Annotated in this window: 57 protein-coding genes and 1 tRNA gene (1 of these 58 cut by a window edge); 31 read left to right on the forward strand and 27 right to left on the reverse strand. The window is 55.0% G+C overall.

Annotated features, from left to right (window positions below):
* Positions 1 to 4: 4 nt before the first annotated feature.
* The 7 genes from HMPREF0908_RS05180 to HMPREF0908_RS05210 all read right to left on the reverse strand — a co-directional run bounded on the left by HMPREF0908_RS05180 (position 5) and on the right by HMPREF0908_RS05210 (position 9248).
* Complete coding sequence (locus HMPREF0908_RS05180) at positions 5 to 1369, reverse strand: DUF389 domain-containing protein (protein WP_006690402.1); 1365 nt, start codon at positions 1367 to 1369, stop codon at positions 5 to 7.
* 173 nt (positions 1370 to 1542) lie between these two features.
* Entirely contained in the window at positions 1543 to 1836 is a 294-nt protein-coding gene (locus tag HMPREF0908_RS05185; RefSeq protein WP_006690403.1) for a hypothetical protein, read from the reverse strand.
* Between the two features lie 119 nt (positions 1837 to 1955).
* Complete coding sequence (gene narI / locus HMPREF0908_RS05190; RefSeq protein ID WP_006690404.1) at positions 1956 to 2621, reverse strand: respiratory nitrate reductase subunit gamma; 666 nt, start codon at positions 2619 to 2621, stop codon at positions 1956 to 1958.
* Positions 2618 to 3151 carry a nitrate reductase molybdenum cofactor assembly chaperone gene (gene narJ / locus HMPREF0908_RS05195; RefSeq protein ID WP_039981165.1) on the reverse strand — a complete coding sequence of 178 codons (534 nt, stop codon included), beginning with the start codon at positions 3149 to 3151 and terminating at the stop codon, positions 2618 to 2620. The genes narI and narJ overlap by 4 nt, the downstream gene beginning before the upstream one ends.
* A gap of 2 nt (positions 3152 to 3153) precedes the next feature.
* Entirely contained in the window at positions 3154 to 4572 is a 1419-nt protein-coding gene (gene narH, locus HMPREF0908_RS05200) for a nitrate reductase subunit beta (RefSeq protein ID WP_006690406.1), read from the reverse strand.
* The gene (locus HMPREF0908_RS05205) at positions 4562 to 8257 is read right to left on the reverse strand and encodes a nitrate reductase subunit alpha (protein WP_006690407.1); all 3696 of its coding nucleotides are present in this window, start codon (positions 8255 to 8257) and stop codon (positions 4562 to 4564) included. The genes narH and HMPREF0908_RS05205 overlap by 11 nt, the downstream gene beginning before the upstream one ends.
* 328 nt (positions 8258 to 8585) lie before the next feature.
* A complete protein-coding gene (locus tag HMPREF0908_RS05210; protein WP_006690408.1) occupies positions 8586 to 9248 on the reverse strand; it encodes a hypothetical protein in 663 nt (220 codons plus the stop codon).
* A gap of 199 nt (positions 9249 to 9447) precedes the next feature.
* Here HMPREF0908_RS05210 and HMPREF0908_RS05215 point away from each other — a divergent pair, with 199 nt between their 5' ends.
* Positions 9448 to 9870, forward strand: a complete 423-nt coding sequence (locus tag HMPREF0908_RS05215) for a hypothetical protein (RefSeq protein ID WP_006690409.1) — start codon at positions 9448 to 9450, stop codon at positions 9868 to 9870.
* Between the two features lie 37 nt (positions 9871 to 9907).
* Positions 9908 to 15079, forward strand: coding sequence for a DUF4132 domain-containing protein (locus HMPREF0908_RS05220; RefSeq protein ID WP_006690410.1), 5172 nt, complete (start codon positions 9908 to 9910; stop codon positions 15077 to 15079).
* A gap of 59 nt (positions 15080 to 15138) precedes the next feature.
* On the opposite strand, the gene HMPREF0908_RS05225 is transcribed toward HMPREF0908_RS05220, so the two are convergent.
* The 6 genes from HMPREF0908_RS05225 to HMPREF0908_RS05250 form a co-directional block, all read right to left on the reverse strand.
* Positions 15139 to 15501, reverse strand: coding sequence for a hypothetical protein (locus HMPREF0908_RS05225; protein ID WP_006690411.1), 363 nt, complete (start codon positions 15499 to 15501; stop codon positions 15139 to 15141).
* Between the two features lie 389 nt (positions 15502 to 15890).
* The gene (locus tag HMPREF0908_RS05230; RefSeq protein WP_006690412.1) at positions 15891 to 16304 is read right to left on the reverse strand and encodes a bacteriohemerythrin; all 414 of its coding nucleotides are present in this window, start codon (positions 16302 to 16304) and stop codon (positions 15891 to 15893) included.
* A gap of 64 nt (positions 16305 to 16368) precedes the next feature.
* Positions 16369 to 16782: a bacteriohemerythrin gene (locus HMPREF0908_RS05235; protein WP_040572437.1), complete on the reverse strand. Its 414-nt coding sequence runs from the start codon at positions 16780 to 16782 to the stop codon at positions 16369 to 16371.
* Between the two features lie 95 nt (positions 16783 to 16877).
* A complete protein-coding gene (locus HMPREF0908_RS05240) occupies positions 16878 to 17558 on the reverse strand; it encodes a hypothetical protein (protein WP_040572438.1) in 681 nt (226 codons plus the stop codon).
* A gap of 85 nt (positions 17559 to 17643) precedes the next feature.
* A complete protein-coding gene (locus HMPREF0908_RS05245) occupies positions 17644 to 18987 on the reverse strand; it encodes an SGNH/GDSL hydrolase family protein (RefSeq protein WP_006690415.1) in 1344 nt (447 codons plus the stop codon).
* The gene (locus HMPREF0908_RS05250) at positions 18988 to 19776 is read right to left on the reverse strand and encodes a molybdopterin-binding protein (protein ID WP_006690416.1); all 789 of its coding nucleotides are present in this window, start codon (positions 19774 to 19776) and stop codon (positions 18988 to 18990) included.
* 168 nt (positions 19777 to 19944) lie between these two features.
* On the opposite strand from HMPREF0908_RS05250, the gene HMPREF0908_RS05255 reads away from it, so the two are divergent.
* The 26 genes from HMPREF0908_RS05255 to HMPREF0908_RS05380 all read left to right on the forward strand — a co-directional run bounded on the left by HMPREF0908_RS05255 (position 19945) and on the right by HMPREF0908_RS05380 (position 43569).
* On the forward strand, positions 19945 to 20532 hold the full coding sequence (locus tag HMPREF0908_RS05255) for a BsuPI-related putative proteinase inhibitor (RefSeq protein WP_040572439.1): 588 nt from the start codon (positions 19945 to 19947) through the stop codon (positions 20530 to 20532).
* Between the two features lie 222 nt (positions 20533 to 20754).
* Positions 20755 to 21600 (forward strand): ChbG/HpnK family deacetylase, encoded by an 846-nt coding sequence (locus HMPREF0908_RS05260; protein WP_006690418.1) that lies wholly within the window; start codon positions 20755 to 20757, stop codon positions 21598 to 21600.
* Between the two features lie 9 nt (positions 21601 to 21609).
* Complete coding sequence (locus HMPREF0908_RS05265; RefSeq protein WP_006690419.1) at positions 21610 to 22578, forward strand: glycosyltransferase family 2 protein; 969 nt, start codon at positions 21610 to 21612, stop codon at positions 22576 to 22578.
* 32 nt (positions 22579 to 22610) lie between these two features.
* Positions 22611 to 24281 carry a DUF3329 domain-containing protein gene (locus tag HMPREF0908_RS05270; RefSeq protein WP_006690420.1) on the forward strand — a complete coding sequence of 557 codons (1671 nt, stop codon included), beginning with the start codon at positions 22611 to 22613 and terminating at the stop codon, positions 24279 to 24281.
* Between the two features lie 125 nt (positions 24282 to 24406).
* A complete protein-coding gene (locus tag HMPREF0908_RS05275) occupies positions 24407 to 25726 on the forward strand; it encodes a hemolysin family protein (protein ID WP_006690421.1) in 1320 nt (439 codons plus the stop codon).
* Positions 25727 to 25836: 110 nt separating this feature from the next.
* On the forward strand, positions 25837 to 26922 hold the full coding sequence (serC, locus tag HMPREF0908_RS05280) for a 3-phosphoserine/phosphohydroxythreonine transaminase (protein ID WP_040572440.1): 1086 nt from the start codon (positions 25837 to 25839) through the stop codon (positions 26920 to 26922).
* A 105-nt stretch (positions 26923 to 27027) separates the two neighbouring features.
* Positions 27028 to 27276: a hypothetical protein gene (locus HMPREF0908_RS05285; protein ID WP_006690423.1), complete on the forward strand. Its 249-nt coding sequence runs from the start codon at positions 27028 to 27030 to the stop codon at positions 27274 to 27276.
* A gap of 918 nt (positions 27277 to 28194) precedes the next feature.
* Entirely contained in the window at positions 28195 to 28515 is a 321-nt protein-coding gene (locus tag HMPREF0908_RS05290) for a helix-turn-helix domain-containing protein (protein WP_006690424.1), read from the forward strand.
* Complete coding sequence (locus HMPREF0908_RS05295; RefSeq protein ID WP_006690425.1) at positions 28512 to 29045, forward strand: lecithin retinol acyltransferase family protein; 534 nt, start codon at positions 28512 to 28514, stop codon at positions 29043 to 29045. The genes HMPREF0908_RS05290 and HMPREF0908_RS05295 overlap by 4 nt, the downstream gene beginning before the upstream one ends.
* A 70-nt stretch (positions 29046 to 29115) precedes the next feature.
* Positions 29116 to 31530 (forward strand): leucine-rich repeat domain-containing protein, encoded by a 2415-nt coding sequence (locus HMPREF0908_RS05300; RefSeq protein WP_040572441.1) that lies wholly within the window; start codon positions 29116 to 29118, stop codon positions 31528 to 31530.
* A 13-nt stretch (positions 31531 to 31543) separates the two neighbouring features.
* Entirely contained in the window at positions 31544 to 32068 is a 525-nt protein-coding gene (locus HMPREF0908_RS05305; protein WP_006690427.1) for a hypothetical protein, read from the forward strand.
* A gap of 47 nt (positions 32069 to 32115) precedes the next feature.
* Positions 32116 to 32448, forward strand: a complete 333-nt coding sequence (locus tag HMPREF0908_RS05310; RefSeq protein ID WP_006690428.1) for a hypothetical protein — start codon at positions 32116 to 32118, stop codon at positions 32446 to 32448.
* A gap of 32 nt (positions 32449 to 32480) precedes the next feature.
* On the forward strand, positions 32481 to 32843 hold the full coding sequence (locus HMPREF0908_RS05315; RefSeq protein WP_006690429.1) for a hypothetical protein: 363 nt from the start codon (positions 32481 to 32483) through the stop codon (positions 32841 to 32843).
* Positions 32844 to 32846: 3 nt separating this feature from the next.
* Positions 32847 to 33233 carry a hypothetical protein gene (locus HMPREF0908_RS05320; protein ID WP_006690430.1) on the forward strand — a complete coding sequence of 129 codons (387 nt, stop codon included), beginning with the start codon at positions 32847 to 32849 and terminating at the stop codon, positions 33231 to 33233.
* 112 nt (positions 33234 to 33345) lie between these two features.
* Positions 33346 to 33783, forward strand: coding sequence for a hypothetical protein (locus HMPREF0908_RS05325; protein ID WP_006690431.1), 438 nt, complete (start codon positions 33346 to 33348; stop codon positions 33781 to 33783).
* 68 nt (positions 33784 to 33851) lie between these two features.
* Positions 33852 to 34949, forward strand: a complete 1098-nt coding sequence (locus tag HMPREF0908_RS05330; RefSeq protein WP_006690432.1) for a DUF932 domain-containing protein — start codon at positions 33852 to 33854, stop codon at positions 34947 to 34949.
* 58 nt (positions 34950 to 35007) lie between these two features.
* Entirely contained in the window at positions 35008 to 35328 is a 321-nt protein-coding gene (locus HMPREF0908_RS05335; protein WP_040572442.1) for a hypothetical protein, read from the forward strand.
* A gap of 14 nt (positions 35329 to 35342) precedes the next feature.
* Positions 35343 to 35807, forward strand: a complete 465-nt coding sequence (locus HMPREF0908_RS05340) for a siphovirus Gp157 family protein (RefSeq protein ID WP_006690434.1) — start codon at positions 35343 to 35345, stop codon at positions 35805 to 35807.
* A gap of 14 nt (positions 35808 to 35821) precedes the next feature.
* The gene (locus HMPREF0908_RS05345; RefSeq protein ID WP_040572443.1) at positions 35822 to 36439 is read left to right on the forward strand and encodes an ERF family protein; all 618 of its coding nucleotides are present in this window, start codon (positions 35822 to 35824) and stop codon (positions 36437 to 36439) included.
* Positions 36440 to 36522: 83 nt separating this feature from the next.
* The gene (locus tag HMPREF0908_RS05350) at positions 36523 to 38205 is read left to right on the forward strand and encodes a hypothetical protein (RefSeq protein ID WP_006690436.1); all 1683 of its coding nucleotides are present in this window, start codon (positions 36523 to 36525) and stop codon (positions 38203 to 38205) included.
* 169 nt (positions 38206 to 38374) lie between these two features.
* Positions 38375 to 38695 (forward strand): hypothetical protein, encoded by a 321-nt coding sequence (locus HMPREF0908_RS05355; protein WP_040572444.1) that lies wholly within the window; start codon positions 38375 to 38377, stop codon positions 38693 to 38695.
* Complete coding sequence (locus HMPREF0908_RS05360) at positions 38688 to 40616, forward strand: hypothetical protein (protein WP_156778199.1); 1929 nt, start codon at positions 38688 to 38690, stop codon at positions 40614 to 40616. Before HMPREF0908_RS05355 ends, HMPREF0908_RS05360 begins: the two co-directional genes overlap by 8 nt.
* Positions 40613 to 41227, forward strand: coding sequence for a hypothetical protein (locus HMPREF0908_RS05365; RefSeq protein WP_006690439.1), 615 nt, complete (start codon positions 40613 to 40615; stop codon positions 41225 to 41227). Before HMPREF0908_RS05360 ends, HMPREF0908_RS05365 begins: the two co-directional genes overlap by 4 nt.
* Positions 41217 to 41402: a helix-turn-helix domain-containing protein gene (locus tag HMPREF0908_RS05370; RefSeq protein WP_006690440.1), complete on the forward strand. Its 186-nt coding sequence runs from the start codon at positions 41217 to 41219 to the stop codon at positions 41400 to 41402. The genes HMPREF0908_RS05365 and HMPREF0908_RS05370 overlap by 11 nt, the downstream gene beginning before the upstream one ends.
* Before the next feature lie 136 nt (positions 41403 to 41538).
* On the forward strand, positions 41539 to 42672 hold the full coding sequence (locus HMPREF0908_RS05375; RefSeq protein WP_006690441.1) for a tyrosine-type recombinase/integrase: 1134 nt from the start codon (positions 41539 to 41541) through the stop codon (positions 42670 to 42672).
* A gap of 57 nt (positions 42673 to 42729) precedes the next feature.
* A complete protein-coding gene (locus HMPREF0908_RS05380; RefSeq protein WP_006690442.1) occupies positions 42730 to 43569 on the forward strand; it encodes a PD-(D/E)XK nuclease family transposase in 840 nt (279 codons plus the stop codon).
* Positions 43570 to 43977: 408 nt separating this feature from the next.
* On the opposite strand, the gene HMPREF0908_RS05390 is transcribed toward HMPREF0908_RS05380, so the two are convergent.
* Positions 43978 to 44066, reverse strand: a tRNA-Ser gene (locus HMPREF0908_RS05390).
* Positions 44067 to 44146: 80 nt separating this feature from the next.
* Positions 44147 to 45436 carry an O-acetylhomoserine aminocarboxypropyltransferase/cysteine synthase family protein gene (locus HMPREF0908_RS05395; protein ID WP_040572446.1) on the reverse strand — a complete coding sequence of 430 codons (1290 nt, stop codon included), beginning with the start codon at positions 45434 to 45436 and terminating at the stop codon, positions 44147 to 44149.
* A gap of 226 nt (positions 45437 to 45662) precedes the next feature.
* Between HMPREF0908_RS05395 and HMPREF0908_RS05400 the strand changes: the two genes are divergently transcribed.
* Complete coding sequence (locus HMPREF0908_RS05400) at positions 45663 to 46103, forward strand: Dps family protein (RefSeq protein ID WP_006690445.1); 441 nt, start codon at positions 45663 to 45665, stop codon at positions 46101 to 46103.
* 110 nt (positions 46104 to 46213) lie between these two features.
* Here HMPREF0908_RS05400 and HMPREF0908_RS05405 read toward each other — a convergent pair whose 3' ends face one another.
* From HMPREF0908_RS05405 to HMPREF0908_RS05455, 11 genes are all read right to left on the reverse strand, one after another.
* The gene (locus HMPREF0908_RS05405; protein ID WP_006690446.1) at positions 46214 to 47434 is read right to left on the reverse strand and encodes an MFS transporter; all 1221 of its coding nucleotides are present in this window, start codon (positions 47432 to 47434) and stop codon (positions 46214 to 46216) included.
* A gap of 88 nt (positions 47435 to 47522) precedes the next feature.
* Positions 47523 to 48551, reverse strand: a complete 1029-nt coding sequence (locus HMPREF0908_RS05410) for an AI-2E family transporter (RefSeq protein WP_006690447.1) — start codon at positions 48549 to 48551, stop codon at positions 47523 to 47525.
* Positions 48552 to 48799: 248 nt separating this feature from the next.
* Positions 48800 to 49234: a F0F1 ATP synthase subunit epsilon gene (locus HMPREF0908_RS05415; RefSeq protein WP_006690448.1), complete on the reverse strand. Its 435-nt coding sequence runs from the start codon at positions 49232 to 49234 to the stop codon at positions 48800 to 48802.
* A 3-nt stretch (positions 49235 to 49237) separates the two neighbouring features.
* On the reverse strand, positions 49238 to 50650 hold the full coding sequence (gene atpD, locus HMPREF0908_RS05420; protein ID WP_006690449.1) for a F0F1 ATP synthase subunit beta: 1413 nt from the start codon (positions 50648 to 50650) through the stop codon (positions 49238 to 49240).
* A gap of 42 nt (positions 50651 to 50692) precedes the next feature.
* On the reverse strand, positions 50693 to 51541 hold the full coding sequence (gene atpG, locus HMPREF0908_RS05425; protein ID WP_006690450.1) for an ATP synthase F1 subunit gamma: 849 nt from the start codon (positions 51539 to 51541) through the stop codon (positions 50693 to 50695).
* An 18-nt stretch (positions 51542 to 51559) separates the two neighbouring features.
* A complete protein-coding gene (gene atpA, locus HMPREF0908_RS05430; protein ID WP_006690451.1) occupies positions 51560 to 53077 on the reverse strand; it encodes a F0F1 ATP synthase subunit alpha in 1518 nt (505 codons plus the stop codon).
* A gap of 17 nt (positions 53078 to 53094) precedes the next feature.
* Entirely contained in the window at positions 53095 to 53634 is a 540-nt protein-coding gene (locus tag HMPREF0908_RS05435; RefSeq protein ID WP_006690452.1) for a F0F1 ATP synthase subunit delta, read from the reverse strand.
* Positions 53628 to 54152, reverse strand: coding sequence for a F0F1 ATP synthase subunit B (gene atpF, locus HMPREF0908_RS05440; RefSeq protein ID WP_006690453.1), 525 nt, complete (start codon positions 54150 to 54152; stop codon positions 53628 to 53630). Before atpF ends, HMPREF0908_RS05435 begins: the two co-directional genes overlap by 7 nt.
* 39 nt (positions 54153 to 54191) lie before the next feature.
* Positions 54192 to 54443 carry a F0F1 ATP synthase subunit C gene (gene atpE / locus HMPREF0908_RS05445; protein WP_006690454.1) on the reverse strand — a complete coding sequence of 84 codons (252 nt, stop codon included), beginning with the start codon at positions 54441 to 54443 and terminating at the stop codon, positions 54192 to 54194.
* 93 nt (positions 54444 to 54536) lie between these two features.
* On the reverse strand, positions 54537 to 55217 hold the full coding sequence (gene atpB, locus HMPREF0908_RS05450) for a F0F1 ATP synthase subunit A (RefSeq protein WP_006690455.1): 681 nt from the start codon (positions 55215 to 55217) through the stop codon (positions 54537 to 54539).
* A gap of 32 nt (positions 55218 to 55249) precedes the next feature.
* A complete protein-coding gene (locus HMPREF0908_RS05455; RefSeq protein ID WP_006690456.1) occupies positions 55250 to 55651 on the reverse strand; it encodes a hypothetical protein in 402 nt (133 codons plus the stop codon).
* 402 nt (positions 55652 to 56053) lie between these two features.
* On the opposite strand from HMPREF0908_RS05455, the gene HMPREF0908_RS05460 reads away from it, so the two are divergent.
* Positions 56054 to 56314: a hypothetical protein gene (locus HMPREF0908_RS05460; RefSeq protein ID WP_006690458.1), complete on the forward strand. Its 261-nt coding sequence runs from the start codon at positions 56054 to 56056 to the stop codon at positions 56312 to 56314.
* 224 nt (positions 56315 to 56538) lie between these two features.
* Here the strand turns inward: HMPREF0908_RS05460 and HMPREF0908_RS05465 are convergent, their stop codons facing one another.
* Complete coding sequence (locus tag HMPREF0908_RS05465) at positions 56539 to 57261, reverse strand: DUF4198 domain-containing protein (RefSeq protein ID WP_006690459.1); 723 nt, start codon at positions 57259 to 57261, stop codon at positions 56539 to 56541.
* Between the two features lie 17 nt (positions 57262 to 57278).
* Here HMPREF0908_RS05465 and HMPREF0908_RS05470 point away from each other — a divergent pair, with 17 nt between their 5' ends.
* On the forward strand, positions 57279 to 57671 hold the beginning of the coding sequence (locus HMPREF0908_RS05470) for a hypothetical protein (RefSeq protein ID WP_006690460.1). Its footprint extends 507 nt past the window's final position; 393 of the gene's 900 nt are visible here — the first part of the coding sequence; the start codon lies at positions 57279 to 57281; its stop codon lies beyond the right edge, outside the window.

The following is a 57671-nucleotide window of genomic DNA, read 5'->3' on the forward strand; positions in this document are numbered from 1 at the left end:
AAAGCTATAGCCCCTTTTCCCCCGCTGCAGACATGGTCTCAGGAAGGAAGTGTACCTCTACACGGTGTTTTGCTTTGTCCGAAATCCATTCGGTCAGGCGATGGCGCGACGCTTCGTCCATATCGGCGTTAAGATAGATAAACGCAATCTGGTTTTCCTTCAGAGCTGTCGATGTATCCCCTCCTGTTCCGGCAGGTTCGCGTACACTCCCGACGGCGATGCGGGAGATCTCCGGGAAAACGATGCGCGCCTCACGATTCCAGTCCAATATGTACATTCCTTGCTTCTCCCCTTCCTCGCGGGCAGATTTGAGTGCAGTCACGGTCTGCTGCTCCTGAACAGAGGGAATAGCTTTTTTTCCTGTCTCACTGAGTCTCTGATCGATCATCGCCTCCATTTCTTCACGGTCTTCCGAAGAAAAGATTTCTAGGTGAAACGGTTTGAGCTGTGTCTTTTGATGCAATTTCTCCGTCAATTCCTCAAGATCATCCTTCGATATTCTAGCGATTGTAAAAACCGTCAGCGTTTTCTTCTCGTTATCCAAGGTATAGGAGATGGCAATGTGCGGAGGTGTTTTGAAATTCTCCTCAAAAAATATTTTCGCCTGCTCGTTCTCCAGATTTTCCTGCACGCTCTGATACGCCGCGAAACAGCTGGGCAGCGTGACAAGGATGGCTAAGGCCATCAGATATCTTTTTTGTCTTGAAAATTCTACGGAGTCCCGCTCAATCTTCGATGGGATGTCAATGAGTTTCAGGACAACAAATGCAGTCAGACAGATAAAGAAGCTATTGATGAAGAACAGATAGAGTGCCCCAACAGCGTACGCCGCTACTCCCGCAGCAATCCCATATCCTGCGGTGCAGAGCGGAGGCATCAGAGCCGTTGCAATCGCAACCCCCGGAATAACATTTCCGCCCTCCTTGCGTGTTATCCCGATGATGCCTGCCAGCCCGCCAAAGACAGCAATCAAAACATCCCAGATGGTCGGCGATGTCCGTGCAAGCAGCTCCGAAGAGGGGGCATCGATCGGCGTGAGGGAAAAATAAAGCGTCGATGCAGCAACTGAAATAAGCACTTGGGCGAACAGATTACCTGCACCGGAACGTATATACGCGCTGTCATAACGGGCAAGCCCATAGCCAATCCCAAGGATCGCCCCCATCAGCGGCGAGATCAGCATCGCTCCGATAACGACCGCCGTACTATTCATATTGAGACCGATGGAGGCAATAAAGATCGCCAGTATCAAAACGCTGAGATTCGTCCCCCGTAATCGGATACCAGCGTTGACCCGCTTCGTAATTTCCTGTGTCGAAGCAATATCACCACGTAAGTCAAAGAAAAATTTTAGCTTATTCCAAATCAAAATTTATCTCCCTCGCTTTCTGTCAGCTGCAAGTAAAATGGTTGCTGCACGGCCTGTTTTGTTCCCTGCAGCAGCTCCATTGCTGCGCGCTATGCTCTTGTCATACGCAAAAAGATGCGGCGTGCTGCCGCATCAAATCATCGGTATTTCCTCAAGCATCCGCCGCGCATCTCTTACGCGATCACGATGCCGTTGTCCTGTGCCAGCTTGCGGATAATCAGCTCCGGGAGTTCTGCCGCCTCGGCGATGACCGCAGGGGCGATGCCCGCGCGCAGGAGATTCATCGAGACGCGGATGACCGCTTTTTTGCTGCCGCGCAGTTCACCCTCGGCGAATCCCTCCGCCTTGCCCGCCTCCGCACCATGCTTCCACACGGTCTCCAGATCCGCCTCCATGGCCGTGCACAGTGCCTGCGTCCGCCGCTCTGCCGTCATGCGGATCAGTTCTTCCATTTTTGTCTCTCCCATTACACGTCAGCCTTTCCTTTCATTTTTTCTCTTATTATATCGGCTTCTATGAGATTGGTCAAACAGAAAACGCCCCCGCATCGCAGGATGCGGAGGCATTCGGTATATCGTATATCCCGTTATTTTTTCCGATAGATGATCGGACTGCGCCAGAGATACTCGAACGGTGCACTGAGGCAGTGGACGAGACGCGAGAACGGGAAGAGTATCGCGACCGACATCCACGCGAGCATGTGCAGGCGGAACATGAGCGGCACGTTCTCCATATAGGAGATGTCGGGGCTGAGCATAAGAACGGAACGGAACCATGGCGCGATGGTCTCGCGGTAGTCAAACCCGCCCTCCAAGGCGTTGAGCCCCGTCGCTGCACAGCCCGTGAAGATGGCAAGGAAGAGGAAGAAATAGAGGAAACGATCCATCGACGACGTGTTCACCGCCATGCGGTCGGTGCCGAAACGGCGGCCGAGCAGGAGGATGAAGCCGAGGAAGAAGAGAATCCCCGCGGGCGTACCGCCGCCGAGGGCGATCATGTGATAGAGGTGCTCGTTGATGCCCACCGCCTCCGTCGCTGCCTTCGGGATGAGCACGCCGATGATGTGTCCGCCGAGTGCCATGACAAGGCCGAGGTGGAACATGGGGCCTGCGAGCGGGAGGTTCCCCTTCGTGAGGAACTGGCTGGACTTCGTCGTCCAGTTCCGCTCAAAGACGGTGTAGCGCACGATCGTCCCCACGATGAGGAACGTGAACGCAATGTAGGGGAGCGCGCCCCAGACAAACTGTTTCATGATGCCGTCCTCCCTTCCAGATGCGCCGCCCCCGTGAGGACGACATCGAGCAGAAACGCGTAGGGCAGCTTCGCCTCGATCAGACGGTCACGCAGGAGCTCCAGCTTCGGGCGCACCGCGCCGAGGATGTGTGCGGCACGCTCCTCGGGCACGGCTGCCGCAAGCTCAAGGATCGCGGGCAGGTAGTCGGGCAGCTCATGGTCGAGGTCATAGCCCGCATCGAGGAAGAGCTGCTTGTACGCGAGCATCTCCTCGGACTGCTTGCCGAAATCGGTGCGGTTGTGCGTCGTGAGGTAGAGGTTCGTGTTCTGGGAGAAGTCGAAGGCACGCACGTATGCGTCCTCATACTCCTTCGGGTCGCTTTCCTCCACGTAGTCAAAGAACTCCTCAAGCACCTCGCGCGACTGCGGGCGCTCGACGGTATGCGCCTCGGCGGCGCACTCCTTCACATCCCCCCACCATTCCTTTGAGGGGTACTCAAAGAGATAGGAGGTGAGGAGCAGCTCCTTTTGAATGCTGTTTGTCTCCATCATCAGCACCCCCCGGGACAGGCATAGCCTGCCGTCCCCTGCAGTTCGCGCAGTTTATCCTGCGATACGTCCTGCACGCCTGCGGGGATGTTGAACCGATCGCGGCGCTTTGCGATGCCGAGCAGACGGTACATCGCCTCGTAGGTCTCCGCATCGTGCGTGAGTCCTGCGGGCAGCGGCTCGCCCGTCTGTTTCGTGCGCATGTAGGTGCGCAGCTCGAGCAGCACGCCGAGGACGCGCTCGATCGCCGCCGTGTCGCCCGCCGTCAGGAGCTGGGCGAGGTAGGCGACGGGGATGCGCATCTCTGCTGCGCCGGGGAAGAACACCTTCTCCTCGGCGCGCCGTGCGATCGGACTGAGGGGCGGGACGTACCAGATGTTCGGCAGCGTGCGGTACTCCGGATGGAGCGGGAACGCGAGCTGCCACTCGGCGATCAGCTTATACGAGGGCGAGTTCTGTGCCGCGCGGATCCAGCGGTCAGGGATGCCTGCCTCGTGCGCCGCCTTCACCGTTGCGGGATCGTTCGGATCGCAGAGCGCATCGAGGTACGCCTTGTAGATGTCCTTCGGATCGGGGGTCGATGCCGCCGCCTTCACCTTGTCCGCATCGTAGAGCAGTACGCCGAGATAGCGCATGCGTCCGACGCAGCCGTCGCTGCAGACGGTCGGCAGCCCGTTCTCAAGGCGCGGGAAGCAGAATACGCACTTCTCCGCCTTGTTCGTCTCCCAGTTGTAGTAGATCTTCTTGTACGGGCACGCGGGGACGCAGTGACGCCAGCCGCGGCAGCCGTCCTGCGAGATCAGCACCACGCCGTCCTCGTCGCGCTTGTAGATCGCGCCCGAGGGGCACGCCGCGACGCAGGCAGGGTTGAGGCAGTGGTTGCAGAGACGCGGCAGATGCTTCATGAAGATGTCGTGGAACTCAAGCGTGATCTCCTGTCCAATCTTGCCGAGGTTGTAGTCCTTGCGTGCGGACTGTCCGTCGGCGAGGTCGTCCTCCCAGTTCGGGCCCCATTTGATCTCCATGCGCTTCTGCGTGATGAGCGAGCGCGGACGCGCCACGGGCTGGTGGTTGCGCCGCTTCGTGTGGATCAGCGTCTCATAGTCGTATGTCCACGGCTCATAGTAGTCGTCCATCTCGGGCTGCTGCGGATGGTAAAAGAGCTTCGCGAGGCGCGAGATCTTGCCGCCGGTCTTGAGGCTCAGCTCGCCGTCCTTCAGCTCCCAGCCGCCCTTCCATTTTTCCTGATTCTCCCACTGCTTCGGATAGCCGATGCCGGGTTTTGTCTCGACGTTGTTGAAATACATATACTCCGCGCCGCGCCGGTTCGTCCAGACGTTCTTGCACAGGATGGAGCACGTATGACAGCCAATGCACTTGTCGAGATTCATGACCATCGCGATCTGTGCTTTAATCTTCAAGCCAATCTACCTCCTCCATGCGCCGCACGACGACATACGAGTCGCGCTGGTTGCCCGTCGGGCCGTAGTAGTTAAATCCATAGCTGAGCTGCCCGTAGCCGCCGATGAGGTGGGTGGGCTTCATGTGAATGTGCGTCGGGGTGTTGTGCGTTCCCGCGCGCGTCCCGGAGAGCTTCGAGCCCGGCACGTTGATGTGGCGGTCCTGCGCGTGGTGCATAAAGACTGCGCCCTGCGGAATGCGCGGCGAAACGACGACGCGCGAGGCGACAACGCCGTTGCGGTTGTAGAGCTCGATCCAGTCGTTGTCCTTCACGCCGATCTCCGCCGCGTCCTTCTCGCTCATCCAGACGCTCTGGCCGCCGCGGAACATCGTGAGCATCTGCTGCGCATCGAAGTACATGCTGTGCGTACTCCACTTGTTGTGCGGCGTGAGATACTTCAGCGTGATCTCCTTCTGCGGACCGTTCAGCGACTTGTTCATCGGGCGGAAATCGAGGATCGGGCGGTAGACCGCCTGTGCCTCGCCGAACTCGCGCATGACCTCATGATCCATGTAGAAATGCTGGCGTCCCGTCAGCGTGCGGAACGGAATCAGCTCCTCCACATTGTTCGTAAAGGGCGTGTAGCGGCGGTTCTGATTGCTGCCCGTAAAGGTCGGCGCCGTGATCGTCTCACGCGGCTGCGCAATGACCTGATCGTAGGTAAAGCGCTCCTCCTCGCGATCCTTCGCGAGCTTCGTGAGGTTCGAAAGTCCTGTGCGCTTTTCGACCGCCGCCCATGCACGGACGGCCGTCCTGCCGCAGGTCGTCGGCGACATGCCGAGCACCGCGTCGATCGCCTGCCGTGCCTCGTAGATCGAGGGGCAGCCGTAGGACACATAGTCCTTGTTGTCGATGATGCCGTTGCGCCGGCGGATCTCCTCGTAGTCCTCTGCCGAGTCCCACGTATTGCCGTGGCTCGCCGTCTTGCCGCCCGCATTCGGCCCGAGTGCAATCCACTTCTCATAGAGTTTCGTGTAGTCGATCGTATTCGCGGCGATGTTCGGCATCGTCCTGCCGGGGATCGGCTCACACTCTCCCTTTTTCCAGTCGCGCACGACGCCGTCGGGCTGTGCCAGCTCTGCCTCGCTGTCGTGCCCGAGCGGGGTCGCGGCGATGTTCGTGTACGGGGTGAGTCCCGCATCCTTTGCAACGGCGGAGACCGCCTGTGCGAGCGTGCGGTAGATATCCCAGTCCGTCCGCGACTCCCAGAGCGGATCGACCGCCGGCTGGAACGGATGGACGAAGGGATGCATATCCGTCGAGGAGATGTCGGTCTTCTCGTACCACGTCGCCGTCGGAAGGACGACGTCGGAGTAGAGCGCGTTGCCCGCCATGCGGAAATCGAGCGCGACGAGGAGGTCGAGCTTGCCGTCGAGCGCGCCGCCCGGCTTTTCGAGCTCCTCCTTCTCACGCCACTTGACCTCCTGCGGACGGACGGCGGCATCCTCCTCCTGGAAGATGCTGTTCTCCGTGCCGAGAAGATACTTAAGGAAGTAGTCGTTGCCCTTCGCGGACGAGCCGAGGAGGTTGCAGCGCCAGACAAAGAGGTTGCGCGGGAAGTTCTGGGGTGCATCGGGGTCCGCCCACGCAAAGTCGAGGCTGCCGTCCTTCAGACTCTTCACGACATACTGCTTGATGCCATCCGCGCCCTCGTAGCCCGCCGACTTCGCGTCTGCGGCGATCTGGTTCGAGCCGCGGTTGAACGTCGGATAGGCGGGGGCCCAGCCGAGACGTGCCGCGAGCAGGGCGTAGTCCGCCGGATGCGTATAGCGCGCCGTCTCGTTTGCCGCCGCGAGCGCGTCCGTCTGGATCTCGTCGCTGCGCCACTGGTCGGTCGCAAAATAGTAGAACGACGTGGAGTTCAGCATCTTCGGCGGAGCCTGCCAGTCGGAGCCCGACATGATGCGCGCCCAGCCCTCGTTCGGGCGGAGCTTCTCCTGCCCGACGTAGTGCGCCCAGCCGCCGCCGTTGCGTCCCTCGCAGCCCGTGAAGAGCAGGAGGTTGATGATCGTGCGGTAGACGATGTCGGCGTGGAACCAGTGGTTGATGCCGCCGCCCATGATGATCATCGTGCGCCCGTTCGTCTTGATCGCATTGTCCGCGATCTCGCGCGCCGTCTTGATGACGAGGTCGGGTGCGATGCCTGTGTACTTCTCCTGCCATGCGGGCGTATAGGGCGTATCGTCCTCGTAGGAGCCCGCACTCTCGCCGCCGATGCCGCGGTCTATCGCGTAGTTCGCGAGCGTCAGATCGTAGACCGTCGTGACGAGCACCTCGCCGTCTGCGGTCTTGACGCTGCGTACGGGGAGCGCGCGCGTCAGCGTGCGCTTTTCGCGGTCGTTGCCGAAGTACGGCAGCTCGACCTCCACCGTCCCCGTCTTATCATCCCAGACGGAGAGACGCGGGCAGATCTCCGCGCCTGTGTCGCGGTTCTCCTCGCGGATGTTCCATTTCTCCTGATCGCTCCAGCGCTCGGCGAGTGTGCCGTTCGGGATGATGATCTCGCCCGTTTTATCATCCACCACATAGTAGCGGAACTCCGCGTGCTTCTCGTCGCGTCCCATGTCGCGCGAGGAGAGCATGCGCCCCGGGATATACGTGCCGTCCGCGCGCTTTTCGATGCGCACGAGGAACGGGAAGTCCGTGTATTTCCGCGTGTACTCGACGAAGAACGGGACGGTCTTGTCGACGTAGTATTCCTTCAGGATGACGTGTCCCATCGCCATCGCGAGGGCAGAGTCACTGCCGACTTTCAGCGAAATCCACGTGTCCGCGAACATCGACGACTCGGCGTAGTCGGGCGCGATGGAGACGACCTTCGTCCCCTTGTAGCGCACCTCCGCCATAAAATGTGCGTCCGGCGTACGCGTCAGCGGCACATTCGAGCCCCATGTGATGAGGTAGCCCGCGTTGTACCAGTCGCTTGACTCGGGTACGTCCGTCTGCTCGCCCCAGATCTGCGGGCTCGCAGGCGGGAGGTCGGCGTACCAGTCGTAGAACGAGAGTCCTACGCCGCCCATCAGCTGCATGAAACGGATGCCCGCCGCATAGCTCAGCATCGACATCGCCGGGATAACGGAGAAGCCGAAAATACGGTCGGAGCCGTAGGTATACGCCGTATAGAGCACGGAGGCGGCGATCAGCTCGCTGACCTCTTCCCAGTTGGAGCGCACAAAGCCGCCCATGCCGCGTGCCTCTTTGTACTTTTTCTGCTTCACGGGATCCGAGGCGATGCTCTTCCACGCCTCGTATGCGTTCGCGTGCGACGCACGCGCCTCACGCCAGAGAGCCGCGAGCTCCCCGCGCAGGTACGGGAACTTCACGCGGTGCGGACTGTAGAGATACCAGGAGAACGTCGACCCACGCGGACAGCCGCGCGGCTCGAAGTCCGGCATGTCCGGCGCCGTCTCCGGGTAGTCCGTCGCCTGATTCTCCCACGCTACGATCCCGTTCTTGACGTGGACGTTCCAGCTGCACGAGCCCGTGCAGTTGACGCCATGCGTCGTGCGTACGGTCTTGTCAAATGACCAGCGATCACGGTACATGTTTTCCCATGTACGCCCGCCTTCGCGCGTCTCCTGATGACCATCCGCAGAAGTCGACGTAGGAATCAGATACTTGAATTTTTGAAAGATACTGCTCACGCCTTCACCCCTCCGCTGTTCTGTTTAGGAATCGCTGATAAAATAGACCCTAAGACAGCGGTGCTGAATTTATCAGTGCTTCCTTTACACAGAAAAAACACATTACATAGGTTCTCTTATGTTACTATAATCCTTGTCTCCAGAATGTGAGTTATATCACAGTTTTAGGCAAATTCCACAATCGAATGATATTCTCAATTCATATATGACGCATCCTGCGTGAGATTCTCATTATTGCTGCATGATCATACTAAAAATCTTCCGCTCATAAAAAAGGAGCACCGCACGAAGCCATTCGCCTCATACGGTACTCCCGTGGATCGTTTCACTAAAATTTTGACGCGTGCTTTGCGGCTTCCCTGCGTTCAAAAATCTTGTCCAGTACCGCCGCTTCCTGTTCACGCCATGGGCGATTTGGATCATCCACATGCATTTGCTTAAGATCCTTAATCACTTCATCGCGCAGAAGATCAAACAGTGTACTCGACTGCACATCTCCCGCTGTTCGCTGTGACTGACGGCGCAGGAACGGATGGAAGGGGGAGAAGCCGAACATATCGGAGATGAGGTTATTCACCTGATAGCGTTCCTCGCGTGAAAGCCCTTTCATCGCGTTGACAAACGCGCGTTTTTCCTCAAACGAAGCATCCCGCGGCGGGTAGTAAAAGAGCGAGCCGTCAGGATTCTTCTGGCAGACAACAAGGCGTCCGCCGATACGCGGCTTCGCCATTGTGGAATAATCACGCAGATCATCGTTATAGAGAGCCGCAATGAGTGCCTCATCATCCGGTTCCGGATAATGCTCCGGATCAACAGACCACTTGCAAATATTCTCCACTGAGTTCCGCTTCGCGTCGGAATCGGATGTCGACAACGCCTCGCCGAGCATCGCGGCAAAAACTTCTCCATCAGCTGGCTTTTTCGACGGTTTGGCGGCGGATGAGTGGACGCGCGCCGCATCATCTGTTCCATGTACGTTCAAATATGCCATATCAAGCCTTCCTTTCTCTTCTTCTAACAATATTATCGTAAAAATCGCCCCCCCTTAATCCAAAATCAATTTTTATTGATGATATCCATCATCCGCCATGACGCATTGACAACAAATGTCCTTCTTATTGTATGAATCCTTCAACTATACTATAATGTAAGATAAGTTATTGTATCTTTTCGATACGAAAGGCAGGGTTATGCAGGTACAGGTGAATGTAAAGCGCATTGGCAAGCGCAGGAATGCCATCGAGACACGCCCGTATGAGATTGGCGCGGTGCACGATATCGGCGAACTGATCGATGCGTTTGTGACGGCGGAGGTCACGCGGTTCAACGCGCGTGCGGAGACGGGCGAGACGGCGCTCCGCTATCTGACGCGCGCGGAGATCGCGGATGCGAGCACGGTCGGCAAGGTCGGCTTTGGCGTGGACTATCGCGGGCAGGTGCAGAGTGCGGCGGCGGCGATCGAGAATGCGCGGCAGTCGTTCGAGGACGGCATCTACCGGATTTTCGTGAACGGGGAGGAGCTCGGCGAGACGTGCGATACGCCCGTCACGCTGAAGGAGAACGATGAGATCACCTTTGTGCGTCTGACGATGCTCGCGGGACGTATGTGGTGAGGGAGGATGTTATGCGTATAGTAACTGGAGGAATACGATGATCAACTGGTATCTGGGCGATGAGGACATGTCCGCCCTTCTGGCGGAGCTAAAGGCGGCGATGCCCGCGCTGAATGAGCAGAGCCAAAAACTGCTGAATTTTCTCTTTTTCCGCACGGACAAAAAGGGCGAACCCGACTATGACTGGGATGTCGTTGTGGCGAATTTCCGCCGCAACAAGAAGGACGTGGTCTGTACGGTGGACGATGATGTCTTGCCGCCCGCGCTCTACCCCGCCTTTGACCTCATGATGGGCGAGGCGCTGCGGAAAGATCTCGTCGCTATCGCACACAATCTCGCCGACTATCCCTACACAACCCGCTACACCCGTCGGCTCATCCGCTCGCGTGACTATCATCAGCACGTCGGGCGCATCTGGGCGCTGGTAGAGCGGCTGATTCGCCAGCGTTTCTCCGGACTGACCGTGCCGCAGATCCTGCGAGGCGCCTACGATGTGGAAAAGTACGGCAGCAGCTTCCTCGTGCCCGAGCAGATCGCCGTGTGGATTGACCGCGGCAATGAGGAAGTCCTCTCCATCATCCGCGAGATGCTGCTCAGCGAGAACAACACGAAAATCCTCACCTACGATGTGTTCCGCGCCATCTTCAAGGCGCGCAATACGGAGCTCGCAGAACTCGTCGGCAAGCTCCTTCTCGCGGGGAAACTGCAGGAGGGTCTGCGGCAGGCGATCTGCGAGACGATGGACTGCGGGCGGCAGGAGCACTTCGTCTACATCATGGGGCTGATCGAGGAGCATAATCTCATCCGTTTCTCGTCCGTGCGCCGCGCCATCGCGACGACCATCGGCATCGGTACGGACAGCGAGCGTGTGGACAAGAAGCTCCTCGCGCTCATCATGCGCGTGCTGCGCGATCCCGCGGAGGGAGATGCCTTCGTCTACAGCGAGGACAATGTCGAGGCGATGGTCGGGCTGTGGAGCAAGGGGCTGCACGATGTAAAGGATCTCATCGCCGCCATGGAGGAGATCATTGGGGAGGGGCGTCCGCACTCCGTCCTCCTCGTCTCGTACTTCCTGCACGCCCTGCAGGACGGCGCGGCCGAGCGAAATGTCGCCAAGCGCGTCCTCCTCGGCATCACGGACGCGGAACTCAGTGCAGAGGACATGCAGAAAATCGCCTGCTATCTGTCCTATGTGACGGGCGATTTCTACATCCTGCGGGAGCTCGACGACTTCGTCAAGAAGTTCGACGCACAGGCGTATTTCGCGAACGCAGAGGAGGCCACGCGTTTCTTCGACCTCTGCGAACGCGCCCATGCGCGCATGAAGCGCAAGGAGGAGGAATACCGTCCGTGCATTTTCCCGTGGTACGGGGTGACGCTGACGAAGGAAGCACTGTCCAATGCGATGGTGCTCGCTGCCCTCTGTGCCGGCACTGCGCTGGCGGATCGCGTCGCGCCCATCCTCTCCGCCTGCTACACGGGACAGCGGGCTGCACCGCTCCTGCTCAAAGCGCCGCTGAGCCCCGTGCAGGAGCAGGCACTCATCGATCTCCTGCGCCTCGCTCCCGAGACAGCGGCGCGGATCATCCGTGAGAACCCAACGGCGTCGGTGCCCGATACGGAGGTTACCGACACGCTCCGCACGGCACCTGAGACAGCAAAGGGTCTCATGGGCGGGGACTTCGTCACGCGCCACGAGGGCGACATCGCCGCCCTGCTGCGCCTCAAGACGGCGAATGTACGCCGCACGGTGCTCGATCTCCTCTACGGGCAGACCGACGCACAGCTCCGCACGACGATGGCAGGCCTCCTCACGCAGCGCGACGTGAACAAGCGGCTCGGCGCGCTCGACCTGCTCCTGCGCTGCAAGGCGGACGAGCGCATCCCGCAGGAGGAGCTGCTCGCCCTCGCACAGACGATCAAGAAGCCGACGTCGGACGAGCAGGTGCTGATCGACGAGCTCGCACGCACGGGCGCGGCGGCAGAGGCGGAGGACGCGCTGTTCGATGCGGCATACGTGCCCGACTTCACCATTGACCTCCATGACACAGCGGATGCGGCGGTCGCGGCGGGCTACGATGCAGCGGCAAACACCGTCCACGTCGTCAACACGCTCACACTCAAAGACATATTCCCGTGCACGGACGAGGAACTGCTCACGATCGTCGAAAAACTTGACGCACTCTACACGGAACACGAGGACTATGAGTACAAGAGCCGCTGGAACGGCAGGGAGGAGACGACGCTGGCCTCGGGCTTTTACGAGCGCGCGGATACCGAACACACGAAGAGGGCACCCAACAATATCAAAGACTACCCGCTCCCGGAGGTCTGGGAGGAGTTCTATCGAAAGGAGATCAAAGACTTTCGCGTGCTCTATCAGCTCGCCATCGCCGTTCTCATGGCAAAGGCGGAGGATGCCCTCTTTACGGAGGGGCTGACGCGCATCACGGGGCGGGACTGGACGGCGTTCCCCGCCGCCCTTGCCGCGCAGAAGCTGAGTTACTTCGGCGAGGGGTACGTCGGACGGCAGACGGGGAAAAACGTCATCCGCGTGCTCTATGAAACGCACGCCGAGGAGAACCGCCCGTTCGTCTTTGCCGCAGGGCTGCTGCTGATGCGCCGCGCCTATGAATGCTATGATGAAAAGCTCTACCTCGTGGAGCGAAAGGGGCGTTGGCGTTCGAGTACGTATCGGATCACGCACGACAATGCGCTGATGCAGACCGCCCTGCACGGGGCGAGGCTCTACGCGGACGATGTAGAGTTCGCACAGTCCTATGCCCTGCGCCTGCGGCTCGCGGAGCGGATCGAGGATGTCCTCCTGCGCGCGGGAGGGGAACCCGAGGGCGGCCTGACGGGCATCATCGAGCATGCGAAGGCACACCTCCTCGGCATGGAGAAGAAGGACGCGTTCTACAAGATGCTCCTCGGCGTGCAGGCGGAGGATATGGATAAGGACGCACGCCGCAATCAGAAAAAGGTCGAGCAGAACCGCGTACGCGTGCTCGAGCGCTATCGGAGCGGTGCGCTCCCCGACCGCAATGACCCCGAGTGCCGCGGCGCACAGACGGAGGATGTGCTTTCCTTTGTCAAGGAGGAGGGACAGCGCGTCGTCGACAGCATCGTCACGGCAGAGCTGCGGCGCGGCGATACGCCCGCGCTCCACTCCGCCGCCGTGGACAGTATCCTACGCGTCGAGGGCATCCAGCTCTTCGTGCGCATCCTGCAGGCGCTCGGTGCGCTGAAGCTCGACCGCCGCAGCTGGTACGCGGGCTCGGACGAGGCAAAGGCATCGACGCTGAGCCACCTGCTGAAGGTCAGCCACCCGCACGCGGGCGAGACAGCCGCCGACCTGAAGGCGGCGCTGAAGGACGCGGGCATCGCCCAGCAGCGTCTCGTCGAGGCGGCGATGTACGCGCCGCAGTGGATCCCGCTCATCGAGGCATACCTCGGCTGGCGCAGTATGGCGAGCGGCTGCTACTACTTCCAAGCGCACATGAGCGACATCCCAAAGGAACGCGCGAGCATGATCGCAAAGTACACGCCCATCCCGATCGAGGATCTGAAGGAGGGTGCATTCGACATCGACTGGTTCAAGGCGGCGTACAAGGAGCTCGGCAAGGCGCATTTTGAGAGTCTCTACGACGCGGCAAAGTACATCTCGAACGGCGCAAAGCACGCGCGCGCACGCAAATTTGCCGATGCCGTACGCGGTGCGCTGAACCTCGCCGATGTGGAGAAGGAAATCACGGCGAAGCGCAACAAAGATCTCGTCATGTGCTGCGGCCTGATCCCGCTGAAACGCGCACGGGATAAGGATATGCTCGCACGCTATGTGTTCCTCCAAAATTTCCTCAAGGAAAGCAAGCAGTTCGGGGCGCAGCGCCGTGCGAGTGAGGAGAAGGCGGTGGAGATCGCCCTCTCGAACCTCGCGCGCGCCTGCGGATTTGACGATGTGACGCGCCTCGTGTGGACGGCGGAGACGGAGCTCATCAAGGCGCACGCCGATCATTTCAGTCCGAAGGAGGTCGAGGATGTCGCGCTCTCCCTCTCCGTCGCAGAGGACGGCGCGGTGTCGCTCGTCTGCACGAAGGGCGGGAAGCCGCTGAAGGCCGTCCCCGCGAAGCTGAAGAAGAACGCCTACGTGCTCGAGCTGAAGGACGCAGAGAAGAATCTAAAGGAGCAGTACCGCCGCGCAAAGAAGATGCTCGAGGAGATGATGGAGGACGGCACGCCGCTCCTCGCCCGCGAGATCGCAAACGTCATGGAACACAACCCCGTCATTGCGCCGCTGCTGAAACCGCTCGTGTTTCAGTCGGGCGCAGCTCTCGGCTTCTATGCGGACGGTGCGCTCGTCGCTGCGGACGGCACGCGCACGGAGCTCGCGGAGGACGCAGAGGTAAAGATCGCCCACGCGCTCGATCTCTATGAGAGCGGCACATGGGCGGACTACCAGAAATATCTTTTTGAAAAGGAGATCCGTCAGCCCTTTAAGCAGGTATTCCGTGAGCTCTATGTCAAGACGGCGGACGAACGCGGAAAGGAGACGAGCCTGCGCTATGCGGGGCACCAGATCCAGCCCGCGAAGACCGTCGCGCTGCTCAAAACGCGCCGCTGGGTCATCGACGGCACGGAGGGACTGCAGCGCGTCTACTACAAGGCGAACATCATCGCACGCATCTACGCGCTTGCCGACTGGTTCTCACCTGCCGACATCGAGGCGCCGACACTGGAGTGGGTCGAGTTCTTCGACCGTAAAACCTTCCAGCGGCTGCCGATCGACGATGTTCCTGATCTCATCTTCAGCGAGGTCATGCGCGACGTCGATCTCGTCGTCTCCGTCGCACACGTCGGCGGCGTCGATCCCGAGGCGAGCCACTCGACCGTCGAGATGCGCCGCGCCATCGTGCAGTTTAACCTGCCGCTGTTCAAACTGGACAACGTGCGGCTTGAGGGGGTGCACGCGCACATCCACGGCAAGCTCGGCGACTACACCGTCCACCTCGGCAGCGGCGTCATTCAGCAGAAGGCGGGTGCGATGATCAACGTTCTGCCCGTCCACAGCCAGCATCGCGGGCGTCTCTTCCTCCCGTTCCTCGACGAGGATCCGAAGACGGCGGAGATCCTGTCGAAGATCATCCTCTTTGCCGAGGACGGCAAGATCAAGGATCCGTTCATCCTCGACCAAATCCGCGTGAGGAGGTAAGGAAGAAGCACAGCACAAAAACAGCGGCAGGAACAACCATGTTCCTGCCGCTGTTTCTTTCAGTTCTGCTGTGCAAACGCAGCGCGGTACGTCTGTCCCGCCGCCGTGTTCGCCTGCTGTGCCTTTGTACTCAGTTCAACCACGTACGCGTCCCCGAACATCTCACGCGACGCCTCCTTGCGGATATCCTCTTCCAGCGAGTGAAGCGAGCGCGCCAGAGACTCAATGTCGACCGCATACGCATCTTCATCCATATGAGCCAGACGGCGGATCTGCTCACGCTGTGCAAAATGCTGCGAGCGAATATCGCCGACGTTAATCCCATCCTGCGCAAGCGTCGGTGTCGCCGTCCGCATAATCAGCGGAACGGGAATCTGCCGCGCGGGATCGTCGAGTATGGATGCAAGTGATAGTACAGCCATCACAGTCACCTCATTTCCTTATGAGTATTCTGCCGAAACACCGATAAACTCAGTGCCGCCGAATGGACGGACTGTATTTCATCAGCAATTCCTTGGACATTTCCTTTGTCCTGTCTCTATTATAAGATCTTTCCCTATTGTTGCATACAGACTATTTTCCTAATTTCCTGCAGTTTTTGCTTATTTAAAATGAGAATTTCATAAAAAATTCATTTTGCTATTGAAATTCATTATCTTATTTGATATACTCCAGACAGTTTTTCAGTGGGATTTCTCCATGAGAGGAACTTTCCACACTCTCCTAAGGATATGCACGCTTCCTCCGCATATCCCACAAATACACAGCAAAAACACCGCACAGTTGCTCACTGCGCGGTGTTTTTGTATGCTCATGCCTGCTGCGCCTCGTCCGCATGGGGCAGCCTGCAGTCTCGTCCTTTGATGTGGTCAAAGAGCCAGCGTGCAAGAAAATCAAGGATGTTCAGCAGGTACTCCTGCTGGTTCTCATCCACCTTTTCAAGGTCGATCTCGCCGACTTTTTTCATAAAGCGCAGATGCAGGGCACGATGGCTGAAACGATGCGGGTCGCCGACACGCTCTGCGTATGCCTCCTCGCTCGCAAAATGCGTGCCGGCATACGTCCCCAGCTCTTCCAGGATATCGACGATCTTATCGTATTTGTCCTCTGCTGCGCTCTCCATCACGAGATCGTAGCACTCGTTCGTCAGGTCGAACAGCTTCGCATGCTGCTCGTCCACCGAAGCGATGCCCGTCAGATAATCATCCGTAAACTCATACTTCATGATGCATCGTTCCCTCTCCCGTCCGACATCCGAACGGCTTCCGTTTTCTGTGCGAGAAACATGCCTACTTCGCGGCGGCGGCCTCTTCCTTCGGAATACGGCAGTCCATGCCCTTGATATGTCCATAGAGCCAGCGCGTGAGAAAGTCGAGGATGCCGAGCAAATACTCCTGCTGGTTCTCGTCCACGCTGTCCAGGTCTACCTCGTTCATTTTCTGGATGAAACGCAGATGCTGATAGCGCTCGCTGAAGCGCCGCTCGTACTGCACACGCTCCATATACTCCTCCTCGTGGGCAAAATGCGTCGCTGCATAGTCGCGCAGTTCGTCGAGAAGCGCAACGATGCGGTCATAACGGTCGACTGCCTCATTGTCCATCACGAGTTCATAGCACTGATTCGCAAGATCAAAGAGTTTTCTGTGCTCCGTGTCGATCATGTCAATTTCGGTCAAATATTCCGGTGTCAGTTCATACTTCATCGTTCGTTTCCCTCTCTCCATAATTCTGCTGTCTGTGTCTCTCTTGGGCGCCGCCCCCTCCCTCCTCAGGGCTGACGCAGATTTGGTCCGCTTCTCTAGTCCCAGCCCTGGAGGGCCCAGTAGCGCTCCGCCGCATCGACGAAGGCAAAAAAGCCATGCTCATCCGCCGCCGTCCGTACGCGCACGAGTTTCCACCGCCTGTCCTCCGCACGCACCAGTTCAAACGTAACGGCTGCCGACGGCAGGAGCCTCCCATAGGTGCTGTCATTGCCGCGCAGAACGGCATCTGCCTCTGCACGATCACCGTCCGTGCGCACCGCTCCCACGGTCACGGTATATGCGGCGGCAAAGGCACGCATCTCGTCGGATGCCCATCGCGCCGCACCGTCCGTGCGCGAGATCGGTACACGCGAGGAGTCAAAGTAGTAGTCCAGCGCGGCGCGCACAAAGGCGATGTCCGCCGCGCGCCGCTCCGCCATATACTGCTCCATAAAGGCGGCATCGTGGCGAAAGAACCAGTCGCTCGGGTACCGTGCGTGCAGGGCGTCGATGTTCTCCGCGAGCAGTGCCGCCGCATCCTCAGAGAGCCCCGCAAGGACGGCATCCGTATCGACGTATTGATCGAAGCCATCGCGATCCTCCGCCGCAGCGGCATGACCGATATGTGCGAGCGCCGCCTCGGGCGTATGTTCCTTCCAGTATCTGAAGCCCATATATGCACAGAATATGAGCAGCACAGCCAGTACAGCGGCACTGCTGCGGCGCAGGTGTCGCATGACACAGGCTCCTTTCATCATCTTTTATACTGTATATCTCATACGCCATAGGGAAGCAAACGGCGCAGCGCGTGCGCCCTAATCCCTACTCTCCCGTCTCCTGATAGATCCGCAGACGCCGCTCCGCCGCGCCCACCGCATCGGCGAAATTTCTGCGCAGGTAGGCATCCACCGTCTGCCCAATGTACTTCTTCCCCGCGTCGTCGGGGTGCAGCCCGTCCGTCGTGTACGACGCCTCGAGTTCTCCGCCCACATCCGCGAGCACGGAGGAGACATCGACGCTGAACTCCTGCTGACGTATCCAGTTGTTGATATAGTCGCGGTGATCCATCCAGTCTGAGGGCGGCGTCATGATCTTCATACGCGTCGTCATCCACGCGGGACGAATGGGCGTCACCGTCAAGAAGATCGGCGTGATGCCGTGCGCACGGCATTTCTCCCCCAGTGCAGCAAGGTTGCGTACCGTCTGCGCACCATAGATGCCCGTGCGATAGTCGTTCACCCCACCCATGATGACGAGGACGCGCGGGGCAAACGGCAGGACATCCCGGTCAAAACGTGCGAGCATATCCCCTGTTGTATCACCGCTGTGCCCGAGGTTCTTGACGGGAACCGTACAGTATGTCTCCCAGTCATAGAGCGTGTAAGAGGGGGGCAGGCTGATCGCACCGCCCCCGTGGGTGATGCTGTCCCCCAGCGCCGCAATCGGCGTGTGCGGAACGACATCGAGCACGCCGCCCGTTGACCAGTCGGAAATGGGTGTCCCATTGATCGTGACGCCGCGGACACGATAGACATAGTGCCCCGGCTCCGTCAGCGGGGCATCGTCATAGGCATCGTATTCCCCCGCCTGAATGCTGCGAAGGAAAACATCATGCCCATTCGCGCGGCGGTAAACTTCGACCACGTGATGCTCCTGCCCGCTGAGCGGGATCCACGAATAAACGGGATAGAGCGGCGCATATGCCATTTTGTCATATTCTGCTGTGAGCACAGGCGCAGGCGGGTCTGCGCGCTCTCCGCGGACGGGACGCGGAGCAGATGCCTCTGCCAGCGGCGTTCCGTCGTAGCCCAGCGGGCGCACCGTCCAGCAGAGATCATCCTGCGGCAGGATGCCCGTAAACGGCACATGAACCCCCGTCGTATAGATGCGGCTGAGCTTTTGCTGTTCCACCATACGCCCCTCCGCCGTACGCACGAGAATACGCACCTCATAACGCACTGCCCCCGGGTAAGGCTGCCAGCGCAGGAGAACGGAGGACGGCAGCGGCGCCGCAGCGGACGCGTTGAATGCGGCGGACGCGCTGCGCACCATCTGTGCCGTACCGCGCTCCACCTGCCGCACCTCAGCAGAGGTCTGCACTGCGCTCACCAAAACGAATGCGGCGAGCAGTGCCTCCACGCCGCGCCGTAAGATCCCAAACTGCATTTAGTCCTCTTCCACATATCTGATATGTTCTTCTCCGATCGCTGCCTTCGCCGCTGCAAGCGTCGGGGCAAGGAGCGTCCGTGCCTCGTCTGCCGTCTTTGCCGCCGCCGTCACACGGACGAGGCAGCCATCTTCCTTTGCATAGGTCGCCACGGTCGGGTTCTCCCCATCGACGAGTGCGCCGAGGCGGTCGGCGACCTGCGCCTCACCGACGGGAAACCCCTGCTCCGCCATGGAGTAGAGCTTGATGTTCATGGAGACGAACGCCTTGTTACTCTGCTTGCGCAGGAAGACGTCACACGCCGTCTCAAACATCGGCTTCATCTCCTTCGGCGGACCGGGGAGCATGATGCACACGCGGCCGTCCTTCTCGATGATAACGCCGGGTGCCGTGCCATGATCGTTCTGCAGTACCACTGCACCTGAGGGGACCGTTGCCTGCTTGCGCATGCTCTCTGAAAGGGGAACGCCGCGCTTTTTTGCGCGCTCCTCCAGACGGCGCAGCGCCTCCTCGTCCTCAACGGGCGTGCAGCCAAAGTAGGAGATCAGCATCTCCTTTGTCAGATCGTCCTTCGTCGGGCCAAGACCGCCCGTGGTGATGACGCAGTCCCCGCGCGTATACGCCACATCGAGTGCGGCGCGCAGGCGCTCGGGGTTGTCTCCGACCACCGTCTGATAGTAGGCATCCAGTCCCATGTGCGCAAGCTTCTGCGCGATGTGCTGCGCATTTGTATTCACGATATTTCCCATGAGCAGCTCTGTGCCCACGCTGATAATTTCTACAACCATGCGATTCTCCTCTGATGGAAATTTTTCAATGAAAATTAGTTATTTTATTCATTCTACTACAAAAATCCTGCCTAGAAAAGGTAATTCCGCCTTTTTTGTCGAAAATAATACAATGTGCGTGTTTCTGCACAAATCCAGTTTTATCCCAAAATGATGGAAGGAATGTCCATGAAATTCACAAAGCTGTTTGCGGCACTCCTTGCTGCCGCACTTCTCACGCCTGTCCTCGCCCCGGCGGCTGAGGCGGGCATCGGCGGCAGCATCGGCATCACCATACCGACCTCGCATGCGCCCGCCGTACGTGCAGCCTCCAACACCTACGCAGGCGTGCGTGTCGGCGGTCTTTCCGAGGAATTGACCGTCGCTGAAAAGAGCGGCCGGCTCCTGCTGAAGCTGACCGTGCGCAACGAGGGTACGGAGCCTTATGCCGTCGAACATTCGACGGGACAGAACTATGACTTCGCTCTGCTCGACGCAAAGGGACGCGAAATCTGGCGCTGGTCGGACGGCATGACGTTCACACAGGCTCTGCAGACGTATACGCTCGCGCCGGGTGCATCCGAGGAGCTGACCGCCGAGATCGACCGCAAGACGTATAAGGAGCTGCAGGACCGCGCCGTCCTCGCCGCAGCGGGACTGAAGGACACAAACATCCTCGTCTGTGCCGAGGTGCCCGACCCGCGGCGTGCGGGCAGCACAGCGCCGCGCATCCACGGCGATATCGTGATCGGCACCGGCGGCTGGGATCGCTGGTGATGTTTACGTGCTTCACAGCAGCCCCTCGCTTGCAGACGGTCGTGTGCTCGTCCGCCTAAATACCTGCGGATTCCAAACGCGCTTCGCTTGGACGGCAGAAATCCGCAGGAGGCGGGTCGCACACTATTCCCGCCTGCTCCGCTAGGGATTGCCGTGAAGCATCGTCGCACTGGGGTTTTATAGAACGATCAGCAAAACAGGTAAAGCACAAGGATAACAGTCTTGAAACAAATCATCATCAATGCGGACGACTTTGGGCGGCACGTGCTCATCAACCGCGCCGTCGAGAAAGCTGTGCACGAGGGCATGCTGCGCTCTGCGACGATCATGGCAGGCGGCGCGGCGTTCGCGGATGCGGCGGAGCTCGCCGTGCGGACGCCCGCGCTCGGCGTCGGCATCCACTTCACACTCGTGGACGGCACGCCCGTTCTGCCGCCCGCCGAGATTCCGACGCTCGTCACGGCAGAGGGCAGATTTGCCCCCGATCACACAGCGCTGACCGTGCGCGTTCTGCGCGGCATGGTCCGCATGGACGAGGTGCGGGCAGAGCTCTCCGCACAGCTGCAGCGCGTCACGGCGGCAGGCATCCGCCCGACGCACGCCGACAGCCACCAGCACATGCACGTTCTGCCCGGGGTCATCGATGTCGTGCTCGACCTCTGCACGGCGGCACATATCCCTGCTATGCGCGCGCCCTATGCGCCCCTCTTTGCGGGGCAGTTCGGCGGCGTGGCCCAGTTCGTCGGGCGCGCGGGGCTTGCCGTCCTCGCCCATCGCGCGGCGGCAAAGGCACGGCGGCACGGCATCGCCGTCCCCGACCACTTTGCGGGCATCGTCGCGGGCGAGGCGGTCGACACCGCCGCCCTCACGCATATCGCCGCACACCTCGCGGGCGGCGTGACGGAGGTCATGCTCCATCCCGGCACGGACAGCGATATCCTCGTCCGCGCCTGCCGCTGGCAGCACGATTTCGAAGCGGAGCTTGCCGCCGCCTGTGCGCCCGAGGTGCGCACGGCTCTTGCAGCGGGAGGCGCGGCGGTCGTCAATTTTCAGGCACTGACACAATAAGGAGGGCACATGGACAAGATCACCATCATCGTGCCCTGCTACAACGAGGCGGAGGTCATACAGCGTTTCTACGATGCGGTGGAGGCGGCGGCCGCTGCCGTCAAGGACTGTGCCTTTTCCTATCTCTTTATCGACGACGGAAGCTGTGACGGGACGCTCGACGCGATTCACGCGCTCGCTGATGCGCATGAGAACGTCCGTTACATCAGCTTTACGCGCAATTTTGGCAAGGAACCTGCGATGATGGCAGGGCTCGACTTTGCGGACGGCGACGCCGTGCTCATCATGGATGCAGATCTGCAGCACCCGCCCGCGCTCATTCCGGCGATGGTTGCGGCGTGGCGTGCGGGCTATGACGATGTCTGCGGCAAGCGCACGGATCGAAGGGATGAGACCTTCCTCAAGCGCACGATGACGAATCTCTTCTACCGCTCCATGCAGGCGGTCAGCCGCTTTACCCTGCAGCGCGACGTGGGTGACTTTCGTCTGCTCGACCATCGCTGCGTCGCGGCGCTGCGGCTTCTGCGCGAGAATCAGCGGTTCACGAAGGGACTGTTCACGTGGGTAGGCTTTAAGAAAAAAGAAATCCCCTTTCAGGTGCAGCCGCGCGCGGCAGGAAAAACGACCTGGAGCTATCTCGCACTGCTCTCGCTCGCCGTCGAGGGGATCACATCCTTTACGACAGCACCGCTGCGTCTGACGACGGTGCTCGGGCTTATCGTCTCGGCACTTGCGCTCTGCTACATGGTTGTCGTCCTCGTCGATGCGCTCGTCTACGGCGACCCCGTGGCGGGCTACCCGACACTCATGACCGTCCTTCTCTTTCTCGGCGGCGTGCAGCTCCTCTCGCTCGGCATCATCGGCGAGTATCTGGGACGCGTTTTTACGGAGAGCAAGCGGCGGCCGTGCTATCTCATCGACGAGATGGACGGAGAGAAATTTGACAACACGCGTCTCAACAGGGAGGAATCACTGTGACGCAGGAAAATAGAGAGACTCCCCGATACGGCATGACTGCTGTGGCTGCCGTCGCTGTTTTCGCCTTTATGCTCACGCTCAATCACTGGATGCCCCTCCACCGCGACGACTATGACTATCTGATGGTCTGGAAGACGGGCGTCCCCATAGCATCGCCCGCAGATGTTGTATCCTCCGCAGTTCGGCACTATTTTCTGCACGGCGGACGCATGGTCACGGTGTTCTGCCTCGACTTCTTCCTTTGGCTGGGAAAGCCGGTGTTTGACATCGCGAACGCGCTCATGTTCCTCGCGCTCTCTTTTCTCGTCATGATGCATGCGCGCCGCTCCGCCGCACTGACCCACACGCCGGCACTGCTCGCGGCGGCGGCGCTCCTCCTCTGGCTCTCCCTGCCGCATTTCGGCGAAGTCGCCGTGTGGAAAAGCGGCTCGACGGTCTATCTCTGGTCGGCGGTGCCCGCTTTTCTCTTTCTCCTGCCGTACAATCTTGCGCTGAAAGCGATAGAGGAGGGGCAGAGGGAGCGTCGGAGGCGGGCGATCCTGCCGATGTTCCTGCTCGGCGTACTCGCGGGCTGGTCGATCGAGAACCTCGCCGTGACCGTGACGCTCCTCGCGTTCGGCTGTACGTTCCATGCACGGCGGCACGGTGCGTTCGCGCCGTGGATGCTCGCGGGTGCCGTCGGCGCGCTCATTGGGCTCATCGGGCTCGTCGCCGCCCCCGGCAACTACGTCCGATATGAGATACAAGGCGAAGGGAAGGGGATCCTCATCCATCTCGGCAACCAAATCGCCGGACAGGGCGAGATGATGCTCTACCTGCTGCCCGTACTCCTGCTCATCCTCACGGCATTCCGCCTCGCACGCCGCGCACAGGCGCAGCTGCCCTCTGCCGAGCCCGTGGATCCCGGCCGGGGAGCCGTGCTGCTTGCGGCGGTGCTCATCCTTTTCACCGCATCGTATGTCACGGGCGGATGGGCGGCGGCGGCTCTGCGCGATGCCATCATCGGCGGCGTGCTTCTGCCGCTCGGTCTCGACCGCCCCAAGACCATTTTCCTCTTCACGAACGTCATGAACGGATTTGAGGAAATGGCGATCTGCGGACTGATCATTCTCCTCTTCTATGCACGTATGCGCCGGCAGCTTGGGCTGACTGCCGCAGCCATCCGCACGGCGGCGGCACGCGTTCCCCTCCGCGCCCTGCTGCATACGCATCCGCCCCTCCGCTATGCAGCAGTCCTCATGGGGCTGGCGCTCTGCAACAACGCCGTCATGCTCGCCGCGCCGACCTTCCCGGGACGGGCGGCATTCAGTTCTGCGGCGATGTTCGTCACAGCACTCTGCGCCCTCCTCAACTCCCCTGCGCTGCGCCTGATGGTGCCGGCAGCGGCGCGGCGCACGATCTGCACGGCAGCACTTCTCCTCTTCCTCTATACGGGCACGGCAGCACTTTTCATTACACACGCAATACATACGGCAGATGCACAGCGCATCACTGAGATGAAACACGCGGCGCAGCGCGGCATCGTACAGGTACGCTTCCCTCCCATCGAAGCCACAAACCGTGTTCTTCGTCATGTCTACTACGAGGATTGGGACAATGATGTGACACGGGACGGTGCAGCGGAGTACTTTGACCTGTCCGGCATACGCGTAGAAAGCCCTCGCGCCGTCTGGTTCAATGCTGCCGGCACAATGCACCGATGAACGAAGCACCATGACTTTTCATCCCCGCTGTGGTACAATAATGTGCACAACATTGCCCGTAACCCATGTGCTGTAAATGAATGCACACCTCGATTATCTGCTCATGAAAGGAGCTGCATCAAGTCTTGGACAGTCCTTTATCCGACCTTGTCTGTCTCATCCTGCTCATCTTCGCCCTGCGGGCGAATGCCTGCTTTGCCCAGATTGAGACCGCACTCACCTCCTCCCATCGCGGCCGCCTCGAGCGTCTCGCCGAAAACGGTGAAGCCGGTGCAGCAGAGTCGCTTGCCCTTCTAGAGCACGCCGACCGTCCCATCGCCATGGCACAAGCGGGCGTCACCTGCATGAGTCTATTCACGGGACTCGGCATTGGACTCTTTGCCCTGCCGCTCTTTGAGCGCGCACTCACAAAGCTCCTCCCGGGCATGGAGGTCTACGCCGCCGCCCTCATCCTCAGCACCGTCGTCATGACAACACTCACGCTTCTCTTCGGCGATTTCCTGCCGAAACAGATCGCCCTCCAGAACCCTGAGAGCGTTCTCCTGCACAAGCACCGCACCATCGGGCTTCTCACGCGGCTCACCGCGCTGCCGAGTGCCGCCCTCATCTCCATGTCGCGCGGCATTCTGCTGATCTTTGGCATCAACCCCGAGAACCGCATCTCCGCCACGGAGGATGCGGTCAAGGATCTCATGGAGCAGGGCACGGAAGAGGGTACCTTTGAAAAAACCGAGCAGGACATGGTCGACCGCATCTTCCACATGAGCGATCAGACCGCCTCGGCACTCATGACCCCGCGCACGCAGATCGCCTGGGTCGACCTCGCGGAACCCCGTACAGAACAGCTGCGCATCGTACGCACAGGCGCACATGACGTATTCCCCGTCGCCTATGAGAACCTCGATGACTTCCGCGGGGTGGTCTACGCCAAGGAACTGCTGGACGCGGCACTCGCCGGTACAGAGATCGACATCGCAGACTACATCCGCAAGCCGCTCTTCGTCCCGCGCACCATGGAGGGGCTGCGCGTCCTCGAAAAATTCCGCAGCGGCGCCATCCACGAGGCCGTCGTCCTCGACGAGTACGGCGGTGTCGTCGGCTTCATCACCATGGACGACATCATGGGCGAGATCATCGGCAGCGCGGATGAGGACGCGCCCACGGGCACGCGCACAGGCGCAGAGGAGGCGCAGAACTGGGTCTTTGACGGGCTGTTCCCCATCGACGAGTTCAAGGAGGAATTCGGCATCGACGAACTGCCTGACGAGGATCACGATCACTTTCACACCCTCGGCGGCTTCGTCACCGCCCAGATCGGCCGCATCCCCGCCGTCGGCGAAGCCTGCACATGGGAGAATTACACCTTCGAGGTCCTGCAGATGGATCGCGCGCGCGTCGCCCAGATCCGCATGACGCGGACAAATGCTGTGGAAAACGGCGACTGATCGAATGCTGCTTCCTTCGCCTCCCCCGTCGAAGCGGGGGAGGTGGCACGCACCAGCGTGACGAAGGGGGGCGCCCAATGGAAATGATAGGATATAGAGGGAGACACAAAATGAACGAACGCATCTATAACTTTAACCCCGGCCCCGCCGTCCTGCCCGAGGACGTCCTGAAAGAAGTCCAGAGCGAGCTGCTCAACTTCCACGGCACAGGCATGTCCATCCTCGAGATCAGCCACCGCGCCCCTGCCTACGACGAAGTACACCAGCAGGCAAAGGCAGACATCAAAGAACTGATGGGCCTCGGCGACGACTATGACATCATCTTTACCGCCGGTGGTGCCAGCCAGACCTTTGCCCTCATCCCGCTGAACTTCGCCGCCGAATCGCGCCCCGGCAGCTACGCCCTCTCCGGCTCCTTCTCCCAGAAGGCATACGAGGAGGCAGTCAAACTCGGCGTCGGCACCGTCGCCGCCTCCACCAAGGAGGAAAACTACGTCCGCGTCCCGCGTCAGGACGAGCTGAACATCGCGCCGGGCGCGGCATACCTCCACATTTGCCTCAACAACACCATCTACGGCACAGAGTACCACTACACGCCGCAGACAAACGGCGTTCCCCTCTTTGCCGACATGTCGTCCGACATGCTCTCGCGCCCGTGGGACTTCTCCTCCTACGACTTCATCTATGCAGGCGTGCAGAAGAACCTCGGCCCCGCCGGCGTCGTGCTGAACATCGCGAAAAAGGAGCTCCTCGCGAACACCCCTGCCGAGCTGCCGACCATGCTGCGCTACAGCACCTTCCAGAAGAACGACTCCCTCTACAACACCCCGCCCGTCTTTGCCATCTACATCGTCGGCAAAGTCGCCCGCTGGATCAAAGAGCGCGGCGGCCTCGCCGCCATGGGCGAGGCAAACGCAAAGAAGGCGGCGCTCCTCTACGACGCCATCGACAGCTCCGACGGATTCTACCGCGGGCATGCCGACAAGGGCAGCCGCTCGCGCATGAACGTCACCTTCCGCCTGCCGACCGAGGAACTCGAAAAGGCATTCGTCGCTGAAGCGAAGGAACACAGCCTCGGCGGTGTCAAGGGACACCGCAGCGTCGGCGGCATGCGCGCCTCCATCTACAACGCCATGCCCCTCGCGGGCGTCGAGGCACTCGCGGCGTTTATGAACGAATTCCGCAAGAAGCACTGATGATCTACATGACAACAGCACGACCGCAATAATCGTGCTGTTGCCGCAGATAAAAATTAGGCATGCCGCCCTTTCATGTGATATGCTGTTTATATCAATCGTGTTATGGAGATGGTCGACGTGCTTGATGTATTGGACTCCGTATTTCGTTTTATCCTCTGTATCCTGCTGCTGATCTTCTGCCTCATTTTCGCAGCTGTCGGCGGTGTGCTTGAGGTGCTGAGGACCGTCATATCAACGCCGCCGCTTCTTGCGTTCGCCCTCATCGGATCAGTCTTCATCGTATATGCGGGATGGCGGTTCAGCAAGTATCAGAAGGCCTATTTTGAAAAGTATCCTGCACGCAGAAAATAAATAACTCCACGATAAAAGCACTTGCTTTTCAGCAAGTGCTTTTTCACATTGTGCGGCACCACTTCCAACATATGCTTCTTCAAAAAGTGATGCACAAGGGAAAGTGAGGATGCTGCTGTACGGCATCCCCGTTTTTTATGTTGCAGCCATCGTTTCACGCAAGCCAAAATCCACGTTCAAAATCTCGTGTGACCAAAATCGTGTTTTTCACTCAAAAATGGACACAGAAAAGGCTTCGTGGAAATCTCCACGAAGCCTTATTTTTCAATGGCAGAGAGGGTGGGATTCGAACCCACGGTGGCTCATCACCACACTTGATTTCGAGTTTTCTAGCCCTCGTTTTTGCTATTGTCAAGAGCCTCCAAGAAGCCTTGATATTACTGGATTTATAGGCATTTTCTTCAATGGATATTCCCTGTAAATCCCAGCTAAATTCAGCTGTTTTTATGGAGCGTGTGCCCAAAATGTGCCCAAATTTTCCATGAGTACACTTTTCTCGTTTTGATCAGGTGAACCTATTCTTGGGAGATTTGTCTACTTTATACACATACTCTTTCAACCGCCCATATTCTTCCTACTGGACAGAACGGACAGCAGGACAAAAGCAGCCACTTTTAATATCTCTTAAGCCATATACAAGTCTATAATGCCTCGCAGGATTATCCTGCGGGGCTATTTATGTTTGAGGACATTCACATGGCATATATCCATGAAGCACCAATAAGAATATGTAATAATTCGTTTCCACAACCATATATCATATATATGAATATAAATCCCACGCGTAGGCAAAAAGTTCTCGGGACGTTTGGTTACAGGCATTTTCTTATTTAGGTAGATAAACACCTTATTTAGAAAAATACAAGATATAAAAAATGAGATAATTAAAATAAACAAAGGAATCAAGGTGGTGAGAGGATGGATGATCGAAAAGCAATCGTATTCAAACAAATTGGCGCAAAAATTGCCTATTATAGAACCCTGAGAGGGCTGCATCAAGTTGTTTTAGCAGAGAAGATCGGCATAAGTTCAAGTGTGTTAAGCCGTATTGAACGCGGAAAATATAATAAAAATATATCGATATCCATGCTCTTGGATATTGCTGAAGGTCTTGGTGTTGATGTCTCGATGTTCGTCACATTTGATGAACACGAAAAAGCTATGTGGGGAGATCCATATCAACAGGAATACAGTCGCGCTCATAGGCAAAATAAGTTCCAAGGAGAAAATAAACAATGAATTGGTTGATTGATACAATTGAGGATATTTTATCAGATAAGGGTGAAGTCTCGCAAACAGAGCTTCAAAGAGGCGATATTGTAGGCGTGGATAGGATTCTCTATCAACATTATGCCGTTTATGTCGGTGAGAATGCGGTAATTCATTACGCAGGTGCTAATGGATATTTTGATGATGATATATGCGTTCGAGAAGCATCGTTTCAAGATTTTCTAGATGGTGCAACTGAGTATTTTATTTGTCAATTTTCCAAGCGGCATAAAGCTCCTAAAAAACGATATAATCAACCATTTTCTTGTATTCCAATCGGAAACGATTTGCTGGATATATTTAAGACTCTTGAATATCACTTATTTACACCCGAGGAAACAGTAGAAAGAGCATATAGCAGATTGGGGGAACGGGAATATGATCTCGTAAACAATAACTGTGAGCACTTTGCAATATGGTGTAAAACGAATATATCTGAATCATGGCAAGTGAAAACGCTACTAGAGAATTATAAGGGCTTTCCTAAATACGTTGTTTAATGATGATGGAGCAGTCCTCCATCTGGAAGATATTCAATATAAACGTCTATCAATATAGGAGATGAAGGTCATGGAAGGAATTAGTTTCGCGCTTGGAAATTACAGGCTCACATTTGATGATTCCATAAAGGAATATATGGAAATCAGTAAGGAGATGGATGAGTTCTCAAGACCTCTAATAACTGAATTGAAAAACAGCTATAAGAAGCTGGAAAATATTGAATCCGTACATAACCAATTTTTAAATATTGGTGAAGATGCATTAGAAAAGGTTGCTGAACAAGCAATAAAAATCTGTAGTAGATATGGCATTTATGGTATTAACGCTGAAAGGATATTAAATGCAAATGACTTTCAATCTTCTGCCATGGATACATGGTCGCAATGTTTTTCCACAGTAGATAATGTGTATATCCAGATAGAGAGCAAAGCAGCTGCAGAAAAAGGAGAGAGAGAACTCCGAAAAGAAATGCGTATGCGCCTTGTCGGAGGCGGCTTTGGTTTGACAGGTGCTGCAAAGGGAATGCTTCAGGCGGGTGCTATAAATATGCTTACTAGTGCAGCATATGATTTTGTTAATATGTTTGGAAACAATCAATCAGATGCAGAAGCTAGCAAAAATAAGGATGTATTATATCAAGCCAAAGAAACACTATATACCTTGCAGTTTGGCTTTGCGGTTGCTGCAAACATCATTAAGCAAGAACTTTTGCTTGTTGTTGGAATAAAGCCTTTTGAGGATAACAATATAGAGAAAGCCGCGCTCATACTAGAGAATATAAAAAAAGGAAATATCGAGAAGCCCAATGTAGAAGATGCTCTTGTTAGTGCATTGTTGTTGAACCCGTTTGATTCTAATATATATACTGCGTATTTTGTGCGATTGGGGGATATAAACTACCAGTTAGAAGAAATGGCTAAATTCTTCAACTTATATGATTTCGTCCATAGTGAAAAGAAAAGACTTTTACTAGGAGCGATTGCGAAAGAATTCAAGCTGGATGAAGATAACGGAGATGTTCTCCAATCAAGAGCGTTTCGTAGCTTTGGTGCTATTGTTGTCGATATCCGTGATGTATTGCTTGGAACATCTGCTCCAGTGCTCGCGTTTAAAGATATGGAAATCCAGCAAATCAAGCTACAAGTTGCCTTTACAGAGCGTATGATAAAGGCAATGGGTCTATTACGCGATCAATATATTTTATTTGGTCTCGAAGGCATGCTGTCTTACATTAAAGCTGTAGAAAAAGCAGCAAATAAAAGTATAGAAAAACAAACGCTTATATTTCAAGAAGATGAGGTGGACTCTTATGAATATTTTAGAAATCCTGAGATAAAAGAACTTACTATCCCGAGTAATATTCAAGTAATAAGACGTGGAGCTTTTGCAGAATGTTCCTCGTTGAAAAATGTAGTTTTTGAAGATGGGACAGAAAGCGTCCTCGATGCTGCATTTGCTGGTTCGGCTGTTAAAAGTGTAAAGTTTCCCTCTACATTGAAGACGATCGGCATGCAGGCATTTGCAGATTGCAAAGACTTGGAGCATGTAGAGTTGCCGGATGGCCTCGTATCTATTGAAAAAGGTGCTTTTGAAAACTGTCCAAATCTTAAAGAAATCTCAGTACCGAATAGTGTAACGGAAATCGGAGAGAAAATATTTGGCAAGACTAGCATTAAGGTATTATGCAGTCCAGGAAGCGCAATGTCTGAATACTGTAAAGGAGAGTATCTATATACCGTTCCAGGACTTCTTACAAATAAACAAGCTATAAGCAATCGAAGTTGTGTTGTTATCGGTGATGGCTTCACTCGAATTGACAATAAAGCATTCGCCGACAATCTCATTTTGCATGAGGTTACAATACCGAGCAATATAAAGGAGATCGGTAGAGAGGCGTTTAGTGGTTGCGAAAATTTGAAAAAAGTACTCTTTATTCCTGGAGTCGAAAAAATTGAAGGTTATGCCTTTGCAAGCTGTCCAGCACTCAAAGATATTGTATTGCCAAATACTATAAAGGATATTGGCGAAGGTGTATTTGCCTTTTGCCACGGGCTAAAAAAAGTATATGTTCCCGAAGGTACTGTTTCACTGGCCTCGGACTTTGTTGACTTCACGTCTGTGGAAATGGTCGTGCTGCCAGAAAGTTTACAGGAAATATATTCTGTGGACTTTGATACGAGAGAAAGATATGTATATGGCGATTCTAAACACGAATGTGGATTTAAAGGAGGGAAAATCCGCTTTGTATGCAAGCCAGGAACCTATGCATATCAATATTGTAAAGACAATGATCTGAATATAGATGAAGATGAGCGCGCCATCAAATATGAGTTTGAACAGGCTAAAGAGTTGCAGGAGGAAAAAGTAAATGTAGCCGTACATAACAGGAAAGAGTCAAAAGGGGAATTTGGAACGGCAGACTATCTTGGCTGTTTGTTTTGGATAGTTGTAGTAGTTCTAATCATAAAATGGCTATTCTTCTGAAGGGAGGCGTATTATGGGTTATGTACGGCACATCATTTCCATTGTAGTTTTGGTCGTAATCCCCCTGTTTTCTATAGGCTGTGGGGATTTTAGCGATGAAGCAAAGTTAGGAGATGATCGGGCAACATTTGAAAAGACATATAAAAAGGAACTTCGGCAAGATCAGCGATATCTAGCACGCAGCTTGATTTATAGTGATGATGTCACTGTAGGAGTCACTTTTGATCCTCAGTTGGGAGATCGTGTTGAGCATATAGAAATTGCCTCGAAAGGAGGAGAGTTTTCTGAACTGGACGATTTCTTACCTAACGACAAAAGAGAAATTGAACAAGCCGATGAGGAAATGCTAAAAGAGATAAATCGTGTGATAGATGAGTTCTTTGTATGTGAAAAACTCGTATTTTATGAAAGCAAAGAGCTTCAAGGCAAGATTGGAAGAGCACGTTTTAGTGTGGCAAAGTTATCAGTAAAAACTACAAAAAATTATGTTTATGTTGTTAGCACAAAACCAGATGAAATCCTACTGATCAATCCATAAAAGAGGATGGATATACAGGTAGTCATTGTAAATAAGGGAGGCTATGAATGAAGAAAGTATTGTCCATAATCATGCTTGCTACCGTAGTCTTCCTGTTGGGAGGAACTGCACCCAGTACCGCATCCGTCGCAGACGCAGCCGCTGTCTATGCGTATAGTGGGAAAGGGATATGTGTCTATGTTGATACATCATCCATTACCCACACAAAGGGCGGTTTTGCCGTTTATGTCAACGAAACAAATAGCAAAACGTACACGTTGATGCAGGTCTACAAGGATAAGTGGGACTGGAAATTTACAAGTTCTGTCTGTGGGAATGGATTCATTTATCAAGTTGTGCCCACGAAGGCGGTATTTGATATCTGTCAAAACTACTTGTAGGGACAACACATTGCTTATATGGAGGGAGAAAGATGAAAAAGATCATGGCAATGTCAATGCTGATGTTCGCATTGGCATTCAACATCTACCACACGGCAGAGGCAGTGGACCTTTCGTATCGAGGGCCTACAATTTCGTATGATGAGCATAGCCTTTATGTGATTGACCGAGATCGGCTTGAGTTCCGTGTTGTCCAGTTCACGGGCAGCGGGGCTGATACAGCGTGGTATCAATGGCGAGGAGAGTATGTGAACAACCAGCCTTTTGTTCGGGTTGGTATTCTCTCCAACGGTGAATATCACTGGCGTAAATATCCCGTATGGGGTGAAGAAGCTCCTTATGGCGTGATTTTCCGTAATGTATGGAAACGTGTCTACGGATATGGGTTTTCTTGATCGATGAAAAAGGATATGGCGGTTTCAATGTTCAAAGGGAAAAATGTACTCTCAATCATGTTTGCGCTGTTGGTTGCAGTTGTGATTGCAGGTGCTCCGACCAGTGCAGATGCTGCTACGATCTGCATCTATCAAGGCAAGGGTGTTGGCGTTATGGCTGATACAACTTCGCGTTGGTACGATGGTAACGCAGGTGGTGTTGTATGCACATTTCCAAGTTCGCATAATGGACCGCTGACGTATCGATTCACACGCACGGCGAACGGGTGGGAATATGAAACGTTTGGAGATCGCCCATCTTACTACGATGCAAAGCCCATCGTGAATGCGATACTCAAATACATTATGACCGAAGAAGTGACGGACGAATATAAAAATGTCACTTGGTAGCAAGTAAATAGCTCGGAGGGGCTGAGATATCCCACAACTGCGTATAGCTAAGGCTGGTGCCCCCCCATACGAGCAAATATAAAGGTTGTTTTAAGAGAAGAGGTAGAGAGAAATGATAATAGCCATTTTTGCGCTAGTAGTAGCTGTTCTTGGAACGGCATACTGGTATAAAACGCATACGGTCATATCCACAGGACCGGAGGCAGAGGCGAAGGGCTGCCTGTCTGTATTTGCGACCTTTTTCATTGCAGGGATATTCTTAGCAGTTATTTTGATAGGGGTGTTGGCGAGCGTATTTGAGTTTATCATAGACCATTGGATTATATTTGGAGGAATTGCTGCTGTCTTGGTCGGGCTCATGATAATGGGGAAAAAGCAGAGTGATAAAGAATCACAAGCAGTAGCCCCTACTGATTCTGAAGATAGCGATAACTACGATGAAGACGAGGATGATGAGGAATATGACGATGAAGGGGCAGATGATGAATACGACGATGAGGAATATGATGATGACGAAGAATATCAAAAAAATGACAAAAGAGTAAAATAAAAGTTGTTGTGCTCCCCCATAGCCACGCGGCTATGGGGGATTTTCTGTCTTTATAGGAGGTATACAACATGAAGCAAGGTCATACATTACAGGAACTCGGGCAGGAGCTGACACGTCAGCGCGAGGCCCGGAAGGATTTTATCTCAGATACGAGGTCGCTCGCGATGGATTCGTCCGTTGCTGGTGGACGTTTCCTCATCGCTCTTGGCGATGACACGCAGGAGTATACGATTGGTGAGACCGCTCATCAGCAGATCGCTGCGCGTCTGCAAATCCCCTACCGCTACTATCAGAAAATGCAGAGGGAATATCCGACGCTCCTCGATGAGAATGTCAACGGATGGTTTCGACAGTCACCCGAGCGTCGGATGATTCGTGTGCTGGATGGCAATGTGCGTGCATTCCTCTCCGACCGCTATCGCCGTCTGGATAATCTGGAACTCTGCACGGCGGTGTTGCCCGTGATTCAGGAGATGAAGGACGCAGCGATTATGAGCTGTGAGGTCACGGAATCACACCTCTATCTGAAGGTGGTCAACAAGAAGCTGAAAGCCGAGGTCGGCGTTGGTGATGTTGTGCAGGCGGGCTTTGTCGTGTCCAACAGCGAGGTCGGGCTTGGCAGTCTGAAGGTCGAGCCGCTGATCTATCGCCTTGTCTGCAAGAATGGGCTGATCGTCAAGGACTTCGCACAGAAGAAGTATCATGTCGGGCGGCAGGTCGCAGCAGAGGACGATACCGCCTATGAACTGTACTCCGATGAAACACTAGCGCAGGATGACAAGACATTCTTTATGAAGGTACAAGACACCGTACGTTGTGCCGTGGATGCCGCAAAATTCCATGTAACCGTAGACAAGATGCGTGAAGCGATGGAGATTCCACTTGCGGATAATCCTGTACAGGCGGTCGAGGAGCTGGCAGATCGCTTTCTCCTCACGCAAAATGAACGCGGCGATGTCCTGCGGCAGTTCTTTATGGGAGGAGACAACAGCCGCTATGGTCTCATCAATGCGGTAACGGCAGCGAGCAAGCTGGCGGACAGCTATGAACGCGCTACGGAACTGGAGCGTATCGGAGGAGAACTCTTAGCCCTGCCAGTACCGCAGCGCATTGCCATGCAGGAACATAACGTCACGCCTCTGCGAAAGCGATTGGCGCGGGCATAGGATAGATAAGCACCGTCCTCTTTGTGGGGCGGTGCCATTTTTATGAATGGAGGATTTTATGTCACATTATCATCATTTCTGCTTGGCGTTCTCAGATCTGAGCGGGGAGGTCTATACATCGTCAGGTTCGATTGTACTGAGCCTGACAAATGGAACGGGCTGTGACCGTACGGTATTGACCCTTAGCCCTATGCAGACGCTTGTCTTGTCGAAGGGGTTGCGTAATATTGTGAAGGAACTCCGCATGGAGGACGTTGCCTACGGCAATATCGCGGGCGGTTTAGCGCTTGATTTTCCGAAGGAAATTCAGACTAGTGCGCGTGAAGGCGCAAAGTGTGAGCAGGTCGTTTATCTTGATGAGATTCGTCCTGTTGCATAGGCGGGAGTGGAAATATGAGTGCATTGTATGAAATTCAGGAGGATATTCTTTCCTGCATTGACCTGAAGACGGGTGAAATCATTGATGTAGAGCGGCTGCATGGGCTTCAGATGGAACGGCGGAAGAAAATCCGCAACATTGCCTGTTGGATTAAGAACCTGCTCGCCGATGCGCGTGCCTACGAAGAGGAGGAAAAGACCTTTGCTGCGCGCAAGACGGCGGCAAAGAACAAGGCGGACAGCCTTAAACAGTATTTGTCCGACTGCCTCCACGGGGAGAAGATTCAGGATAGGGAGTTTTCGGTTGGTTGGCGTAAGTCACATCAGGTGCAGATCGACGAGGGGGCAGCCATACCAGAGGCATATCTTATCCCCATGCCGGACAAGGTGGACAAGCAAGGACTGAAGGACGCCCTGAAACAAGGATGTATTTTTCCTGGTATTTATCTGCGCGAAAAAGAAAATATTCAAATCAAGTGAATGGAGATTTTGCCATGCAAAAATTAGCGAAAAAACTTATCGCAGTTATGCAGGAATGTCGGTATATCACGAAGAATGGAGTGAATACGTTCCATAAGTACAAATACGCGACCTGCGCTGATGTCCTGGAGATGGTCAATGCAGCCTTCGTCAAACACGGCATTGCCAGCATTACCGTTCCCGAGGTGGTTGATCTACATGAAGTTACGACCGCAAAGGGCAGCACAGAGCACATCGCGACTGTCAAGATCACAATCAAGCTCGTTGATGCGGATTCTGGAGAATCTCTTGAGATTTCGGGCATGGGTAGCGGACAGGACAGTGGGGACAAGGCAGTGATGAAGGCGCAGACTGCCGCGATCAAATATGCATATCTTCTCAGTTTCGCCATTTCTACAGGCGACGACCCAGAAGCCGACCAGCGGATAGACGAGAGTTCGTCCGCTTCGTCCGTCCTGTCCGCTACATCAACAAGCAGGGCATTCCAACAGAAGTCAAAAGCGAAAGGACAGGTTCACGCCTGCCACGAGTGTGGCGAAAAGCTGACAGATCGTGTGGCAACCTTCTCGATGCAGCGATATGGACGCCCGTTGTGCATGGATTGTCAGAAGCAAGCTGCGGCAACCGCCTAATAGATAAAATTTTCCCATGAAAGGAATTATGCATTTTCCTTTCATGGGAATCCTTGTTAAAGTGAATACACGGAGATAATCGTATGGATAACTATACTCATAGTCCTCAAAAACCTCTACGAGCGTTTGTTGATGAATCCACTGAAGATGTTTATGAAATAGAAGTAGACCCCGTTGATGATGCCATTGAAGCTCTGCTTAGTGATGTAGAAGCAGAGCTAGAATTCGATTCTTTCAATGAAAACACCTTGTTTGACCATTTTATTGTGACACTTCACAGATTATTTAGCATCGTACGATATGAATATGGAAAACCCGCAAAAAATCTGTCAACAAACGATATTGACGAGTTTGTAACACTCTATTGGCTCAAGTTTAACCAAATGTTACCATCTCATCGCATCAAAGAAGTTACGAAATATGACTATGATACATACTATGAGGATTTTGCGAATATTTCCTTTCCTAGAAGCGCCCGTATTTCTATTTACGATTATATTTTCCTCACAACAGGAAAGAGCACACAAGAGGAGATCGAAGACTCGGAAAAGCAATGCATTAAGCGAATATACGGTTCCTATCTACCGAATTTTTTCGGCATTAAATACAATGATAAACAAACAGACAGATGGAAGTATGAGGTCATTCGCCTTATAAAAATCCTTTATGATTGCACGAAAGAAAAGAAGGTCATATCTCTTCTTTGTATACAGCACCCCTCTCTAGTGAAATTCAATCCCCTACTGCGTACAAATTATACTGATGCTGTTAAATTCATCAAAAGTAGGGTAATCTTACGAGAGTGCTATGCATCCACCATGACTCCATTACACCAGATCGTCCATATGGAACAATATGTAGATGCTCTACAAAGTTTTTTACAGTCGATCTCGTATAAATCTATCGACTATATTATCCAACATATAAAGGGCAAAGTCTCTTGTGCAATGAAACGAAGTATTTGCCACGAACTCTATCGGACAATTACCCATAATATAAGTACCATTCCACTGAAGCATCACATCGCTTATAATCACTTAGAAGATCCAAATGCCATACCATATTATGCATACATGCATTTTATTTTATCCGGAATAAACGACCATTTATTACTAATGGAATCCTCAAATGCATACTATCCAACAGTAAGTAGTGATTTCTATGATAAGGCAACACTGTTGCCTTGTGAGATTATTGAAGATGACGCTGTATTTTTCTCATATATGCATGAAAAGAAATCAGAAATCACCAAATTACTAGATGAGGAAACTATATCATGGCACATGGAAAACTATCAGTTTCTCTATACTTTTATCAAAAAGCTTAACATCAATAAATCGAGCAGTTTCTCCTCAAAAGATATTTTATACATCATTAAGTTTTATGAAACTGTTTACCGAGACAAGATTGATATTCCACTTTCGAGTGGTTATACCAAGAATCATCAAAAACCACTAAAAATTAATATGCTGTTGAAAAAAATGCATAAAAAGCACCTCGAAGGAAATGATACCGTATTATCTGATGAATCCTATCTCATTGCAAGTTTATGGCTTCAAGATCGAATAATTTCCTTCTGGGATATGAGAACTGCCGTTACTCAATTAGAAATGTGCAAGATGCAACACATGATATTGGAAGTTTGGGAAAACTACTTTCCTCGACTAACTTATCAAGACAATAAATCTCCTTCACTAAATGAATTTGTCGCTCAAATCTTACCTGAAAATGATCTCCAACGAATCATAGCCCGATATTCAGCCTAGTATAGCTACATCAAAAGCCCAGTCACTTTCTCGTGGCTGGGCTTTTCTATGCGGAAATTTGGCAAGGACAAAACTGGAAAAAATTCGTCCCTAAAAAAAATTCGTGAAAAGAGTTACTCTATGATCACCAGCTGGGGAACAAAATCAAAGTAAAAAGGAGCTGTCATCAATGACAAAAGAAAAATGGCGACGGGTATCGATCTCGATGCCCACGGATATGTTGCAAAATTATCGCTTCAAGAGCGATGAGGCCGGTATTTCGCTGAGTCGATTACTATACCTGCGATTAAAGCTCGCGAAGCCTATATGGATTGTTCCACGTGCTATGCAGGAGGAACTTGCAGCACTTCACACACTCCTGTGCCAGATTCGGTCAGGTGAACATGTGACACAAGCACAATGGGACATCTTGGAGACACAGGTAAAAACCTTCACGCAGCTTGTCGGTAACGACAATACTCAAAGTAAAGGAGATCGCGTTTATGCTTAAACAAAATATAGTACCCGCTGTATGGGGAACACTAAAAGACGGCGTACCTCCATCCATAACAGCTCCATGTTCGCAGCCATTGGCACCATTATCCGTAAACTCAGGGTATTCCCCTTGGCGCACGCTCCCTGCCTGTCATGCAGAATATAACCCTGCTGCAGGGCTTTGGTTCACGGTGATGAACGCTCCCACGGCAACGACTCCTCACCTGTTTCAAGGGACAACCTATGTTGCTTCCGATAAGGGACTCTATACCGCTGCGGATAAGAACGGCGAAAACCAGTTAATTTCATCTGCGACAATCCATGTCATTGCCCTCAAAGAACGCTGGGTCGATGATGGTACACACAAAGATTCCTACATTTTGGAGATCAGTTGCCGCGATTGGCATGGGGAAGTTAAAACAATGGAGATTCCCGTAGAAAAATACAAACAGGCATACCCTATCCTCCGAAAAAACTTTCCTGGCATTTTCTTCGCAGATGCCAATGCAACCGCCATGGAAGCGTACTTAACCGACACTTTCAACAAAAGCCGCGCACATATGGAGCGACGTATTGATGTTGAGCCCTCGGGGTGGATGGAGATAAACGGAGTGATCTCCTACTGGAAGGGATGTAGCGAGCATTGTGCATCTATGGACATCCCCGCTGTAGCAACCATGCGTTATGACGAGATTTTCCAGAGGGGTTTGTGTTTCCTATCCGCTGGAAAAAATCAATGGCAGATTTGCCTGATATGGCTTTATGCTCATCTCGGGTACATGCTGTATTGGATGAAGCGAAGCTCTGCTGTTTCGATGTTCGTTCTCTACGTAAAAGGAAGAACAGGCTCTTTGAAAACCTCCGTGGTACGTGAACTGTCCAATGTGTTCGATCATGATCGCGCTCACGCAACAACGCGAATGACATCGACACGTGCCAGTATTGCCGCGGTACTCTCGAATCTTCGAGATACGTGTATTTGCGTGGATGATTATTCCAATTCAAGCGTACGGGACAGTCGGAGTTCCGAAGACAATGCTGAGTTTGTCATTCGCTCTGTAGGAGATGGCATTCTCCCTGAAAAAATGAATGTACGCGATTTCTCAAAAGCTGTGCGAAAATCAGTTCGCTCCGCGGTCATTATGACAGGAGAGGAAAAGCTCTCATTGGGCGCATCCAGTATGCTGCGCGTGATAGAAATTCCGATAGACGAGCACACCTTTTCAGGCGAAGCCCTACGTATTTTTCAAGAAGACTCGGAAATACTGCGCTGCTATTTTGCCTTGTTCGTTCAGTATCTCACGGAACATGGGCATGAAATCACAGCAGCATATGGTCAGCTACAAAACGATTATCGCGAGAGTTATGCTCGTTCGTATCGCGATAAACGTTACATTGACGCAGCTGTCCTGCTCCGTATCGCAAAAGATGTCCTTTCGAGATTCAGTGCTTTCTGCGGGGTTACGCTCCCCGAAAATCTATGGCAACAATTCGACGACAGCATTCGGATAGGGGTTACGCATAACAGCCAAGAAGCCCGCTGTCAAAAGCCGGAACTGCGTTTCTTGATTGCACTCTCAGAGGTCGTGGATATGTCACAAAACAGCAAAGTAGCAGACAGTGAAGATTGCTATGTGGGAAACGAAGACAATTTCATCGGTTTCAGAGAAGCAGGAAACGACTTGTTATGGGTTCGATGGGATTGCGCCTTTAACCTAGTCCATGCCTACTATCAACGCATTGGCGAACCGTGGATGAGCAAAGAAGCCACAATTAAAGAGCAACTATTACACCTTGGCCTTTCCAAAGGAAAGCTCAAAGGAGAAGGTTCAACCGGAAATGAATATCTCATTCGTGCAAAAAAAGGAAAGCGTCAACGGATGCTTGTTCTGCGAATGAACGCCGTCCAGAAGTATATAGAGGAGCAAGAATTATGATGTATCTCGTCGAATTTCATCGCGGTTTTTCCGCTTTCAATTCTCATGAGGAGATTGTGGATGTCATCAGTCAGGAGGTCGGCATTCAAATATCGACGTGCGAGACCATTGAGCACGCCTATGTCACAGCCTGCAAAAACTATGCATGGAAGTCATGGGAACGCAATCCATGGGTACTCCCCGCCCTCCCACGATTTGAGGATTGGCAAGCGGCAGGATTCCATTTTACTTCAGGTGTTCCGCTGATGCAGCCTCCATGTTGGCGTGTCTTTTCAGCGAGATCATACGATGTCATTGCCATCCTGACAAGCACTGTAAATGTCATCGATTTTCTTGCACAACACCCTGATTCGATTGTAACGGAAGAGCCAAGCGTACAAGCTGCGCAAAATGCTCTAAACTGGGTATTATTGCAGCACCTCCTGGCATTCGCCCCCTACATCACTGGAGGTCTTCCATGCCTCCAAAACCTTCCTCTTGATACAATCATCCCGGTTGATTTCGCTGAAAAATTCAAAGGGTGCCTGTCAATCGTTCCTCAACAATTACCTCATCCACGTCCACAGTGGCAACTGACCGCATCCGAAGGAGGAGTCGCTCATGTCGAATAACATCATCCCCGCCACCTATACCGTCCGTGAAGTTGCAGAAATTCTTCGCATTGGACGAAATAAGGCGTACGGGCTTGTCCACAACAAAAAGATTGGCGCAATCAAGATGGGACGCGAGTATCGCATTCCGAAAATCTGCGTCGAGCGGTTCTTAAACGAGGGACTTCATACCTAACACCCTTCTTCTACTCACAGGGAGCAACGTCCATGTTGCTCCCTGTCTATTGAAAGGATTCACGAAAATGCAAGGAACAATAGAAACTCGCACACGAAAAAATGCACGTGATGCAAATGGAAAGCTCCGAACGGAGATGAAGGTCTACGATGTCCGCTACAACTATCGCGACCCTGCAACAGGACAGATCGTCCGCAAGAAAAAGAGAGGCTTCCTCCGTCGTATAGATGCCGAGGAGTTTCTGCTTCAAATCAACAAAGCACAGCAGGAAGGTGTTTTCCTCACTCCAGAAAAACTCACCCTATCCACTTATTTGAACACATGGCTCAGCAGCTATGCCAAGGTAAATGTCAAAGCCAGTACATATGCCCAATATGAAGCAATCGTGAAGAAACGCCTCATTCCTTGGGCTGGTGGCTGCGACATCAAGGCGATCACACCAATGCAGATTGACGAATTTTATGCAACATTGTTGCAGCAGGGACGTGCAGATGGCAAAGGCGGTCTCTCAGCAAAATCCGTACTCTACATCCACCGTGTTTTGAACGAAGCTCTTGGACATGCCGTACAGAAAGGCTTGCTGGTCAAGAATCCTTTGCTCAGTGTAACAAATATCCCAAAGGCAAAGAAGTTTAAGGCATCTGCATACAGTGCAGAGGAAATTCGTTCTTTATTGGAGGCAGCAGCTGCTGAAAACAGTTTTTGGCAAGCAGCAATCGCACTCGCGGCAATATGCGGTCTACGGCGCGGTGAATGCCTTGGTCTCAAATGGTCGAAAATTGACTTTGACAGCCAATCCATCACCATTGATGAGCAGGTGATAGAAATTCATCACAAAATACATTTCTCCACGCCTAAGAGTACTGAAAGCATTCGCACCATACACGCCCCCGCTGAGGTTTTCGCCATATTGAAGCGGCGAAAGGAGGAACTAGACCAACATAAGGAATGGCTCGGCAATGCATACGACGAGCACGATCTTGTTCTATGCCGTGGGAATGGATCGCCGATCCGCCCCGGCAATTTCACAAAAGCATTCAAGGATTTCTTGGCACGCCACAATATGCGTACCATCCGTTTTCACGATTTACGCCATTCATGCGCTTCGCTGATGCTGCAATCCGGCGTTGCCATGAAAACAGCTTCCGAAATCCTTGGACACAGCTCGATTGCCATTACAGCCGATCTTTATACACACGTCATGCAAAAGACAAAGGAAGAAGCTGCCGGGAAAATCGGCGATTACGTTTTTGGCACGCAAGAGAAATGACAATCTTGCAAAAAGGATAAAATCCCTATAAAATATAAGTAGATCATTTGATTTGAGGTGAGTATCATCGAACTCGACCAAAAGAAAAATCGCTACCTTGAGAAGATCAAGCAGCTTCGATTGATGGATGACACGTTCTTTAACAGCTGCTTTGACGGGAATATTCCCTGTATGGAGGTCGTGCTTCGTGCTGTGCTGGGCAATGACCGTCTGCGTGTGACAGAGGTCATTACGCAGCAGAGTGTGCCAAATCTCTACGGTCGTTCCGTACGATTCGACGCACTAGCGACGGATGGCGAGAACATCTACGATGTGGAGATTCAGCGCAGCGACGAGGGTGCAATTCCCCGTCGTGCGAGATTCAACAGCAGCATGATTGATTCTCGCGAGGTCAGCAAGGGAACACTCTTCCCCGACCTGCCGGAGACCTACGTCATCTTTATCACCGAGCATGACATATGGAAGCGAGGAAAACCGCTCTACAAGGTGCGAAGAACATTCGAGGACACCGAGGAGGTATTCGACGACGGTGCACACATTCTCTACGTCAACGGGGAATGTCAGAGCGAAAGCCCGCTCGGACGTCTTATGCACGACTTCTTTTGCAGTGATCCGAATGATATGTACAGCGACGTGCTCGCCGAACGCGTACGCTTTTTCAAAGAAGACGAAAAGGGGGTTGCAGCTATGTGCAAGGTAATGGAAGAAATCTACAACGACGGTATTGCTATTGGCGAAGTTCGCGGCGAGGTTCGTGGTGAAATTCGCGGTGCAGAAACAGAACGTATAAAAAGCATCAAGAACCTCATTTCAAGCCTAGGCATCACCGCCGAAGCTGCAATGGATGCGCTGAAGATTGCCAAGGCCGATCAACCGAAGTATCTGGCGCTCCTCTAAGGAGAAGTCTGCATCACTTTTCTCGTATACTTCTTCAAAAAGTGATGCACCGTCCGCTTAGTCATTGTCCCCTTGTCCGCCCTGTCCATGCAAATAACATGGTATGGATAGCCCCATAGACATGGATATTCTGCAAAAATGACACAGGACAAGGGACAAAGCTAGCTATTTCGTCCGCTGAGGAGGAGATTATACATCTCCCACTAAGACCTCAAAAGTGATGCTCAAATGAATGCGAGGATGCTGCACGGCATCCTCGTTTTTTATGTCATAATCACCTATTTCTCTTACCCAAAAATCCATGTTCAAAATCTCGTGTGCCCAAAATGTGCCCAAAATCGTGTTTTTCACCCAAAAATAGAGACAGAAAAGGCTTCGTGGAAATCTCCACGAAGCCTTATTTTTCAATGGCAGAGAGGGTGGGATTCGAACCCACGGTGGCTCATCACCACACTTGATTTCGAGTCAAGCACCTTCGACCACTCGGACACCTCTCCATGCCGCTGTGCGACATGACGCATTATAGCACAGTGAGGGGCGCATTGGCAAGGGATTTTTTCCGTACAAGGCAGGAAGCTCAGACCGCATCGAATGCCGTCGTGAGGTCGGCAAGGAGATCGTCGATGTGCTCGATGCCGACGGAGAGACGGATCGTGCCTCTGCCGATGCCGGATGCCGCAAGCTCCGCATCGTTCATCTGGGAGTGCGTGGTGGTCGCGGGATGGATGACGAGCGACTTCACGTCGGCGACGTTCGCGAGGAGCGAGAAGAGTTTCAGATGATCGATGAAGCGGAATGCCGCCTCCTGACCGCCCGCGATGTCAAAGGTGAAGATCGATATGCCGCCCTGCGGGAAGTAACGCTCGTAGATGGCGTGATCGGGATGGTGCGGGAGCGAGGGGTGATTGACGCGCTCGGCCTTCGGATGCTTCACGAGGAAGTCCACGATCTTCAGTGCGTTTGACACGTGCCGCTCGACGCGCAGGGAAAGTGTCTCAAGCCCCTGCAGGAAGAGGAATGCGTTGAACGGAGCGATCGCCGCGCCCGTGTCACGCAGGAGGAGGGCACGGATGTACGTAACGAAAGCGACGGGGCCGAGTGCCTCGACGAAGTTCACGCCGTGATAGCTCTCGTTCGGCTGCGTGAGGTGCGGGAAGCGTCCCGATGCCTTCCAGTCGAATGTGCCGCCCTCGACGATGACGCCGCCGAGGCTGGAGCCGTGCCCGCCGATGAATTTCGTCGCGGAGTGCACGACGATGTCTGCGCCGTGCTCGATCGGGCGCAGAAGATACGGTGTCGCAAAGGTGTTGTCGATGACGACGGGTACGCCCTGCGCATGTGCCGCCTGTGCGACGGCCTCGATATCCACGAGATCGGCGTTCGGATTGCCGACGGTCTCGATGAAGACGCATTTCGTGTTCGGGCGGATGGCATCCGCAAAGCCCTGTGCGCCCGCCCGCGGCTCGACGAAGCTCACGTCGATGCCCCAGTCCTTCGCCGTGTGCGCGAGGAAGTTGTACGTACCGCCGTAGATGCTCTGCTGCGCGACGACATGATCGCCCTGATGGGCAAGTGCCTGGATCGTCGCCGTGATCGCCGCCGCCCCCGAGGCAAAGGCGAGGGCCGCCGTGCCGCCCTCGAGCGCCGCGATGCGCTTTTCAAAGACATCCTGTGTCGGATTCATGAGCCGCCCGTAGATATTGCCCGGATCCTTGAGCGCGAAGCGGTCAGCAGCGTGCTGCGCATTGTGGAAGACGTACGAGGTCGTCTGATAAATCGGTACAGCGCGCGCATCCGTCACGGGATCGGCTTCCTCCTGTCCGACGCGCACCTGCAAGGTCTCAAAATGATATTTCTGCTCACTCATGGCGATTCCCCTTTTCCAGATTTCGAAACACATAGTTTGTTGCTATGAATTATATACAAAAGATAGGATTTGTCAAGGAAAATATTCCATCGAGATTTTTTCGCAAAATTATTTAATAATAACTATTGACAAGTAGAGCTTACCGTGCTATAATTACACACGTAATGAGATACAAAACAGATGCCACACAGCATCTGCAGAACAACACGATGAAAGGGGAATTACCATGAATAAGGAAATCACAAGCGCACTCAACGGTTACATCGCCAACATCGGCGTCGGCTACATCAAGCTGCACAACCTCCACTGGAACGTGGTCGGCTCGCAGTTCAAGGCAGTGCATGAGTACCTCGAGTCGCTCTATGATGCATTTGCAGACGTGCTCGATGAGAGTGCTGAGATCCTCAAGATCTGCGGTGAGCAGCCTGTGGCAAGCCTGAAGGGCTATCTTGCCATCGCGACGATCAAGGAGCTTGCAGATGAAAAGGTCGATCAGAAGAAGGCGCTCCAGCTCACGCTCGCCGACCTTGAGCTGCTCCGTGACCAGGCAGCCTCCATCCGCGCCCTCGCGGACAAGGACGATGTCTTCGGCATCGCCAACCTCATGGAGGATCACATTGCAAACTACGCAAAGCAGATCTGGTTCCTCCGCTCCATGCTTGCATAATATTCTTCCCGACAGAAAAAGCCGCCGTGCAGCTGCACGGCGGCTTTTTTTGTTGAGAAACGAGGTGCAGCGCATTTCTGAGCCGCATGTCCGCCCGTTGATCCGATCCGCTATGATTGTTCCTCCTGCCCTCTGTGCTGCGTCTCCTTCATAAAGAATGCAACGACGACGAGCACCGCCTCGAAGGCAATGACAATGATATCAAGTGCCGCCGCATGGCCGAGCGTACTCGTCAAAAAGCCCATCAAAGGACCGGAAAAGAACGAGAGAAAGTAGCTCGATGCACCGACGATGCCGGTCGCAAGCCCGATCTGCTGATGACTGACGCCATCCTGTGCGATCGTGTAGCCGAGAACATAGACAGCATGAAGCCCGATGCCCATCATCGCACCGACGATGTAGAGGAGCGGTGAGTTCTGCGGCATAATGTGGAAAATGATGAGGGCGCAGAGCGCGTTAAGTGCCGAGAGGAAGAGCACCGTCGGCCGCCGGCCAAAGCGATCGGCAAAGAATCCCAAAAGGACGCCGCTTAGTCCGCCGATCCCATAAATTGCGCCGAAGAACTGCCCTGCCTCCGTCGCACTGAATCCCTTATAGGTCATAAAGAGATACGGTCCCATCGAGGCGAACCCCCAATATGGGATGATGTTCAGAATCTGAATCAGCACGGCGAGCCATACGACCTTGTTGAAACCGACGGTGCGCACTGCCTCACACAGGTGAAGGCGCTTGACATCCTTGGACGTGTCTGTGTACCGCGCCCGCAGTCCTGCGATGAGGAGAAGGCCGAAGATGACGGTCACAACGCCCATGTGCTGAAGGCCGACGCTCCACTCTCCCGTACGCTCGAGGCTCCATCCGTAGTAGGCGGGGCCGACATACGCGCCGATCGAATAAAAGGTCATCATGAGACCGTTGAGCATTGCGCGTGCCGCAGGAAAAATCGAGCCCGCCACGGAGTACATGACGATATTCCAGCAGCCCTCTGCGACACCGAACATAAAGCGCCAGAACGCCGCAGCAGCGAAACTCGCCGAGGTCGTCACGAGAGCCGTCATACAGCCGAGCCCAACCATCCCCATGACAAGCATCCGCTTGCGTCCAAAACGGTCTGCCAGATAGCCTGCAGGAATGTCAACAAGTGCCTGCCCAAGAGTAAATATCGTGCCGATCGTGCCGAGCTGAACGGCGGTCAGTGAGATGCTTGCCGCGACGGCTTTGAGTCCGACGCCGAACGACAAACGGTTGGCCGAGTAAAAAGCATAGCCTAGGGCCAGCAGGAAAAGCTGGAACCACACGATTTTGGGGATGTTGGAAAGACTTTTTTTCATGATAGGTCGCTTCTTTCGGTTTGTATTTGTGCGGGTAAAGCTGCATTCCCACAGTTCATATCATAATGCCTCATCAAAAATTTTTCAATCACGGCTTTTCTTCCTCCCCCTCCGTCGTCTCGGTTTTCTGCTCATGATAGATATCCGTTACAACGATCTTGACAATAACCATGAAGGGAACGGCGAGGAACATTCCTGCGGCACCGAGGATCTCGCCGCCGAAGACGACGCCGAGGATGACGGCAACGGGGTGGAGGTGGAGGCTCTTTCCGACAAGGGCGGGATAGACAATGTTGTGATTGATCTGTGTCAGTGCAAGGTAAAAGAGTGCGGTCTGCACAGTCAGGTCATGGGCTGCCGAGGCGGTCATGATTGTGCCGAGTGCGGATGCGGCGGTGGGGCCAAGAACGGGAACGAACTCACTGATCCCGGAGAGCAGAGCAAAGACGGAGCCATACGGCAGACCCATGAGGACAAAGTAAAGGAATACGATAAGCCCCGTGATGATACACATGACAAGCTGACTGCATACGTAGATGCGCAGAGCGTGGAGCAGGCGGTCAAAGAGGTTCAGGACACGCCCGCGTGATCCATACGGAAAGAGCCCCGCAAGCCAGCGTTTGATCGTCTTTCCGTCCTTCAGGAGGTAGAAGGAAACGAAGATGATGATGACGAAGTCCATGATTTTGCCGACGGCGGCAAGCAGGAAGGAGAGCGACGCGCGCAGGAGCTCCGCGCCGACGCTGCGCAGCTTGTCGAGGAAGCTCTCCATCTCCTGCTGCAGATCCATCTCTGTGAGAAGTGGCATCTGCTGGAGTCCCTGCCCGATGCTCGGCAGCTCCGTGACGAAACGCTGCAGGGACGGGACAACAGAGCGTGAAAGGACGGAGAGGAGGACGAGGACGAGCAGGAGAAAGAGGAGGATCGCCCCCGCCGACGCGATGCCGCGCGGGATGCGCCGCTGCTCCATCGCATCCACGACGGGCTGCAGGAGGAGCTGCAGGAGGAGCGAGAGAAAGACGATAAAGGCGAAGTCCTGAAAGAACCAGAAGGAGGAGAGCAGCGCCGCAAAGACGATGGCAAGGATGATGGAGGTGCGGTGATTCGCGAGGTTCATAGGTGCCTCCTTTCGCAGTCATGTGTGGAGCTATGATAGCATATTCACGGCGCATCGTCCACTAAAAGGTACAGCGTCTTCAGCGAGAAGGAACGCGCAAAGCTGACCGCGTTTGTCAGAAACAGCAGCTCTCTCATTTGGGAGATTGCACGTGAGGACGGTGAAGTCATTGCCGACGTAGGGTGATTTATTCAGGACACAAAAGCCGCCCCGACCATTTCGGTCGGAGCGGCTTTTTTCCCGGTGAATCATGCGCCGGGCTTCACTGTCTTCGCGGTCTGCAGGCGTGCTGCGGCGCGTTTCAGTGCGAGGGAGGCGCGCTGTTCGTCGATGATGCTCGCCTGTGCATCGGGGTCCTCACGCAGACGCTGCAGTCGCTCCTGCGCACGCTCATAGGCACGCTGGGCACGGTTGATGTCGATGTCGATCGGCTCCTCCGCTGCTGTTGCGAGTACGGTGATCTTGTCGGGGGTAACCTCCATGAAGCCGCCCGCCACAGCGATGAGCTGTTCCTTGGCGTCGACATGAATCTTCATGGCATGGGGCTCAAGTCCCGTAACGAGGGGAATGTGCTTCGGCAGGATGCCGATCTCGCCGCCCGTGGAGCGGGCGATGAGCATGTCGATGTCGGCGGCATAGACCACGCGGTCGGGAGATACGATCTCCAGCTTGATGGTCGCCATCCGTCATTCCTCCTCTTTGAGCTTCTTCGCCTTCTCGATGACTTCGTCGATGCCGCCGACCATGTAGAAGGCAGCCTCGGGGAGGTCGTCGTGCTTGCCGTCGAGGATTTCCTTGAACCCGCGGATCGTGTCCTTCAGCGCGACGTATTTTCCGGGCGAGCCCGTGAATACCTCAGCGACAGCAAACGGCTGCGAGAGGAAACGCTGGATCTTGCGTGCACGCGAGACGGTCAGCTTATCCTCGTCGGAGAGTTCCTCCATGCCCAGGATGGCGATGATGTCCTGCAGCTCTTTGTATTTCTGGAGGACGGCCTGCACGCCGCGCGCGACCTCGTAGTGCTCCTGCCCGATGACGTGCGGGTCGAGGATACGCGAGGTGGAGTCCAGCGGGTCAACGGCGGGGTAGATGCCGAGCTCGGCGATCTGACGGGAAAGAACCGTCGTCGCGTCGAGATGGGTGAATGTTGCCGCCGGTGCCGGGTCGGTGAGGTCGTCCGCAGGGACGTAGACCGCCTGCACGGACGTGATCGAGCCTTTTTTCGTGGAGGTGATGCGCTCCTGCAGTGCACCGACGTCGGTCGTCAGCGTTGGCTGGTAGCCAACGGCGGACGGCATGCGTCCGAGAAGAGCCGAGACCTCGGAACCTGCCTGGATGAAACGGAAGATGTTGTCGATGAAGAGCAGAACGTCCTGCCCCTGCACATCGCGGAAGTACTCTGCCATCGTCAGACCTGTCAGAGCAACGCGCATACGTGCGCCGGGCGGCTCGTTCATCTGGCCGTAGACGAGGGCGGTCTTGTCGATAACGCCTGACTCGGTCATCTCCGACCAGAGGTCGTTGCCCTCACGCGTACGCTCGCCGACGCCTGCAAAGACGGAGTAGCCGCCGTGCTCGGTCGCGATGTTGTGGATGAGCTCCATGATGAGAACGGTCTTTCCGACGCCGGCGCCGCCGAAGAGTCCGACTTTTCCGCCGCGCGAGTACGGGGCGATGAGGTCGACGACCTTGATGCCCGTCTCAAGGATCTGGGTCGATGTCTCCTGCTCGTCAAACTTCGGGGCGGCGCGATGGATCGGCCACACCTCTTTATTGCCGACGGGTTCGGGATTGTGGTCAACGGTCTCACCGAGGACGTTGAAGACGCGTCCGAGGGTCGCCTCGCCGACCGGCACGCTGATCGGCGCACCCGTGTCGTCCGCCTCCATGCCGCGCATCAGGCCGTCGGTGGAGCTCATGGCGATGCAGCGCGTGACGCTGTCGCCGAGGTGCTGCATGACCTCGACCGTGAGGTCGATGTCATGGTCGGCCGTCTTGCCCCTGACCTTGATGGCGTTCAGAATCTCCGGCAGTTCGCCCGCCGGAAACTCAATATCTACGACAGGTCCGATGACCTGTACGACTTTACCTTTTGCCAATGGAAAACCTCCTTACCTCCATGCACGCGGCGTACATGGATGTCACTTGAGTGCCTCGGCGCCGCCGACGATCTCGTTGATCTCGTTCGTGATGCCCGCCTGACGTACCTTGTTGTAGTAGAGGTCGAGCTTCCCGATGAGCTCCCCGGCGTTGTCGGTCGCGTTGCTCATCGCGTTCATGCGTGAGCTCAGCTCGCTCGCCGCCGACTGGAGGAGCGCCGCATAGATGGTGGTGAAAAGGTACTGCGGCAGCAGTGCCCCGAGCACCTCCTCGGCATTCGGCTCATAGATGTAGGGTGCCTGTGCGTGTCCCTCGCCTGCCTCTGCGGTAAAGGGCAGGAGTTTCACGGCCTCGGGCACACAGGTAATGGCCGACACGAAACGCGTGTAGACCATGTAGACTTCTTTGATCTCGCCGGACTCAAACGCACTGATAAGCGTGCGCGCGATCTTCTGCGCATGACGCGCCTGCGGGCGCTCGCTGATGCCGACGCGCTGACTGATGATGTCAAAGCTGCGGTTCTTGAAGAAGTCGCGTGCCTTGCGCCCGACGGTGACGATCTGCGTGTTGGACTTATCCTCGACGAGCGTCATCGCCTTTTTGAGTGCGTTGCTGGAGTATGCGCCTGCAAGCCCCTTGTCCGCCGCCATGACGAGGATGAGGCGCTTGCCGCTCTCATGCTGCTCGAGGAGCGGATGCGCGATGCCCGTCGCCGCTGCCGCCACGCTGCGGATGACCGCAGCCGTCTTTTCGGCGTAGGGGCGGTTGCTGTTGGCAGCCTCCTTGGCACGGCGCAGACGCGAGGTCGCGACCATGTCCATGGCGTTCGTGATCTGCTGGATGCTCTTGACGCTGCGGATGCGCCGGCGGATGTCCTGTAAATTTGCCATATACGGTCACCTCTCCCCTTACGCTTCTTTGTAGGAGATGGTTTCCTTGAACTCCGCGATCGCCTTCGTGATGTCCGCCTCGAGTCCGTCGTCCAGCTTCTTCATCTCCGTGATCGCCGCGGCGATCTCCGGATGTGCCGTGCGCATGAACTTCAGGAAGTCCGTGTGGAAGGTGACGACCTTGCCGACGGGGATGTCTGCGAGATGGCCGCGCACCGCCGTAAAGATGACGAGCACCTGCTCCGCGACGGAGAGCGGGCTGTACTGTGCCTGCTTCAGCGTCTCAACCATGCGGGCACCGCGGTCGAGCTGTGCCTTCGTCGCCTTGTCGAGGTCCGAGCCGAACTGCGCGAATGCCGCGAGCTCGCGGTACTGTGCGAGGTCGAGACGCATCGTGCCCGCGACCTGCTTCATCGCCTTGATCTGGGCGGAGCCGCCGACACGCGAGACCGAGAGACCGACGCTGATCGCCGGGCGGATGCCCGAGTAGAACGAGTCGGTATCCAGCATGATCTGACCATCGGTGATCGAGATGACGTTCGTCGGGATGTACGCCGAGAGGTCGCCCGCGAGTGTCTCGATGATCGGCAGTGCCGTGATGGAGCCTGCACCGAGTGCGTCGGAGAGCTTTGCCGCGCGCTCGAGGAGGCGGGAGTGTAAGTAGAACACGTCGCCCGGGTATGCCTCGCGTCCGGGCGGACGGCGGAGCAGGAGCGACATGGCGCGGTAGGCCGCCGCGTGCTTGGAGAGGTCGTCATAGACGCAGAGCGCGTGACCGCCCTTGTACATGAAGTACTCTGCCATCGCCACGCCCGCATACGGTGCGAGGTACTGCAGCGGCGCAGAGTCTGCTGCCGTCGCCGCGACGATGATCGTGTAGTCCATCGCGCCGCCGTCCTCGAGCGTCTTGACGACGCGCGCAACGGTGGATGCCTTCTGACCGATGGCGACGTAGACGCAGATACAGTTCTGTCCCTTCTGGTTCAGAATCGTATCGACGGCAATCGCCGTCTTGCCCGTGCCGCGGTCGCCGATGATCAGCTCGCGCTGGCCGCGGCCGATCGGAACGAGGGCATCGATCGCCTTCAGACCCGTCTGGAGCGGCTCATGGACGCTCTTGCGGTCGGCAATGCCGGGTGCCGGCGACTCGACCGGACGGAACTCCTTCGTGTCGATGGGGCCCTTGCCGTCGATGGGGCGGCCGAGTGCGTCCACGACGCGTCCGACCATCGCCTCGCCCACGGGCACCTGCATGATGCGTCCCGTACGCTTTACGGTGTCACCCTCCTTGATGAGGGTCTCGCCGCCGAGCAGCACCGCGCCGACGCTCTCCTGCTCGAGGTTCAGCACGAGCCCGTAGACATCGTTGCCGAAGTCGAGCAGCTCGCCTGCCATCGCCTTGTCAAGGCCGTAGATATGCGCAATGCCGTCGCCGACCTCAAGAACCGTGCCGACGTCGTTGACGTTCAGATCGACATCATAGTTCTTGATGCGTTCCTTGATGATGGAAGTAATCTCTTCCGGATTCATTTTCATATTTCGCTGTCACCCCGCTAGTTCGCCATTAACTCTGCCGTCATCGCTGCCAGACGTCCCTTGATGCTGCCGTCGATGCGGCGGTCGCCGATGCGCACCACCACGCCGCCGATGAGCGAGGGGTCGCGGTGCTCGCGCAGGGAAACCTCTTTGCCCGTCACGCGTCCGAGCTTTTCCATCAGCTCTGCCTTCTGCGTGTCGCTGAGCGGCTCCACGCTCGTGACATCCGCTACGGCGATGCCGAGCTTCTCATTCGAGAGCTGCACAAAGATCGCGCTGATCGCCTCGAACACCATCATGCGCCGCTTGTCGATGAGCAGCAGAAGGAAGTTCAGCACCATCTCGCGCACATCGTCCCCGAACACTTCCTTCAGGAGGGACTTTTTGTCCTCGGGCTGGACGTTCGGGTTGCAGAGGTACGCCTTCAGCTCCGGACAGTCGACGTATGTCTGCTGCACCTTGGCGAGGTCATTCCCATAGGCGCTGAGCGCGTTCTCCTCGCACGCCAGCTCGAAGATCGCACGCGCGTACTTGCGCGCCAGCTCCATGTTCAGCATGACGCGTCACCGACTTTTTTCGCATCGAGCTTTGCGATGAACTCGCCGATGATGGCATCGTTGTCCTTTGCGTCCAGATTCTTCTGGATGATCTTGCCCGCCGCTGCAAGCGACAGTGCGACAACCTCGGCCTTCAGCTGTTCCACCGCATGGGTGCGTTCGCGCTCCATCTGCTCCTCGGCAGACTTCTTCATCTGCTCGATCTCACGCTTCGTCGCCTGGATGCTCGCCTCGCGCTCCTCGCCGGCACGCTTTTCCGCCATATCGACGATCTCCTGCGCCTTTGTACGCGCCGCAGCGAGCTGCGCCTTGTACTCGCTCAGCGTCGCCTCCGCTGCCGCGGCATCCGCATCCGCCTTCTCGATGCTCTCAGCGATCTTCGCCTTGCGCTCGTCCATCATGCGCACGATCGGCTTGTATGCCACCGCGCGCAGAAGTGCAACGAGAATCAGGAAGTTGATGATTTGGATGGGCAGCGTCCCGTTGAGATCAATCAGGCCTTGCGTAATTTCACTCAATTCCTATGCCCCCTTTGCAAAATCCGTGCCACATGCGTCTTAGTGAATCAGCGGATTTGCATAGAGCATGATGATGCCGAAAACGACGCCGATGATGGCAAGTGCCTCGATCAGACCGACCGAAATCAGCGTACGCGTAAAGAGGACGCCGCCTGCCTCCGGCTGACGTGCGAGGCCCTCGATGAAGCGGCCCGTGACCAGACCGTCGCCGATGCCTGCGCCGATTGCAGCAAGACCAAAGCAGAGACCCGCACCGATAAGAGCGCCTGCGACCATGATTGCGTTTTCCATGAAAAGATCCTCCTTAAATATGTGAACAAAATCTTCGTGTCCGTGCCTGCTGCACGGCGTGCAAAACCTGTGTGGTCACGACCGATACTGCCGTTAGTGACCGTCGTCCGTCTTGATGGCAGCGCCGATGTACGCCGTCGACAGCATCGTAAAGACCAGTGCCTGCACAATGCCGACGAACACGCTGAACGCGAGCCAGATCACCGACGGGATCGTCGAACCGTTCCCGAGGAGCTGCAGCAGGATGTGAATCAGAATCTCACCCGCCAGAATGTTGCCGAAAAGACGGAACGACAGCGTAATCGGTTTCGCGAGCTCCTCGACAATGTTGATGATGATGAACGGTGCGACCGGCTGGAAGAAATGTGCCACATAGTGCATTCCCTTCACCGCCAGTCCCAGGACGTGCATCATGACGATGACCAGCAGAGCCAGTCCCAGGGTGGTGTTCAGATCATTTGTCGGCGATGCCATCGTCGGAATAAGACCAATCCAATTCGACACGAGAAGGAACAGGAACAGTGACACGATGAACGTGGACAGGAATCCACGCCCGCGCGGGCCCATGTTCTCCTCCACCTGGTCATGCAGCGCCTCAATCACCGTCTCCATCATCATCTGCCAGTTGGACGTCGGCACAACCTTCAGATTGCGTACCGCCAGCCAGCCGATCAGGAGCACCACGGCCATCGAGATCCACGTCATGACGAGGGTCTGTGAATTGAAGGTAAATCCGGCGATCTGCACTGCCTCGCGAACACCGATTTCGTGCATAACCTCTACCTCCCTCGGGGGTCTCCCCCCTCCTACTTCGAACCATCCGTCGGACGGTCCTTTCCATCTGCGTACAAGGCCCTGCCGATCAGCTGCGCCATCATCAGCACGTGCATCAGAAGGAATCCTCCCACTGCCGCGAAGAAATGCCGCACGCCCGTTATCGTTGCCGCCCAGAGAACCGCTCCGATGAGGACGAGCATCAGCATCAGCCCGATCTGCACCTGCGCCGCACCGCCTGTCCCGCGCCGCGCCGCACGCAGAAGGCGCCGCGCAAGCTGGACAAAGTAGAGCGCCGCCGCCGCCGCGCCCGCCGTGAGTGCCCCGATGAGCGCAAGCTCTCCCATCATGAGGAGAGCCGCCGCACCGAGGAGAACCGCCGCCGCGAACGCCAGACCGACCTGCCTCCAATACGCCGATAAAACCTGCCTCATATTCCTCCTCCGACCGCGCACGCAACAAAAATCCGACATTCATCGTGAATGTCGGCGCACGCGCCGTCTTCGTTGAATATCAGTACCCTATACCATATTCGACACAAATTCGAAAAATCCTTGCTCAGTGTATACAATATGCAATGGTCTCTTTCAAATGTTCCGTCAATACGATAAAGGCAGACTATCTACATCCGCCGCAGCGATGTATCGTCCTTATGGCTATTATACGGGCTTCCTGCCATTTCTGCAACCGCATTTTAATGTCTAATTGAATTTTATTCTTGTATAACATCATAGGCTTTGATAAAATGTTCGACACATATACCGCGTCCTATCCCCTGTTCTGATGGAGAAAGCCTCGCAGCGGGAGGATACATCAGACCATGATTGGAGGAATCCATGACCATCGAGGGAGCTGTCATCATCGAGAAGGGCGTCACCTTCGCCATCATCCACGTCGCGCCTGAGGTCACGCGCTACACCATCAAATCCACGCAGACCCGCCGCGCCCTCATGCGCTTCTTTCCCGGCATGCCTATCATCCTCATGAGCCTCACGGCGCAGGGCAAACCGCAGTACTACGGACGCAAGGACATCGTGGACTTTTTGAGCAGCGTACGTCTGAACCAGATCCCGTGGAAGAAATATCATATAGTGTGAAAGAGCGGCGCCTTTGCCGTATGGCAAGTGCTCCACTCCTATTTCATAATACCCCTTGCAGGCGGCAATGCAGATATTCTTTTCATCAAAGGCAGAGGGAAGCACTGATAAATTCAGCACTGCCATCTTAGCACATCCTTTTCGCTTTATTGTACCATATTCGGTACAAAAGAAAAAGAGCCGTCATGCTTTCGCACAACAGCTCCGTTTTTCTCGGTGTCCCTTTACTCTGCCGGCAGGATGAACGACAGCGAGCTGAAGATCTTCTTCGTCACGTTCGGATTGTCCGTCGGGAAGCCGACCTCGACGCCGATCACGTTCAGGCCGTTGTTCGCCACGCGCACGGAGACGAACCCATCTGCATCCGCCTGCGTCTCGGCCGTCAGGTTGCCGAGCACATCCGCAATGACAGGTGCATTCGCGTACGGCTGACCATCCTTATAGATGCGCAGGTTCAGCGTGTCGCCGCGCCGCAGGGTCAGCGGGTTCACCATCGGCACGATCTGGATGGGCACATTGTAAATCCCCGCCGGACGCACCTTGTCGCTCCAGTAGTGGACGTTGTACTTGTAGGCGTACGTCACCGACACGAGGTTCTCGATGTTCGAGTAGTCGCGCGTCGGAATGACCTTGCCGTCCGTCGTCTTGGCGAAATAGCCGTAGTCGAAGAACGTCGCCGTCACGCCGAGATCATCGCCCGGCACAATGGTGATGTTCTTCTCGCCGTCCACGCGCTCCACCGTCGTCGGCTGGAAGTTCACATCGTACGCATCAATGCGCTGGACACATGCGGGATCGTACGCATTGTCCAGAGGCCCCTCGCCGAGGACGAGTGCCTTCGTATCGACGCGGTTCGCGAAGAACACGCCGTGTGCATCCGTCGATGCCGCCGTCATTGAGAGCCCGATGGCCGCACCGAGTGCCGCCGCCAAAATCTTTTTCTTCATGGAACAACCTCCTATGAATGAATAAAATCAACTTACTTGCTATTATACCGGAAACAATATTTATTTGCAATCAAATTCACGAGATCGTGCAGATGCTTGCCTGCACAGATCATTTTTGTTACACTACAAAAAATCACAGATATTATGGGGCTCCCGCACAAGGAGGAACGATGATGCGACATCTGCTCAGCATGGCTCTCTGTCTCTGCCTGCTCATTCCCGTATCCACATCAGAAGCACAGGAAAAAACCGCCGACACAGGCGATCTGTCTGCGGCAGTTGAACTCCTCCGTACCGTAGAGAAAACGAACATCCACTATGTCGAGCTCCCCCGGCTCCCTGCCATCACCGCAAATGATCCGCGCTATGCCGAGGTTGACCTCAGCGCGATCCCGCCGGAGCAAATCTAC

Source organism: Centipeda flueggei ATCC 43531 (genome assembly GCF_000160695.1).
In the GTDB taxonomy this organism is placed as follows: Bacteria; Bacillota; Negativicutes; order Selenomonadales; family Selenomonadaceae; genus Centipeda; species Centipeda flueggei.

Excerpts from the sequence above, each read along its gene's own strand:
- HMPREF0908_RS05185 (WP_006690403.1), bottom strand. The coding sequence starts at position 1,836 with ATGGGAGAGACAAAAATGGAAGAACTGATCCGCATGACGGCAGAGCGG.
- narI (WP_006690404.1), bottom strand. The coding sequence starts at position 2,621 with ATGAAACAGTTTGTCTGGGGCGCGCTCCCCTACATTGCGTTCACGTTC.
- narJ (WP_039981165.1), bottom strand. The coding sequence starts at position 3,151 with ATGGAGACAAACAGCATTCAAAAGGAGCTGCTCCTCACCTCCTATCTC.
- HMPREF0908_RS05210 (WP_006690408.1), bottom strand. The coding sequence starts at position 9,248 with ATGGCATATTTGAACGTACATGGAACAGATGATGCGGCGCGCGTCCAC.
- HMPREF0908_RS05215 (WP_006690409.1), top strand. The coding sequence starts at position 9,448 with ATGCAGGTACAGGTGAATGTAAAGCGCATTGGCAAGCGCAGGAATGCC.
- HMPREF0908_RS05220 (WP_006690410.1), top strand. The coding sequence starts at position 9,908 with ATGATCAACTGGTATCTGGGCGATGAGGACATGTCCGCCCTTCTGGCG.
- HMPREF0908_RS05225 (WP_006690411.1), bottom strand. The coding sequence starts at position 15,501 with ATGGCTGTACTATCACTTGCATCCATACTCGACGATCCCGCGCGGCAG.
- HMPREF0908_RS05230 (WP_006690412.1), bottom strand. The coding sequence starts at position 16,304 with ATGAAGTATGAGTTTACGGATGATTATCTGACGGGCATCGCTTCGGTG.
- HMPREF0908_RS05235 (WP_040572437.1), bottom strand. The coding sequence starts at position 16,782 with ATGAAGTATGAACTGACACCGGAATATTTGACCGAAATTGACATGATC.
- HMPREF0908_RS05240 (WP_040572438.1), bottom strand. The coding sequence starts at position 17,558 with ATGCGACACCTGCGCCGCAGCAGTGCCGCTGTACTGGCTGTGCTGCTC.
- HMPREF0908_RS05245 (WP_006690415.1), bottom strand. The coding sequence starts at position 18,987 with ATGCAGTTTGGGATCTTACGGCGCGGCGTGGAGGCACTGCTCGCCGCA.
- HMPREF0908_RS05250 (WP_006690416.1), bottom strand. The coding sequence starts at position 19,776 with ATGGTTGTAGAAATTATCAGCGTGGGCACAGAGCTGCTCATGGGAAAT.
- HMPREF0908_RS05255 (WP_040572439.1), top strand. The coding sequence starts at position 19,945 with ATGAAATTCACAAAGCTGTTTGCGGCACTCCTTGCTGCCGCACTTCTC.
- HMPREF0908_RS05265 (WP_006690419.1), top strand. The coding sequence starts at position 21,610 with ATGGACAAGATCACCATCATCGTGCCCTGCTACAACGAGGCGGAGGTC.
- HMPREF0908_RS05270 (WP_006690420.1), top strand. The coding sequence starts at position 22,611 with ATGACTGCTGTGGCTGCCGTCGCTGTTTTCGCCTTTATGCTCACGCTC.
- serC (WP_040572440.1), top strand. The coding sequence starts at position 25,837 with ATGAACGAACGCATCTATAACTTTAACCCCGGCCCCGCCGTCCTGCCC.
- HMPREF0908_RS05285 (WP_006690423.1), top strand. The coding sequence starts at position 27,028 with ATGGAGATGGTCGACGTGCTTGATGTATTGGACTCCGTATTTCGTTTT.
- HMPREF0908_RS05290 (WP_006690424.1), top strand. The coding sequence starts at position 28,195 with ATGGATGATCGAAAAGCAATCGTATTCAAACAAATTGGCGCAAAAATT.
- HMPREF0908_RS05295 (WP_006690425.1), top strand. The coding sequence starts at position 28,512 with ATGAATTGGTTGATTGATACAATTGAGGATATTTTATCAGATAAGGGT.
- HMPREF0908_RS05300 (WP_040572441.1), top strand. The coding sequence starts at position 29,116 with ATGGAAGGAATTAGTTTCGCGCTTGGAAATTACAGGCTCACATTTGAT.
- HMPREF0908_RS05305 (WP_006690427.1), top strand. The coding sequence starts at position 31,544 with ATGGGTTATGTACGGCACATCATTTCCATTGTAGTTTTGGTCGTAATC.
- HMPREF0908_RS05310 (WP_006690428.1), top strand. The coding sequence starts at position 32,116 with ATGAAGAAAGTATTGTCCATAATCATGCTTGCTACCGTAGTCTTCCTG.
- HMPREF0908_RS05315 (WP_006690429.1), top strand. The coding sequence starts at position 32,481 with ATGAAAAAGATCATGGCAATGTCAATGCTGATGTTCGCATTGGCATTC.
- HMPREF0908_RS05320 (WP_006690430.1), top strand. The coding sequence starts at position 32,847 with ATGAAAAAGGATATGGCGGTTTCAATGTTCAAAGGGAAAAATGTACTC.
- HMPREF0908_RS05325 (WP_006690431.1), top strand. The coding sequence starts at position 33,346 with ATGATAATAGCCATTTTTGCGCTAGTAGTAGCTGTTCTTGGAACGGCA.
- HMPREF0908_RS05330 (WP_006690432.1), top strand. The coding sequence starts at position 33,852 with ATGAAGCAAGGTCATACATTACAGGAACTCGGGCAGGAGCTGACACGT.
- HMPREF0908_RS05335 (WP_040572442.1), top strand. The coding sequence starts at position 35,008 with ATGTCACATTATCATCATTTCTGCTTGGCGTTCTCAGATCTGAGCGGG.
- HMPREF0908_RS05340 (WP_006690434.1), top strand. The coding sequence starts at position 35,343 with ATGAGTGCATTGTATGAAATTCAGGAGGATATTCTTTCCTGCATTGAC.
- HMPREF0908_RS05345 (WP_040572443.1), top strand. The coding sequence starts at position 35,822 with ATGCAAAAATTAGCGAAAAAACTTATCGCAGTTATGCAGGAATGTCGG.
- HMPREF0908_RS05350 (WP_006690436.1), top strand. The coding sequence starts at position 36,523 with ATGGATAACTATACTCATAGTCCTCAAAAACCTCTACGAGCGTTTGTT.
- HMPREF0908_RS05355 (WP_040572444.1), top strand. The coding sequence starts at position 38,375 with ATGACAAAAGAAAAATGGCGACGGGTATCGATCTCGATGCCCACGGAT.
- HMPREF0908_RS05360 (WP_156778199.1), top strand. The coding sequence starts at position 38,688 with ATGCTTAAACAAAATATAGTACCCGCTGTATGGGGAACACTAAAAGAC.
- HMPREF0908_RS05365 (WP_006690439.1), top strand. The coding sequence starts at position 40,613 with ATGATGTATCTCGTCGAATTTCATCGCGGTTTTTCCGCTTTCAATTCT.
- HMPREF0908_RS05370 (WP_006690440.1), top strand. The coding sequence starts at position 41,217 with ATGTCGAATAACATCATCCCCGCCACCTATACCGTCCGTGAAGTTGCA.
- HMPREF0908_RS05375 (WP_006690441.1), top strand. The coding sequence starts at position 41,539 with ATGAAGGTCTACGATGTCCGCTACAACTATCGCGACCCTGCAACAGGA.
- HMPREF0908_RS05395 (WP_040572446.1), bottom strand. The coding sequence starts at position 45,436 with ATGAGTGAGCAGAAATATCATTTTGAGACCTTGCAGGTGCGCGTCGGA.
- HMPREF0908_RS05400 (WP_006690445.1), top strand. The coding sequence starts at position 45,663 with ATGAATAAGGAAATCACAAGCGCACTCAACGGTTACATCGCCAACATC.
- HMPREF0908_RS05405 (WP_006690446.1), bottom strand. The coding sequence starts at position 47,434 with ATGAAAAAAAGTCTTTCCAACATCCCCAAAATCGTGTGGTTCCAGCTT.
- HMPREF0908_RS05410 (WP_006690447.1), bottom strand. The coding sequence starts at position 48,551 with ATGAACCTCGCGAATCACCGCACCTCCATCATCCTTGCCATCGTCTTT.
- HMPREF0908_RS05415 (WP_006690448.1), bottom strand. The coding sequence starts at position 49,234 with ATGGCGACCATCAAGCTGGAGATCGTATCTCCCGACCGCGTGGTCTAT.
- atpG (WP_006690450.1), bottom strand. The coding sequence starts at position 51,541 with ATGGCAAATTTACAGGACATCCGCCGGCGCATCCGCAGCGTCAAGAGC.
- atpA (WP_006690451.1), bottom strand. The coding sequence starts at position 53,077 with ATGAAAATGAATCCGGAAGAGATTACTTCCATCATCAAGGAACGCATC.
- HMPREF0908_RS05435 (WP_006690452.1), bottom strand. The coding sequence starts at position 53,634 with ATGCTGAACATGGAGCTGGCGCGCAAGTACGCGCGTGCGATCTTCGAG.
- atpE (WP_006690454.1), bottom strand. The coding sequence starts at position 54,443 with ATGGAAAACGCAATCATGGTCGCAGGCGCTCTTATCGGTGCGGGTCTC.
- atpB (WP_006690455.1), bottom strand. The coding sequence starts at position 55,217 with ATGCACGAAATCGGTGTTCGCGAGGCAGTGCAGATCGCCGGATTTACC.
- HMPREF0908_RS05455 (WP_006690456.1), bottom strand. The coding sequence starts at position 55,651 with ATGAGGCAGGTTTTATCGGCGTATTGGAGGCAGGTCGGTCTGGCGTTC.
- HMPREF0908_RS05460 (WP_006690458.1), top strand. The coding sequence starts at position 56,054 with ATGACCATCGAGGGAGCTGTCATCATCGAGAAGGGCGTCACCTTCGCC.
- HMPREF0908_RS05465 (WP_006690459.1), bottom strand. The coding sequence starts at position 57,261 with ATGAAGAAAAAGATTTTGGCGGCGGCACTCGGTGCGGCCATCGGGCTC.